At 68.7% G+C, this 50,279-nt stretch carries 14 protein-coding genes (1 of these 14 only partly in view); 12 read left to right on the forward strand and 2 right to left on the reverse strand.

The features are described from left to right. From arsM to LAO51_01335, 12 genes are all read left to right on the forward strand, one after another. Positions 1-416: the 3' portion of an arsenite methyltransferase gene (gene arsM, locus LAO51_01280; protein ID MBZ5637368.1), read on the forward strand. It extends 415 nt beyond the left edge of the window; 416 of the gene's 831 nt are visible here — the last part of the coding sequence; its start codon lies off the left edge, out of view; the stop codon is at positions 414-416. Positions 417-521: 105 nt separating this feature from the next. Then, positions 522-2,093, forward strand: a complete 1,572-nt coding sequence (locus LAO51_01285) for a PQQ-dependent sugar dehydrogenase (GenBank protein MBZ5637369.1) — start codon at positions 522-524, stop codon at positions 2,091-2,093. A 110-nt stretch (positions 2,094-2,203) separates the two neighbouring features. Continuing rightward, positions 2,204-3,010, forward strand: coding sequence for a tetratricopeptide repeat protein (locus LAO51_01290; protein MBZ5637370.1), 807 nt, complete (start codon positions 2,204-2,206; stop codon positions 3,008-3,010). Between the two features lie 250 nt (positions 3,011-3,260). Next, positions 3,261-6,608, forward strand: a complete 3,348-nt coding sequence (locus LAO51_01295; protein MBZ5637371.1) for a serine protease — start codon at positions 3,261-3,263, stop codon at positions 6,606-6,608. Between the two features lie 183 nt (positions 6,609-6,791). Continuing rightward, the gene (locus tag LAO51_01300) at positions 6,792-8,558 is read left to right on the forward strand and encodes a hypothetical protein (GenBank protein ID MBZ5637372.1); all 1,767 of its coding nucleotides are present in this window, start codon (positions 6,792-6,794) and stop codon (positions 8,556-8,558) included. Then, positions 8,555-9,268, forward strand: a complete 714-nt coding sequence (locus LAO51_01305) for a response regulator transcription factor (protein MBZ5637373.1) — start codon at positions 8,555-8,557, stop codon at positions 9,266-9,268. The genes LAO51_01300 and LAO51_01305 overlap by 4 nt, the downstream gene beginning before the upstream one ends. Positions 9,269-9,999: 731 nt before the next feature. Next, a complete protein-coding gene (locus tag LAO51_01310; GenBank protein ID MBZ5637374.1) occupies positions 10,000-18,720 on the forward strand; it encodes a S8 family serine peptidase in 8,721 nt (2,906 codons plus the stop codon). 41 nt (positions 18,721-18,761) lie between these two features. After that, positions 18,762-22,217, forward strand: a complete 3,456-nt coding sequence (locus tag LAO51_01315) for a carboxypeptidase-like regulatory domain-containing protein (protein MBZ5637375.1) — start codon at positions 18,762-18,764, stop codon at positions 22,215-22,217. Between the two features lie 458 nt (positions 22,218-22,675). Then, positions 22,676-26,920, forward strand: coding sequence for an HYR domain-containing protein (locus LAO51_01320; GenBank protein ID MBZ5637376.1), 4,245 nt, complete (start codon positions 22,676-22,678; stop codon positions 26,918-26,920). A gap of 303 nt (positions 26,921-27,223) precedes the next feature. After that, positions 27,224-37,117, forward strand: a complete 9,894-nt coding sequence (locus LAO51_01325) for a thrombospondin type 3 repeat-containing protein (protein ID MBZ5637377.1) — start codon at positions 27,224-27,226, stop codon at positions 37,115-37,117. A gap of 552 nt (positions 37,118-37,669) precedes the next feature. Beyond that, positions 37,670-45,259 carry an HYR domain-containing protein gene (locus LAO51_01330; GenBank protein MBZ5637378.1) on the forward strand — a complete coding sequence of 2,530 codons (7,590 nt, stop codon included), beginning with the start codon at positions 37,670-37,672 and terminating at the stop codon, positions 45,257-45,259. 164 nt (positions 45,260-45,423) lie between these two features. Further along, positions 45,424-47,274 carry a sulfatase-like hydrolase/transferase gene (locus LAO51_01335; protein ID MBZ5637379.1) on the forward strand — a complete coding sequence of 617 codons (1,851 nt, stop codon included), beginning with the start codon at positions 45,424-45,426 and terminating at the stop codon, positions 47,272-47,274. Here LAO51_01335 and LAO51_01340 read toward each other — a convergent pair. Together LAO51_01340 and LAO51_01345 are read right to left on the reverse strand one after the other, a co-directional pair. Beyond that, positions 47,255-49,132: a tetratricopeptide repeat protein gene (locus LAO51_01340; GenBank protein MBZ5637380.1), complete on the reverse strand. Its 1,878-nt coding sequence runs from the start codon at positions 49,130-49,132 to the stop codon at positions 47,255-47,257. The genes LAO51_01335 and LAO51_01340 overlap by 20 nt on opposite strands. A gap of 105 nt (positions 49,133-49,237) precedes the next feature. Continuing rightward, positions 49,238-50,279, reverse strand: a 1,042-nt coding sequence (locus tag LAO51_01345) for a tetratricopeptide repeat protein (GenBank protein MBZ5637381.1), incomplete at its 5' end; no start/stop codon positions are given.

Here is a 50,279-nt window from a genome sequence, read left to right on the forward strand (position 1 = left end):
AGGCGCTCCCGGTGGAATCGGCGAGCGTCGACGCGGTCACGAGCAACTGCGTGATCAACCTGGCGCCCGACAAGTCCGTCGTGTTCCGCGAGGCCGCCCGGGTGCTGCGGCCGGGGGGACGGTTGGTGGTCTCCGACATCATCCTCGACGGGGATCTTCCTCCCGTCGTGAAGGAGGACGTTGAGGCCTACGTCGGCTGCATCGCGGGGGCGATGCGGCGCGAGCCCTACTTCGCCGCCATCGAAGCCGCGGGCTTCCGCCCGGCGGAGATGCTCAAGGACGTGGACTACCTCGCGGCGCTCGGAGAGGACGCGATGCCGGACGACCTTCTGCGCCGGATGCGCGAGGGCGGGCTGGGCATCGAGGATCTCGCCGGGAAGATCCGGTCGGTCACCTACCGGGCGGTGCGGCGGTAGCGGGCCGGGGCGGTCCGGCCGGCGAGGGCGGGGCGCACCCCGGTTGCCGGTCCAAGATCTTGATTCTAGACTCAAATACTCCCTAATTATCCGAGGAGGCTCACCGTGAGGGACGATTCGACCCCAGTCCGCCGGTCTGCCGTCCTGCTGCTCGCCGTCGCGATCGGCCTGGCGTTCCGCACGCCCGCAATCGCGGCCCTCTGCGACGGGATCTCGCAGGTCTCCGCGACACCGCTGACCACGGTCCTGTTCGCGTCGGGATTCAACCTGCCCCTTCTCGTCACCGCGCCGCCCGGCGACGTGGACCGCGTGTTCGTGGTCGAGCAAACCGGCCGCATCAGGATCGTCTCGGGCGGACTGGTCCTACCGACCCCGTTCCTGGACGTGAGCGGGATCACGCTGTCGCCCGGAAACGGCGGCGGGAACGAGCAGGGGCTGCTGGGGCTGGCGTTCGATCCGGCCTACTCGACGAACGGACGGTTCTTCATCTACCACACCGACTCCACCGGAGCGAACAACGTCGTCGAGGCGTACACGCGATCCGCGGCGAACCCGAACGTCGCCGACCCGGCGACCCGCCAGGTGGTGATCTCGTTCGCCCACCCCGGCGCGGCCAACCACAACGGGGGGATGATCGCGTTCTCCCCGGCCGACGGAGACCTCTACATCGGGACGGGGGACGGCGGCGGCGGCTGCGATCCCACCGGTAACGCGCAGAACGGCGGGTCGAACCTCGGGAAGCTGCTGCGGATCGACGTTCGCACCCTTCCCTACTCGACACCTTCCAACAACCCGTTCGTCGGCCCCGATGGGGTCAACGACGAGATCTGGGCCCGGGGGCTGCGCAACCCCTGGCGCTGGTCGTTCGACCGGCTGAACTCCGACCTCTACATCGGCGACGTCGGCGAAGCCACCTGGGAGGAGATCGACTGGCGGCCCGCGAGCAGTGCCGGCGGAGAGAACTACGGGTGGGACATCTACGAAGGAACCTCCTGCCCGAATGCATCCTGCGGCAGCCAGGGGAGTTGCTCGATCGCGGGTTACGTCGGTCCGGTGACCTGGTACGACCACGCCTCGACCGGCGGCTGCGCCATTACCGGCGGCTACGTCTACCGCGGCTGCCGGATGCCGGGTCTCGCGGGGACGTACTTCTTCGCCGATTACTGCGCGGGATTCATCGAGTCGATGACCATGGTCGGCGGCGTGGCGACGAACATCCGGGACCGGACCGCGGATCTCGCCCCCGGCGGCGGCGTCGCGATCGACCTCGTCACCTCGTTCGGCGAGGACGGACGCGGAGAGATCTTCGTCGTGGACCGGGACGGGGAGATCTTCAAGATCGTTCCGGCGCTCCCGAACCTCGAGGTGTCGGGCGTGCAGGCCGCGCCGTTCCTGCTCTCGAGGGCCGCGTTCTCGTGGGAGGATCTCGAGGCCACCTCCTCACGGCCGATCGCCCAGTACCGCGTGTACCGTGCCTCGGATCGCGGGACCGGCACGTTCGCGTGCGTTCACACGGGACCGTCCACGGTCTGGACGGGTGGCGATCCGGCGTCGCCCGCGTCCGGCGGGATCTTCGCCTACCTGGTCACCGCTCTCGACGCGGCTTCCGAGGAGAGCAGCCCCGGGACCCGCACCGACGGAACGCCGAGGACGCTATCCCAGGCGGCGTGCCCGTGATCGTGGGACCCGAGCGGCCCGGAACGCGGGCCCCGACGGGACCGCGCGCGCGTGGAATCCGCCTCACCACTCTGGTAGACTGGCGGCGTCGTTCCTCCCGGGGGTCGCACGTGAGACTAGGCACGTTGGCGGTCGTCGTGTTGCCCGTCCTCCTCGCGACGCTGTCCGCCTCCGCCGAAATCGACGCTCGCAGACTTCTCGGCTCCGAACAGAAGATCCAGGCCGGCCGGAAATCGTTCGATGCGGGCGACCTGGTCGGAGCGCGCAAGCAGTACGAGAAGGCGCTCGAGCTGGTTCCGTTCCACCCCGAAGCACTTCTCGGTCTCGGCCACATCCTGATGAAAGAGAAGCGATTCGACGACGCGCTGGCCAGCTACCAGAAGGCGAAAGACGGATACGCGGCGCTCGCGAAGCTAAGGCAGGACCAAGCGGCCGCGGCGGATCTCGCCCGGCGGCAGGGGGTCGAGGATCTCGAACAGACGCAGGCCAACCGGGGCCGAGTCAAGGCCAGCGGGGGCTTCGCCCGCATGCAGGACCTCAAGACCGACACGGCGATCCAGAACTCCGAGAAGGTGCCGACCCCCGACGGCGAGCGCGCGGCCGGCGTGCCCGGCGAGGCGTTCTTCTATACCGGGACCGCGCTTTTCCAGCTGGGCCGGGTCGAGGAGGCGGTGGCCGAGTGGACGTCGTGCGCGGAGAAGAGCCCCGACTTCGCCCCGGCGTTCAACAATCTTGCCTTGGGTTACTGGAAGCTCGGCCGGCTCAAGGACGCCATCGAGAGCCTGGCGCGTGCCGAGAAGCTCGGGTTCAAGGTGAACCCGCAGTTCAAGTCCGACCTCCAAAAAGCCGCGTCCAAGGCCGGCGTCGCGCCGATCGCGGGCGATCTCCCGCTCGAGACGCCGGCCGCCGCCAAGTGAGTAACGGCCCGGCCCCGACTCTCTCCTCGGCGCGAATCCGAGCCCGGGCGATCCCCGGCCGGCCGGCCCTCGCCTTGCGACGGCGCTCATTGAGCGTACGTTTCTAGGTGGCCTCCTCGCGGGTCCGGACACCGGGCCGAGGCGTTCGCGGCGCGCTCCGGTCGACGGCGACGGAGTCCGCTGCCCCCGGGGACTCGGCCTGACTCGGCGATCGATACAAAGCGCCGCTGCGAGCGAGCCCGGGGGAGGCATGTTCATCATCCCGGCGTCGACCGACCGCGGTCGGATCCGTGCCACGGCGGCCATGCTCGTCATCGTGGGCTGGACAGCTTGCGCCCCTGCAATCGCCAAGGGCGTCGAGCCGGTCTCCTTCGGGTCCCAAGGGATCGTCCCCCTCGACCGGGTCGCCGCGTGGACCGCTCCCAAGGTGAACGTGGACGGGCTTCTCGCGGAGGACGCCTTGAACGCGGGACGTTCGGACCTCCCGTACCGGGTCGGTTTCCCGATGCCCGCGGATCTCGAGACCACGAAGAGCGGGACCTGGGAGGAGCTCGACTGCGGGGATCGCCTGTGGCGGCTGCGCGTCCGGAGCGACGGGGCGCTGTGGATCGTGCTCGGCTTCGACACGTTCCGGCTGCAGGACGGCGCGCGGCTCTGGATCTACGAACCGAAGGGATCGACGGTCCTCGGTCCCTTCACCACCGCGGACGTCCGCGACCGCGGGGATCTGTGGTCCGTTCCCGTTGATGGCGACGAGCTGGTCGTCGAGATCTTCTGGCCGGCGAAGCTTCGCCTCGAGGATCCCCGGATCCACCTTGGAACGGTGTCCCACGGTTACAAGCCGTTCGGCACGATCGGCCGGGCGGCGTGGCAGGCGAGCGCGCGCTCGCTCGGCGACTCGGGACCGTGCAATGTCGACGTCGCCTGTCCCCTCGGCGCGGACTGGCAGAACGAGAAGCGCGGCGTCGTGATCCTCCTTTCGGGAGGCTCGGGTTTCTGCACCGGGTCGCTGATCAACGACACCGCGAACGACTGCAGGCCCTACGTCCTGACCGCGGCTCATTGCTCCGCAGGATCGGGCACCGCGTTCGGCTTCAACTTCGAGCGACAGGCCTGCGGCGCCGGCGATCCCGGCGCGCCGACCACGCAGATGATCTCGGGCGCGACAGTCCGTGGGGACGACGCCTCGAGCGATTTCACGCTCCTCGAGATGAGCGCCCTCCCGCCGGCAACGTTCGGCTTCTACCTCAACGGGTGGAGCCGCGATCCCGGTCCCGCCGCCACGACGTGGGTGATCCATCACCCGTCGGGCGACGTCAAGAAGATCAGCCACGACGCCGACCCGCCGACCGACGGGTTGCAGTGGGGGGCCACCCATTGGCGCATCGGGCAGTACGAAGAAGGCACGACGGAGCCCGGCTCCTCGGGCGCGCCGCTCCTCGACCAGAACCACCGCATCGTGGGGCAGCTCCACGGCGGCACGGCCTCGTGCTCCAGCCTGACATACGACGAGTACGGGAAGGTCTCCGCCTCGTGGGGAGGAGGCGGCACCGCCGGCACGCGGCTGTCCGACTGGCTCGATCCCCTGGGCACGGGCGCCATCGTCTGGGAGGGCCTCGACGGGGCCTCCTGCTACTTCCAGCCCGCGGGGTCGGTCTCGCTCAACCGGAGCCGATACGCTTGCATGGACTCGGTAGGGATCCACCTGCGCGACGACAATCTCGCCGGCCAGCCGACCCAGGAGGTTTCCCTTTCGTCAACCACCGAGCCGGCTCCCGAGACCGTGACGCTCGGCGCCGTCGCGGAGGGCTCGGGGGAGTTCCAGGGCACGTTCCCCCTGGCTGCGGTCGCCGCGGCACACGGCGACGGACAAGTTTCCGTGGCCGACGGGGACACGATCACCGTCACGTACGTCGACGCGGACGACGGGCTGGGACACACGGGCGTGCCGAGGACGGCGACGGCGATGGCCGACTGCGCGCCTCCCCGGATCTCGGAAGTTCTGGCGACCGGCGTGACCGAGAGCGCCGCGACGATCACCTGGAGGACGGACGAAGCGTCGACCAGCGTGGTGCACTACGGCGCCGCCCCGCCGGGGACCTCCACGTCGTCGATCGTCGCCCTGGTCGCATCGCACGGCGTGACCCTCGCCGGGCTCTCGGAGTGCACGACGTTCTACTACTGGGTCGAGTCGTCGGACGGAACCGGCAACCAGGCCTACGACGACGCCTCCGGTGCCTTCTACACGTTCACGACCGAAAGGAGCACCCTTCCCGCGTCCCCGTGCGGGCCTCACGCGAGCGTCGTCGGCATCGAACCGGTGCACGACGCCTGCGACTCGGGAGGCGCGGGAGACGCCGACGGGAACTGGGATGCGGGGGAGCAGGTGCAGTTCAGCGTCAGGATCGAGGACGACGGGACGACGCCCCTCACGGGGATCACCGCGACCCTCGTGCCGACCACCCCCGGGGTGGCGGTGATCGACGCGGTGGCGGCCTACCCCGATCTCGCGGCGGGCGCCACCGCGGACTCGCTGGCCCCGCAGTTCACCGCGAAGCTCCGTCCCGGCTTGGGCTGCGGAGAAGCGGTGTCCTTCGACGCGACGATCCGCACCAACGAGGGGACGTGGATCGGCTCGACCGCTGAGCACGTCGGCAGGGCGCTCGCCGCGGCCGGGACCGCCCTCGACGAGTCCTTTGCCTCCGGGATCCCGGCCACCTGGGCTGTCGACGACGGGGGCTCGGGCGGCGGCGCGGCCGCCACGTGGACGACCGCCAACCCGGGTTCCAGGATCTTCACGGCGCCCATTCTGGCGCCGGCGGCCGTCGTGGACAGTGCCGGGGCCGGTCCGGAGGCGACGCAGGACGAGCAGCTGATCACCCCGGTGCTCGACCTCTCGGCGGCCTCGTCGGTGACGCTCGAGTTCGACCAGTACTTCAGATGGTACGGCAGCGGCCAGAGCGAGATCGGCGACGTGGACGTCGGCTCGAGCCTGACCGGCGAGACCTGGGTCAACGTCTACCGCCGTCAGGGCGCCTCCACGGCGAACCCGGATCACCGGGTCCTCGACCTCACGGCCCAGGCGGCGGGGGCGCCGGACGCGCAGATCCGCTTCCATTACTACCAGGCCAGCTACGAGTGGTACTGGGAGGTGGACAACGTCAAGGTGACCACCTCGGCGCCGGGAAGCTGTCAGACGAACCCGTGCGCGATCCCCGCCGGCCCTCCTCCCCCGGTCCCCGACGGGAGCTTCGGGCTACCCATGCGGGCCGGCCGCGCGGAGCCAGACGGCACGTCCATCGAGCTGTCCTGGGACGTCGCGACGTGCGTGGCCGCGAATTACAAGGCGCTGTACGGATCGCTGGCCCATCTCCCGACCTACGGCGTGGACGGAGCGGCGTGTGCGCTGGGAACGGCGGGCGGAGCGATTTGGAACGGCGTTCCCGCGGGCGATCTGTGGTTCACCATCGTGGCGACCGACGGCAGCGGCACGGAAGGGACCTGGGGTGTCGACGGCTCCGGCGGTCCCGAGGGGGGCACGGCGCCCTCGGGCCAGTGCGGCGACTCGGCGCGCGAGAATCTCGGGTCTTGCCCCTGACGATCCGCGGCTCGGCGGGCCGCGTCGGCCCGCGGGCGCAGGAGAGGCTCGGGGGTGGAAAGGCCTGACGAATGAAGGACTTCGCTTGACACTCGACCGGCACCACCGTATACGAGACACCGTCGGGAATCGGCCGCCCGGCGCGTACCGGGTGTGGGCAGGTGTGCCGCGAGGAGCTCGAAGGTGAGCGAGCCCGGGACCTCCCCGATCCATACGGTGGACTCCGCGCCCGAAAGGAGCGCCTTCCATCGTTTCGAGGGCTTGCTCGCCGAGAGCGCACAAGGGGTCGCCCAGCCTTCGGACTACCGGCTGATCGCGGGCATGCGGCTGTTTCTCGCGGCGGCGGGGCTCCTGGTCGTCGCGCTCGTACCCCCCGAGCATCGCTACGGGCTCCGGCTCACCTACGCGATGCTGGTGGCGTACACGATGTTCGGCGCGGCCGTTTACGTGATCCAGGTCGCGCGAGGTCGCGCCGGCCCGGTGCTCGTCGAGTGGGAGCACTGGATCGACGTGGCGTGGTACTCGGCCATCGTCGCGCTCAGCGGCGGAGGCAACACGATCTTCTTCTACGGCTTCTTCTTCCCGATCCTGGTCGCTTCATTTCGATGGGGGTTCGCCTCGGGAATGCGGGTGACCTTGGTCTCCACCGTGCTCTTCACCGTCCTCGGCTACGCGACGGCGCCGCCGGAACCCGAATTCGAGCGCCAGCGCTTCTTGATCCGCCCCGCGTTCCTTCTGGCCCTGGGCTACATGATGGCTTCGCGGGGGGGCTTCGAGGTCAAGCTCCGAACGCGCCTCCAGTTCCTCAAGGACGTCGGCACCGTTTCCAACGCGCGCTTCGGAATCGACCGGACGGTCGGCGTCCTGATCCACCGCGTGATGCGGTTGTACGACGCCGGCGGCTGCGCGCTCATCACGCGCGATGCCACGACGGGGCTCCACGAGCTGCGCCACGTCCGTCGCGGGCAGCCCGAGGGGGCGGTGCAGGCGGACTCGGTCCCCGAGGATTTCGCCACACGGCTACTGAGGTTTCCCGACGATCTCGCGGTCGAGTTCGCGAAGCCCGACCGGGTGAAGACCTGGCCCGTCGCCGTTTCCGAGGGGGGACGCCGCGTTTCCAAGACGCCGCAGGCGTGGGACGGCCAGGCGGCCTGCGAGCTCCTGGCGGCCGTCCTCGAGGCCGACTCGTTCCTGGGCGTGCCGTTCGTCCTTCCCAATCGGGGTCGGGGATGGCTCTGGCTCGCCTTCGACGCGACGCGCTCGTTCGACGAATCGGACGTGGCGTTCCTCGTTCAGGTGGTCGATCACGCCCTGCCCGTCATCGAGAACATCCGGCTCGCCGATCGCCTCGCCGCCAGCGCGTCCGAGGAAGAGCGGAAGCGAATCGCCCGCGACATCCACGACAGCGTGATCCAGCCGTACGTCGGGCTGCGCATCGGGCTGGCGGGGTTGCGCCAGAAGATCCTGTCGCAAGGCCCGGACGTGAGGGACGAGGTCGAGCGCCTCCTCGAGATGACCGCCCACGGCATCGACGATCTCCGCCACCAGGTATCCACGCTCCGATGGGGAGGGGGCTCGGGCGAGGGCTTGGTGCCGGCGGTCACGCGCTTCGCGGCCAAGTACTCCGAGGCGACGGGAATCCTGGTGGAAGTGATGTCGGAGAGCGACATCCCCGTCGACGATCGGATCGCAGGGGAGGCGTTCCAGATGATCGCGGAAGGGCTGAGCAACGTGAGGAGGCACAGCGGTGCCTCCCGTGCTACCGTCCGCATGGCCTGCAAGGGGGGATTCCTCGCCCTGAGCATCGAGAACGAGGGCGCCGCCGGAACGCCGTTCGCTCCCTTCAGGCCGCGCTCGATCGCAGAGCGCGCCGAAGCGCTCGGCGGCTGCGTCGGCGTCACCGGCAGGGAAGACGGAGGTGCGATCGTGAGCGTGGAGATACCGCTGTGACGCCTCAAGACTCCGAAACCCTGATGCCGACCTCGGCCCCGCCGGTCCGGATCCTCCTCGTGGACGATCACGCCCTCGTCCGTCACGGGCTGAGGATGCTCCTCGAGAGCGATCCGGCGTTCGAGGTCGTGGGCGAGGCTCAGGACCGCGCCGGCGCGCTCCGTATCGCCGAGAGCGGCCAGCCGGACATCGTCCTGCTCGACCTCGATCTGGGCGCCGAAAGCGGCCTCGACCTGATCGGAGATCTCCGAACGGCGGCCCCCGCCGCCAGGATCCTCATCCTGACCGGCCTGCGGGACGTGCTGGTCCAGCGCCGCGCCGTTCATCTCGGGGCGGTGGGGATCGTCGAGAAGGAGGCCGCTCCCGACGTGCTCCTCAAAGCCGTGCACAAGGTCCGGGCCGGCGAGGTCTGGCTCGACCGCGCGACGACCGCGAGCGTGCTCGCGGAGCTGTCGCACGCGACCGAAATGGCGAGGAGCGACCCCGAGGTCGTGAAGATCGCCTCCCTGAGCCCCCGGGAGAAGGAAGTGATCGTGCTTCTCGGCGACGGCCTGAGCAACCGGCGGATCGCCGGACAGCTCTGCATCAGCGAGACCACCGTGCGCCATCACCTGACGTCGATCTTCGCCAAGCTCGAAGTGCACGATCGGCTACAGCTCCTCCTCTACGCCTACCGGCACAAGCTGGTCCAGCCTCCCCGCACCGTCTGACAAGAACAATCGACAGAAGAACCCGGCGCGTCCTCGACTTGGACGCGGCGAGTTTGCTCCTCGCGCGATGTAAACAGGATCGAACGTGTCCGATGTCGAGTGGCACTTGTGTCCCATCGCGACGGGTCGCATAGTGCGCGAAGATTTTGACCGATGCGCCGATTGCGCCGTAGTCGCGACCGCTGTAAACCATGTCGGCCACGGTCCTGGATGACTCGGGAAAAGCTCCTCGGACGATTTCCAACGAGGCGCCACGCGCTGATGCGGCTCGAGCGACCCTGCTCGTGGACCGGTCTTTCACGCCACGGAACGGCTAAAGGTCAGAAGACGCGGAACTTGATCCCGTGGAATGGTCGTCCTGAGCCTGAAGGATGTCGGACTCCGCCGTTGCCGGTGGCCTTCGAGCACCGTATAGATGAAGGTCGCACCATCGCGAGGGGGCATGGCTGCTACAGAGCTTATTCGCGGAAACTTGCTCGCCGCCGTCACGATGGGTCGCCGTGTCGCACGTCGCCGGCTTTCGTTCGGTCGTATCTCGACGGCCATCACCACGCGCCTCGCGGGAGCCTGCCTCCACGGGTCGTATCGGAAGCGCGGAAGGTTTGGCACGAAGAATGCCCGTCGTCCCGTGCAGTGCGGGATGAGGTTTCTCTGCGGGTTTTCGGGCTCCTCGGTCAGGCAAGGAACGCACGACGGTCGGAAGTCTTGATTCGACTCGAGGGGGCACGCCAGTGACGGCAACGACCGTTCTCGAGACGTGGGGCAGCGCGCGCTGGATCCGCTGCGCTGTCGCGGCTCTCGTCGTCGTTTCGGCCACCCTCGCCGCGGATCCGCCCCAGGGGGAGAATCGACCGGGTGGACCGCCCACCCTGGCAGGGGTGAGCGCGGTCACCGATGGGGAAGGCAACCCGGTGGACCGGGAGGAATCGGCGGGCTCGTCGACGTCCGCCCGTTGGGGGATCGCGGGCGGGCCCCGCACGCCGGAGGTCCAGCGGGGCCAGGGTTGGTGGCCGTACAAGACCCCCCTTCCTCCATATAACGGGGTCGGCAAGCGTGCCGAGGCCCTGGCCGAGGATGAGATCCTGGTCAACGGCGTCGCCACGCTGGACGTGAAGGCCCCTCGCGCCGCGCTGGCGCAGATGCCGGCGGACCTCGTGCTCGAGGAGGGGAGCCAGCTCGCCCGTGAGAACGGCTTTTACCTCGTCAAGATCGACGGGTTCACCCGCGATCAGTCGCAGGTGGATGCTCTCGAGGCCGCCGGCGCGGTCCTCGGCGAGTACGTCAACATCAATACCTACATCGCCGAGATCCCGTCCCGGGCCGTCGCGGCCGTCAAGGAACTGCCGTTCGTGACGTTCGTGGGCGATTACCATCCGGCATACAAGATCAGCCCGCGTATCGGCCAGGAGCTGATCCCGGTGGACGTGGCCTACGATCAGGCCACGGGCGCGATGCGACCGTGGGCTCTCGAGCTGACCCTCCACAGGGGTGCGGACCTCGGAGAGGTCCTGGACTCCCTTGGACGCCTGGGCATCTTCCCGCGGCCGGAGCAAATCGTCTCCAACGCGGAGCTGACCGTGGTCTTGGCGGAGACCGCCCCCGAGGCCGTGCCCGACCTCGCCATGATCCCGGGGGTGAGGTGGATCTCCGAGAAGACCTATGCGCACCTCCTGGCGTCGTCCACCTCGCCGACCGTGGTGCCGGTGCTCCTGCAGAACGACGGCGTGTTCACCACGAACACGCTCACGGGCTGGAAGCTCTGGAACGTCGGGCTCAGGGGCGACGCGAGCGGCACGGCCCAGATCGTCACCGTGATGGACACGGGCCTCAACACCAACGCCGAGCATTTCGCCCAGGACACGTCCGAGCCCGGAACGGTGGGGACCTCCCACAGGAAAGTCGTCGGCTACGACGAGTACGGCGGCGACGTGTGCGTGACGAGCTACGCCTCCGCCGATGGGGGGCATGGGACCTGGACGGCGCAGCACGCGGTGGGATCGATCTCCAACATGGGGGCGAATCCGGACACGACGCACACCCCCGCCACCTACTACGACATCGGCATCGCCCCGAACGCGAAGGTCTATTTCCAGGACATCGGGACCTCGGCGGGTTCCATCAACGCACCCACCGACCTCGGGCCCTCGATCACCGCCTCCATCGGGAAGGGCTCTTTCATCCAGACCCACTCGTGGGGCACGTCGTCGCCCACCTACGACACCACCGCCAGCAACCTCGACACCGCCATCTACGACAACCCCGGTATGGTGGTGACGGTGGCGGCCGGAAACGGTGGCGTCACGGGTGGGGGGACCATCGGCTCCCCCTCGACGGCGAAGAACGCGATCTCCGTGGGCGGCACCGATCCTTCGAGCCCCGACCGTCTCTTCGAGGACTGCGGGTGGGACGGAAACGCCGCGTGCTCCGGCAGCCTCGACCTGGGCTCGGGGCGGGGACCCGTCTCGACCTCCGGCCGCATCAAGCCCGACATCCTGGCCTACATGGCGAACCTCGAGAAGATCGGCGGGGAGCTCGAGGCGGGTGAGCGGCCTCACGCGATGTGCCAGACCGACTCGACGAAGTCCGTGTACTGGGATTGGACGAACGGTAGCAAGTCCGGAGGCACCTCGTTCTCGGCTCCGGACGCGGCGGGACTCGCCGCCCTCGTTCGCGATTACTTCCTCGCCGGATACTATCCGACCGGTGCGGCCGTACCGGCCAATGCCATCGACCCCGTGGGCTCGCTGGTCAAGGCGATGATCCTCGCCTCGGGCGAGGACATGGGGACGACCGCGTATCCGACCGACAGCATCACGATCTCGAAGCGTTACGGCAGCGACGTCGGCTACGGCCGGGCCAATCTCCCGGCGGTCCTTCACCTCGGGAGCGGCGCGCCGTTCCTCTGGGTCCAGAACGGCGACGCCCTGGGCGACGGGAGCACCAGGACCTTCTACTACACGATCAACGGCAACGGCATCCCGCTGCGGATCATGATGACCTACTACGACGCGGCGGGGAACACCCTCCAGAAGGACTGCGACCTCGAGGTCACGATCGGCTCGAGCGAGTACTGGGGGAACAACTTCTCGAGCGGGTGGAGTACGGCCTCCGCCGCGACCCGGGATCATACCAACCCGACCGAGGGCGTCTTCCTCGACGCGGCGCACGGACTTCCCTCCTCCGGGACCGTTCGGGTCGACGTGATCGGCTACAACGATCCGGGCGGCATGACCTACTCCCTGGTGGTCGCCGGGGACGTCGCGAGTCAGGGCGTGGCGCAGGTTTCCCTGAACAAGGGGGAGTACACCTGCTCCGACACGGTGAGGGTCACGGTCGACGACTCGGGGGCGACCTCGCCGGTCTCCGTCACGCTCACCAGCAAGGACGGCGCCCAGGCGGTCGTCGACACGAAGACCGTGTCGTGCACCGGCTCCGGCGGCGTCTTCACCGGGACCCTCGCGACCGGCGGCAGCGGCATCGCCGTGGCCGACGGAGGGAGCCTCACCGCGACCTACGGATCGGTCGCTCCGGCGGTCGCGGCCGTCGCGTGTCAGGCCGCGGTGGCGGACGGCGGGTACGTCATCCAAGGCGGCTGCGACAACGACGCCGCCGGGACCGACCCCTTCACCGGCCCCATGTTCAACGGCGGAGTCAACGAGTACTACACCAAGTACATGGACGCCGGCGAGTACAGCAGCTACACGATCGGCTTCGTGAACCCGACGGAGGCCGGGCTGACGGACGTGCGCGTGCACCTCAGCTTCTCGGGGGCCGGTGCCTCCAAGATGACCGCGCTCAACAACGACATCCACGTGGGTACGGTCCCCGCACACGGCCTGAGAGGCGCGGTGTTCGAGGTCTACACGGACCCCTCCACCGTCGGCCTGACCCCGGTCAACATGGACTTCGACGTCACGTCCCCGGCGGACGGATTCACCGTGCCGAAGCGCCTGACCCAGACGCGGCTCCTCCAGGCCGACGACGTCGTCGCGCGGCAGACGCAGTGCAACACGTTCGACACGAACCCGCTCTCTTCGAGCTGGTACGAGTCGGTCGTCGGCGCGGCCACGACCAACCCGTGGCGTTGGACCGGTAGCGCGTCCCAGCCCGCCACCGTGGGCAGCGAAAATCGGACCGACGGAATCTGCAGCAGCAGCGTCGCGAACGCCGGCATGATGGTGGGCAACTCATCCACCACCTCCGGCAACAACTTCAACAACAACGCCGACTCGTTCCTGCTCACGAATTTCCAGCCGGCGCTCAGGGGGACCGCGGCCAACGGACAGCCCTACTACTACGCCTGGAAGTGGCATTCCTTCTACCACGCGTCGGAGACCGTCTCCAACGTGGGGGGCGTGTGGGGGGCGTTCTACAACGATCAGTGGAACAGTCCGACCCACCCGTCGGGCGACCAGGCGGCGGAGTTTCCGATCTCGGTGGCCTACTACTACCACACGATCTTCGACTACGCGGGCACCTGGAACTGGGAGACGGCCAACACCGGAATTCCGGACCAACCCGCGTACGGCCCCGGCTCGGGGGGCGCCCCGAATCAGCTCATCGTCACGTTCAACAGCGTGGGCGGCCAGGCCACGATCGGCACGTGGTTCGCGTACGGCCACGAGCACATGGACGTCTACTTCTTCAATCACGGCACGTCGCACGGCACCCACCGCGACATCGCTCTCGACAACGACGACCTGGTGTACGACGAGTACTACGCCTCCGCGCAGTCGGGAGCGTCGTGCGGCGGGAGCGGGCAGGTGGGTCTGGTGGCGTTCGACCGGTACGCCTACGACGACTGCCCGTCGTCCACCGCCGTCCTGAGCGTGGTGGACGCCGGCGCGACCTCACCCGTCACGGTGACCGTGTCGAGCCCCGGCACCGGCGACAGCGAGATCGTGTCGCTGACGGGCTCGGCTCCCTACTTCTCGGGGACCCTCTCGCTCGCGACCCGCTCCGGGGTCGGCCGCAACAACGGGGTCCTGTTCGTTCTGCCCAGCGAGACGATCACCGCCACCTACACGGACGCCTCGCCCGTCGGGACCACGATGGCCACCGCCACCCTCGAGTGCGCGGGCGGCGACGTCGTCTACGTGTCGAGCACCCAGGCCTCGGACAACGGCGACAACGACGGGATCGCGGACAACGGCGAGACCGTCGCCATGGACATCACGATCCGGAACGACATGGCGACGCCTCTGACCGGCACCACGGTGACGATCTTCTCGGACTCACCAAACATCGACTGCTTCTCGAGCAACCAGGCGGTCTACGGCACCGTGGCCGCGGGAGCCACGGCGACGAACCGACCGAGCGACCGGTTCATCTTCCGCGTGTCGCCGACGGTTGCCTGCTCCGACTGGCAGGCCCCGCCCACGGCGAAGTTCACCGTGGTCGTCACCGGGGATGGCGTGAGCGCCCCCTCGACGCTGCAGACGTTCACCCTCCCTCTGGATCTCGACCCGACCGCTTACGGCGGCAGCTACGCCTACAACCAGAGCTTCGGAACGGATCCCGGCTGGACCACCGGCACGGTTCCGGACGATGACAACGCGTCCGGCTGCGCCGGCATCGCCTACGTGAACGACTTCCACTGGTGCGCCGCCTGCGGCAACGGCGGTGGCGGCTACGGGGCCTGGGTCGGCAACGGACCTTTCGGGACCTCCGGGCAGGAGTACAGCGGATATTCCTCGTCGGCGCTCTACTCGCCGGTCTTCGTCGCCAACGGCAACGTCACGCTGCAGTTCTCCGTGGCGTACCGGACCGAGGAGACCTACGACGGCGCGCTTGTTCAGTACAGGGTGGGATCGGGCTCCTGGGCCCGGCTCCCGTTCACCTCGCCGGCGCAGGCGCCGCTCACGGCGTCCACGTCGTTCTGCGATCCGCTGGCGTCGGGTGTCACGGCCTGGACCGGGGCCGGCGCGAGCTGGACCACGACGAGCACCGCGACGGTGAACGCCACCTCGGGCCAGAACGTCCAGTTCCGCTTCAGGCTGGGCACCGACTCCATCGGTGCCGGGACGACCTATGGCGGATTCGGCGTCGACGACGTGGCCGTCGGCAACCTCGAGCAGACGCTGATCTGCGAGCCCACGCGCAACACGAGCTTGCCGGGTTGCTGCCCCGTGCCCATCGGGCTCACGAACAATACCGCGTCGGACCTCGGCCCCGCCTTGGACACCGGGGTCCTCGTCTCCTGGTCCCAGGACCCGACCAGCTGGGGCGGCACCGGCGGCACCCTCACCTACGACGTGCTCCGGGACGGCACGGCGATCGCCAGTGGCATCGCCTACGGCACCACGTCGTTCGTCGACAACACCGCCGTGAACGGGACGATGTACGCGTACACCGTTCGGTACAACAACGGCTGCGGGTCGAGCGCCACGACCCTGGGTGTGCAGGCCGCCGACGACGTCTGCGGCTTCGTCTGCACGCCCCTCGACTCGTGTCATGACGCCGGCGTTTGCAATCCACAGACCGGGATCTGCTCCAATCCCGCGAAGGCCAACGGCGCAACCTGCAACGACGGCAACGCGTGCACGCAGACGGACACGTGCCAGGCGGGCGTCTGCACGGGGACGAACCCGGTGGTCTGTACGGCCGATCCGTGCCACGACCCCGGAGCGTGCGACCCCGGAACGGGCGCGTGTTCGGCGGCCACGCCGAAGACCAATGGGACGTCCTGCAACGACGGCGACGCCTGCACGCAGACGGACACGTGCCAGGCGGGGGTCTGCACGGGGTCGAACCCGGTGATCTGCACGCCGCTCGATCCATGCCATGACTCGGGAGTCTGCGATCCGGGCACCGGGATCTGCTCCAACCCGGCGAAGGCCAACGGCACGACCTGCAACGACGGAAGCGCTTGCACGCAGACGGACACGTGCCAGGCGGGGGTCTGCACGGGCTCGAGCCCGGTGATCTGCACGCCGCTCGACCAATGTCACGACGCCGGGGTCTGCGATCCGGGGACGGGGATCTGCTCCAACCCCGCGAAAACCAACGGCGCGACCTGCAACGACGGCAGCGCCTGCACCCAGACGGACACGTGCCAGGCGGGTGTCTGCACGGGGGCGAACCCGGTGGTCTGCACGGCCGATCCGTGCCACGACCCCGGAGCGTGCGACCCCGGAACGGGGGTGTGCTCGGCGGCCACGGCCAAGACGGACGGGACATCTTGCAATGACGGCAACGCGTGCACGTTGACGGACACGTGTCAGGCGGGGATCTGCACGGGGTCGAATCCGGTGATCTGCACGCCGCTCGATCCATGCCACGACGCCGGAGTTTGCGATCCGGGAACGGGGATCTGCTCCAACCCGGCGAAGGCCAACGGCGCGACCTGCAACGACGGGAGCGCCTGCACGCAGACGGACACGTGCCAGTCGGGGGTCTGCACGGGCTCGAACCCGGTGATCTGCACCGCCGACGCGTGCCACGATCCTGGAACGTGCGACCCCGGGACGGGCGTGTGCTCGGCGCCCACCGCCCAAACGGACGGGACGTCCTGCAACGACGGCAACGCCTGCACGCGGACGGACACGTGTCAGGCGGGCGTCTGCACGGGGTCGAACGCGGTGATCTGCACGCCGCTCGACCCGTGCCACGACGCCGGGGTCTGCGACCCTGGCACCGGGGCCTGTTCCAATCCGCCGAAGACCGACGGGAGTTCTTGCAATGACGGCAACGCCTGCACCCACACCGACGCGTGCCAGGCGGGTGCTTGCGTCGGTTCCGACCCGGTGACCTGCACGCCGCTCGACCAGTGCCATGACGCCGGAGTCTGCGATCCCGCCACCGGCATTTGCTCCGACCCGCCGAAGGCGTACGGCGCTTCCTGCGACGACGGCCTCCTATGCACGACGGACGACGTCTGCGCCTGCACTCCCGCCACGCTGAACGAGGGCTTCGATGGCGTGGCTCCTCCCGACCTTCCGACCGGCTGGACGACCGAGCTCCTCGGCGGCCAGGGCGGCGACATGGCCTGGGAGACTTCGGCGAGCTTCTACGCCACGGCGCCGAACTCCGTCTGGACCAACGATCCGCCCTACGTTTCCGACAAGGCCCTGGTCACTCCGCCGTTCGTCGCCAGGGGCGGCGGCACGGTCAGCTTCTGGACCGCGTACGATCTCGAGAAGTCGGCGTGGGATTACTGGCTCGCGTACGACGGCGCGGTCCTGGAGATCAAGCTCGGGACCGGCACTTGGCAGGACATCATCGCGGCGGGCGGGACCTTCGTCTCCGGAGGGTACGACCACACGGTCTACGCCTTCACCGGCAATCCGCTCGCCGGCCGCGACTGCTGGAGCGGAAGCGCGGGCTGGACCTTCATCGACGTCGCGCTGCCGGCGTCGGCGACGGGCTCGACCATCCAGCTCCGCTGGCGCGTGGGCTCGGACAGCATCATCGGACGGACGGGGATGGTGATCGACTCGGTCGTCCTGCCGACCTGCGGGAGCGTGGGCTGCTTCGGCACTCCCAAGACCTGCGGGGCCGATCAGTGCCACGACGGTGGAACGTGCGATCCCGGGACGGGCGTGTGCTCGGCGGCCACGACGAAGGCCGACGGGACGTCCTGCGACGACGGCAATGGTTGCACTCAGACGGACACCTGCCAGGCCGGTGCTTGCGTGGGGTCCAACCCGGTGGTTTGCTCGACGCTCGACCCGTGCCACGACGCGGGGACGTGCGACCCGGGCACCGGGATCTGCACCAACCCGCCGAAGGCCGAAGGGGCCTCCTGCAACGACGGCAATGGCTGTACGCAGACCGATACGTGCCAGTCGGGCGTTTGCACGGGCTCGAACTTCGTGATCTGCTCGCCGCTCGATCCGTGTCACGACGCGGGGGTGTGCGATCCGGGCACCGGGATCTGCTCCAACCCCGCGAAGGCCAACGGCACGGCCTGTAACGACGGCAGCGCCTGTACGCAGACGGACACGTGCCAGTCGGGGGTCTGCACGGGCTCGAACCCGGTGGTCTGCGCGCCGCTCGACTCGTGCCACGACGCCGGCGTCTGCGACCCGGGTTCGGGCATCTGCTCCAATCCGAACAAGACCGACGGCACAGCCTGCAATGACGCCGACCCGACGACCTGCAACGACGTTTGCGCCACCGGCGTCTGCGCGGGGACGTCCGTCCCGCAGCCGCCCGAGATCGACGGCAGCGTGCGGCTGGCGAAGAACCCCACGGACACCACGATCACGTGGACCGACGTGGGCGGGCCGTACAACGCGTATCGGGGAACGATCGGTCGCCCGTGGACGTTCGGCCAAACCTGCTTCTCCAGCAACCTCGGCAGCGCCAGCACCGTCGACGCGGCGGTTCCCTCGGTCGGCGCCGGCTTCTACTACCTCGTCTCGCGAATGGACCAGTGCAGGGAATCGAGTCTCGGCACGTACGGCACCGGCGCGGAGCGTCCGAACACGTCACCCTGCCCTTTGCCTTGATCGCGTTGCGGGAGCCGTCAGGCTGGAGCATCATCGACCCCGTGATGCTTGCATCCGGGGCCACGCGGACGCGCCGAGCTTTCCTGGCCCAGGTAAGCGTCGCGGTGGCGGCGCTCGGCGTGCTCCTCCTCGGTTGGGCGGCCGATTCGACGGCAGCGCCCCACCCCGCGGCCGCGTCCACGAAGGGGACCGAGATCCACGGCTACGTGATTGGGGCCGACGGGAAGCCCGTGGACCAAGCCGTCGTGCTGGTCCTCCCTCTCGCGCCCGACGCGCCGCCCGGCGCCGCGCCGCGGCCGACCACCGTCACGATTCCGGCTCGGGCCGAGACGCGCGCGGATGGGTCGTTCAGCGTCCATGGGCTCTCGGGACCGGTCTTCGCGGTGCGCGTCGAGGCGAGGGGGTACGCTCCCTTCACGCAGCTCGACGCCAAGACCGGCTCCACGGTGTCGGTGAGCTTGAGGAGAGGCTTCGCGCTCTCGGGGGTCGTGCGGGATCGGTCGACGAGAAAGCCCATCGCGGGGGTGGCGGTTCTCGTGCGTGACCCGGACGCGGAGCTCTTCGGGGAGGCGGGGTGCTCCACGGCGGTCTCCGGAATCGACGGCCGATTCGAGCTCCCGGGCGTTCCACAGGGCACCGTGACCGTCGAAGCTCGGGCCGCGGGACGGCCGCCCGGTAAGCTCGAGAACGTCTCCGTACCCCAGCGCCGCTCGGTGGCCACGGGCGAGGTCATGGGTCTCGAGTTCTTCCTCGAGGCCATCGGCCGTCTCGCGGGGCGCGTCGTGGGGCCCGATCGGAAGCCGATCGCGGGCGTGAGCCTCGAGGTGAGCCCGGTCGATCCGGCTCTTGCGGAGCTTCTGCCGGGGCGCGGCCTGCGGACAGTGGCTACCGACCCGTCCGGAGCGTTCGCGTTCGAGGCCGTTCCTCGAGGCCGGTATCGCCTCATCGCCCGGATGAAGGGATTTGCCCCCTTCGAGCGCGCGCCGATCGACGTCCCGGGAGCGGGCGACTCGGGCAAGCTTGAGATCCGGCTCGACGTGGGCGCCGCGCTCACGGTCCGGCTCCTCGACCCGGCCAGGAGGCCCGTCCACGACCTCGCGGTGGAGATCTTCGACGAATCTCGTGTGATCGGTCGCCGAAAGGGACCGTCACCCGGGCTCCCGGTGAGCCGGGACGAGATCGTGGAAGGAGAGGGCGGACTTCACACGGTCCGACATCTCGCGCCGGGGACGTTCACGGTGCGACTCCTTCCCGGGGAGGGGGGCGATGTCGAGAAGCAAGGCGTGAAGCTCGAGAACGGCATCACCACGGACCTGGGCACCGTCGTGGTCGCCGAGGGGCGGGACCTCGCCGGGCGCGTCACGGACTCGGGCAACGCCCCCGTGGAGGGCGCCGAGGTCACGGCAGCCTGGCACGACGGGGACCGCCTGAAGACACGCCAGGCCAGGACGAAGGCGGACGGACGGTACCGGATCCCGGGCCTCGTCGAGCCGCGGGTCGACCTCGTGACCGTTCGCGCGAAGGGGTTCGCGCCTGCCGAGCGCGACGGCGCGAGAGCCGGCGACCTGACGGTGGACTTCGTTCTCGTGCGAGGGGGGAGCATCGTCGGCCGCGTGGTGGCCTCGAGCGGTGCCGTACCCGCCGCGTTCCGGGTCAAGATCCGCGCCGACGGCGGAGGCGCCGCGGACTCGGCCCTGCCCGCGGGCCAGGCCGGGGAGCAGGCGAGCACGGATCCGGCGGGGGGCTTCAGGGTCGTCGACCTCGCTCCCGGCACGTACATCCTCGACGTGACCGCCCAGCATGGCTCGTCCGTGGAGAAGTCGGGGATTTCGGTCGCGGCCGAGCAGGTCACGGACGTGGGCACGGTGACCCTCGAGGCGGGAGTGACCCTGCGGGGCCGTGTCGTCGCCGCCCGGGACGGGTCGCCGGTTTCCGGTGCGGCCGTCCGCGTCGATCTACCCCAGACTTCCGCGCTTCGCGTTGACGCGATGGCTCCCGCGTTGGGAAGGGCGGTGAGCGCCGGGGACGGGTCGTTCGTCATCGGCGGGCTCGAGGCCGGAGCGCTCCAGGTGGTCGTCGAGCACCCGTCGTTTTCTCCGTCCCGCACCCGGGTCGAGCTGTCGGAGGGCGGCGAGACACCGGACCTCGTCGTGCAGATGTACCGCGGCGGAACGCTGACGGGGACGGTCTTCGGCGCGCAGCAGCAGCCCGTGCCCGACGCCGGGATCGTGGTCTACACGGGAGTCGGAGACGACGTCCGGAACGCCGTGACCGACGCGGAAGGACGCTACCTGTTCCCGTACCTGACCCCGGGGACCTACGAGGTCATGCGCGAGCCCGTTGGGGGGTTCCGTGGAGTCGGACCGGGAGCGAAAACCGCGGTCATCGTCGAAGGGGAGACGACGACGCTGGACTTCGACACGACGCCGAAGATCGTCCTGGCCGGGCGGGTCCTGAGAGGCGACACGCTGCTGCCCAACACGGCGATCGTCCTGAGCCCCACCGACGCCACGGCGCCGCCGGGAGTCAAGTCGGCCCGGTCCGACGCCGAGGGAGGCTACCGGATCGGGCTCGATTTCGGGGGCGCCTACCAGGCGTCGGTCCAGACGGGCGCGCCCGGCGGGTTGAGCTCGGTGCGCCTGGTGATCCCGGACCAGCCGGAGGTCCAGCAGGACATCGTCCTGCCCATGAACTCGATCTCCGGCAGGATCACCGGCCCGGACGGGATCGCCATCGAGGGGGCGACCATCACGACCGTCAGAGACGCCACCAGTGGAGGGGATCCCGCGAGACCGTTCAGCGCGAAATCCGGTCCCGACGGCGCCTACCGGGTGGAGGGGGTCGATCAGGGGACCTATCGCGTCACCGCCCGCGCCCAGGGCTACCAGGCCGCCGAGCTCTACCCGCTGGCGGTGAGCGACGAGACGCCGACCCCGACGGCCGACCTCTCCCTCGAGCCCGGGTGGCCCCTGAGGGGCCGATTGGTCGATCCCAAGGGGCTCGGGATCCGGGACGCGATGGTCGTCGTCGCGCCGCCGGGCCTCGCGGAGTCGGGCTCCCTGCCGACCCGCACCGACGCAAACGGCTCCTTCAGGATCACGGCACCGACCGACGGCCCGGTGAACATCACGGCGATCCCCGTGGCCTGGGCTCCGGCGCTGTTGACGGACGTCCTGCCCCCCTCGGAGGACAACGGCCCCGAGATCCTGATGCAGGCCAGCCTGGGAGGGACCCTCAGGGTCCGTGTCGTCCGCTCGAGCGGAGGATCGGTGGCCGGGGTCCAGGTGGTCCTGCGGCCCGATCCCCTCTTCCCCGGATGGGATTACGTCGCGGACCGCAATCCTCCTCGCCCGACGGACGCCGACGGCAGCACCCTGGTACCCCTCCTGTCGCCCGGGAACTACGTCATCACGGTGCCGGGCCACCCCGGCGTCGGTCCGGTGCCCGTCGCGGTGGCGGAGGGTGGGGAGGCCTCGGCGCTGGTCAGCCTGCCGTAAGCCCTCCCGTGGTGTCCCAGCGGCGAACGGGGGTGAGCGGCATCTTTGTGCCATCAAGCTGGGTCTTAAGTGCCCTCAGAAGACTGGTTTTTCTGGGTTGTAACCCGGCCCTTTTTGGTGTATGAAATCACAAGCAAGGGTCGGGGAGGGCCATGAACTGGGCATTATCGAGCGGAGAAAAACTTTCGTCGGCGGCGTATGAGCGATGCTCGTCTCTACCGGACGGGGTCATATGGACGTTCGAAGATCGTCCCGATCGAAATCCCGCCAACCCATCGCGGACGTGTGCCCGGCTCGGCCGGGCCGTTTCCGGGATGGTCGAAGTTCTAACGTTGGAAACCGCTCGCGGTTCCGTCGATCGCGGGGCAGGCGGGCTTGACCGTTAAGCTGGGAGCTGTGGAATGTCGTTTTCATTCGAAGCACCGAATGTTCGGTTATCAACCATGGGGGGGAAATCCATGACGGAAAGAATCCTCAAGGCATGGGGCATCACGTGTCTCGTCGGATGCCTCATCGTCGCGCTGTGCGCCATCGTTCCGGTGGCCCGCGCGGAGCAGAAGACCCCGCACGTCTCGAGCATCACCGACGGCGAAGGGAACCCGCTGCCCTCGGACAGTCGGGTGCAAGCCAAGAAGACGGTGATACCGGACGTCACGGAGGTCGTCCTCGACAAGACGCAGTACAACTGCAACGACACCGTCGTTCTCGCGGTGTACGACCTGGCGGCCACCGATCCGACCGTCACGCTGGTCAGCAAGGACAGCGCGGGGGCCGTCATCGACACGAAGACCCTGAGCCCGGCCGGAGCCGACGGGATCTTCACCGGGTCCATCGCGACGGGCAGCGGCATCGCCGTGATCAACGGCGGCAGCCTCACCGCGATCTACCAGGAGTCGGTCCCCACGGTCTCCGCGGCCGTCTCCTGCGGGGTCGTCCTCGACAGGGCGAAGTACACGTTCTCCCAGGCCGCTCAGGTAACGGTGAAGGACGGGGCGGCCACGTCGCCGGCTTCCGTCACGATCACCAGCCTGGACAGCGCCGGGACCCCCGTTGATACGAGGGTCGTGAGCGCCAACGGCGCCAACGGAGTGTTCTCCGGGACGATCCAGCTCGGCAGCGGCATCACGGTGACGAACGGCGGGAGCATCCGCGCGACTTACGGCGCGTGCACCCCGGCCATCGCCAGCGTGACCGACACGCTGGCCGTCTCGGACGCCGGGTTCATCATGTCGGGCGGCTGCGACAACACCTCCGCGGGCGCGGACCCCGTGACCGGCCCCCTCTTCAACGGGGGCGTCAACGAGTTCTACACGCAGTACATGGACGGCGGCGAGTACACCGCCTACACCTTCGGGTTCTCGAACGACACGGGGACGCCGCTGACCGACGTATGGGTCTCCGTCAGCTTCTCGGGGCCCGGGGGCCCCTACATGACCGCCCTGAACAACCCGGTCCACGTGGGCTCGGTTCCGGCGGGAGGAGTCGCCGGCGCGGTCTTCCAGCTCTTCACCGATCCCTCGACGCCCGGACTGACCAGCATCAACCTGGATTTCGACGTCACGGCGCCTCTCGACGGTTACGGGACGCCCACGACGTTGACCCAGGTGCAGATGCTCCAGGCCGACGACGTGGTCGTGCGGGAGGAGCAGTGCAGCCCGTTCAACACCGCCCTGACGCCCTGGTACGAGTCGAGGGTGACCGGCGGGACGACCAACCCGTGGCGCTGGACCGGCGCCGCCGGCAACCCCAACACCGTGGGCAGCGAGAACCGGACGGACGGCATCTGCGGCAGCACGGTCAACAACCGGGGAGCGATGGTCGGCAACTCGGCGACGACCGCCGGCAACAACTTCAACAACAACGCCGACTCGTTCATGCTGCAGAACTTCCAGCCGGCACTGCATGGTAACGCGCCGAACGGCGAGCCTTACCACTACATCTGGAAGTGGCACTCCTTCTACCACGCGACCGAGACCTTCTCGAACACCAGCGGCGTCTGGGGGGCGTTCTACAACAACGAGTGGGACAGCCCGACCAACCCCACGGGCGACGACGCGGGAGCGTTCCCGATCGCGGTGGCCTACTACTACCACACGATCTTCGACTACGTGGGCATCTGGAACTGGGAGACGGCCAACACCGGGACTCCGGACACTCCGGGACTCGGCCCCAGCTCGGGAGGCGCGCCCAACCAGCTCCTGATCACCTTCAACGGGGTCCAGGGCCTGGCCACGGACAACACCTGGTTCGCCTACGGCCACGAGCACGTGGACATCTTCTTCTTCATCGGCACGTCGCACGGCACGCACCGCGACATCGCGCTGGACAACGACAACCTGGTGTACGACGAGTACTACACCGCCGCCCAGGCCGCCTCCTGCGGCGCGGGCGTCCAGGTGGGCCAGGTGGCCTTCGACCGGCTGAGCTACAACGATTGCCCGGCGTCCACGGCTGTCCTCAGCGTGACGGACGCCGACGCGGTCGGGCCGATCCAGGTCACGGTGACGAGCGGCGCAGGCGACAGCGAGGTCGTCACGCTGACGGGCTCTGCGCCGTACTTCTCGGGCAATCTCACCCTGTCGACCGCCACGGGCGCGGGCGCCAACAACGGCGTCCTGTTCGTGCTGCCGACGGACACGGTCGCCGCCACCTACACCGATGCCTCGCCGGCCGGAACCTCCACCGCCTCCGCCACGGTCGGCTGCGCGACCGGGGACGTGGTCTATTCCTCCAACACCCTGGTCGCGGACAACGGCGACAACGACGGCTACGCGGACAACAACGAGACCGTCACCATGGACATCACGATCCAGAACAACATGGCGACGGACCTGACCAACGCCAAGGTGACGATCTTCCCCGCGACGTCCAACGTCGATTGCGTCTCCGACCCGGAGGCGCTGTACGGCACGGTGCCCGCAGGGGCGTCGGCGACGAACCCGTCGAGCGACCGGTTCACGTTCCACCTGTCGTCTTCGGTCGCCTGCACCGATTGGCAGTCGCCGCCCACCGCGAGGTTCATCGTGGTGATCACCGGGGACGACTTCTACGGCTCCCCGTCGCTGCAGACGTTCGACCTGGCCGTCGACCTCGACCCGTCCTCGGGCGGGACCTGGACGATGACCCAGAACTTCAACGCGGATCCGGGCTGGGCGACGAGCACCGTGCCGGACGACGACATCGCCGACGGTTTCCTCAGCTGCGTCAACACCGCGTACACGCAAGAGTTCCACTGGTGCTCGGTGTGCGGCAACGGCGACGGCGGCTACGGCGCCTGGGAGGGCAATGGCCCGTTCGGGAGCGGCAGCTACGTCAACAACACGTCGTCGGCGGTCTACTCGCCGGTCGTGGTCGCCAACGGCCCCGTCACGCTCCAGTTCGACGTGGCCTACTACATGGAGTTCCAGTGGGACGAGGCGATCGTCCAGGCCAAGGTGGGAGCGGGCAACTGGGCCCAGGTCCACTTCGCCACGCCGGCGGAGGCCTCCACCAACACGAACCGGACCGGCTGCAGTCCGATCCACGCGTCGAATCTGGGCTGGACCGGCGGCCCCGTCCCCTACACCGCCACGGATACGGCCACGGTGCCCGCGAACCTCGGCGACACCGTCCAGTTCCGCTGGAGGACCGGTTCCGACACGTCCGTCACCTACCGAGGGATGGGCGTCGACAACGTGGTCATCGGCAACCTCTCGCAGACCGTGGTCTGCGAGCCCGACCGGAACACCTGCCTGCCGGGCTGCACGGGCTCACCGTGGGTTCTTACCTGCCCGGATCCGGTCACTTCCGAGTGCCAGGGCAATCTGGCGTCCAACGTCACCGTGCCTCCGGCCACGGCAGTCGGCACCTGCGGCCAGTTCGCCACGATCACCAACAGCTACACTGCCGGCGGCGCGGACGCCTCCGGCTCTTACCCCCTGGGCACGACGATCGTGACCTACTCGGCGTCGGACGCCTACGGGAACCAGGGCACCTGCCAGACCTCCGTCACGGTCCAGGACACGCTGCCTCCGACCATCTCGGTCAGCTCGAACCCGAACGTGCTCTGGCCGCCGAACCACAGCATGGCCTCGGTCGTCAACACGGTGGTCGCGACGGACATCTGCGATCCGAACCCGATCGTCATCCTCACCTCGGCGACCTCGAGCGAGCCCGATGACGCCAACGGCGTCGGGGACGGCAGCACCATCAACGACATCCAGGGCGCCGCTCTCGGCACCCCGGACTTCTCGATCGACCTCCGCGCCGAGCGCGACGGCCACGGCTCGGGGCGCGTTTACACCATGACCTATCAGGTCACCGACAGCTCGGGTCACTCCGCGAGCGGGTCCTCGATGGTCTCGGTGCCGCACGACCGGGGCAGCGACCCGACCGAGCCGCTGATCCTGAACCTGAATGACCGCCACAGCACCTGGATGGAGTGGGTCCCGGTGGCCGACGCCCAGAGCTACGACGTGGTGCGCGGCGACCTGGCGAACCTGACGGTCCAAGGCTCGAACATCGATCTGGGTGACGTGGTCTGCATCGACAGTGCGACCGCGGACAACACGACGATGGGGTTCGAGGACACCGCGGTCCCGGCTCCCGGACACGTTTTCTTCTACGTCTCGCAGTTCTTCAACGGACAGAGGTACAGCTCGTACGGTACCGAGTCCGCCGGCAAGGCAAGAGTGGTCAAGCCCAATCACGGAGACTGCCACTAGGCACGATGGAGAGGAGGGCAGGCTCTCCTCTCCCGAACGACCCCTGGTTCGGCCCGCCCGGCCTCACGGCCGGGCGGGCCTTTCTTTTTGCAATGGCCGGTTCTGAAGGGTTTGGGGGTATGTCCGGATTGACGGGCGAGCACGAGAAACGGGGGAAAAAGGGGTTGTTCCCGGAGCGCGTGCAGCGTACTAGACCCTAGATCGGGCAGGGACGGGGCGCCGGACCGCGGCGAGGGTGCGCGGGTCCGCGGGGCGGGCGGCTCGCTTCCAGGGCATGGGCGGTGCCGTGACGAGAGGGGCGCGATGAACGAGAGAAGCGTGCGGGTCCTTCTGTGGATGCTCGCGACCGGTCTCGGAGCGATGTCCTCGGCGGTCGCGACGATCCTCTCGACGCCGGGCGCCCACGCCGCCATCGGGGTCTGCGATTCTTCTCCGGCACAGGCGGTCGAGGTGGAGCCGGGAGCGAACGGCTACGCCACGCTCAAGGCGGCGTTCGACGCCATCAACGCGGGAACCCACACCGGCGCGATCACGATCGAGATCTGCTCCGACACGACGGAGTCCGCCGGCGCGGTTCTCAACGCGAGCGGCTCGGGCTCCGCCTCCTACTCGAGCATCGCGATCTCCCCGGTGGGAGGCGCCAGGACCGTCGCGGGCAGCATCGCGGGGCCCCTGATCGACCTGAACGGCGCCGACAACGTCACGATCGACGGCCTGAACAGCGGCGGCAACGCGCTGACCCTCGACAACACCAACACGACGACAGCGTCGACGATTCGCTTCATCGCGGACGCATCGGAGAACACGGTCCGGAACTGCACCGTCAGGGGCGCCGGGACGAGCACGACCCTGGGCACCATCCTCTTCTCGACGGGCACGACGACGGGGAACCTCGACGACGCCATCACGGGCAATACGATCACGTCGTCCGGCTCGAATCTCCCGACCAATGCCATCTACTCCGCCGGCACGTCGACGACGGTCGCCAACAGCGGAATCTCGATCGTCGACAACGGCATCCAGGATTATTACAACGCCGCGAGCGCGTCGAGCGGCATCCTGGTCGCCTCGAACAGCGCTTCGTGGACGATCACCGGGAACCGGTTCTTCCAGACGACGACGAGGACGGCCACCTCCGGCAACGTTCACCGGGGGATCGACATCGTCACGGCGAGCGGAGGCGGGTACACGGTCGGCCAGAACACGATCGGCTACCAAGACGCCGCGGGGACGGGGACCACGACGTACGCGGGCGCCGTCGCGAGCCGGTTCGTCGGGATCGAGCTGACCGTCGCGAACTCGCCGGCGTCCGACGTCCAGGGGAACACCGTCACGGCGATCTCCCTGGCCACTTCGAGCGGGGCATCGACCGCACCCGGGATCTTCACGGGCATCAGCATCCTGGCCGGATCCGTCAACATCGGCACCGCCGCCGGAAACACGATCGGCGCGGCGACCGGGACCGGCGCCATCGCCGTCACGTCCATGACGACGGGCGGATTCATCGCCGGAATTCATGCGGCTTCCAGCGGCACGGTCGTCATCCAGAACAACAACATCGGCGGGATGAGCACCGGGGGCGCGGCGGCTGTCGGCTATCTCTTCCGCGGCATCGACACCGCCGGATTCGCCAACAGCTTCGCCCTCTCCGGAAACACCATCGGCAGCACGGGGACCGCCAACTCCATCACCGTCGGCATCAGCGGCACGACGACCGCGAGCACGCTGTTCTACGGGATCTACAACGCCGCGACGGGGACCCTTTCCATCACCGGCAACACGATCCAGAACTGTTCCGCTCTCGGCACCGGCGCCGGGTTGTTCTACGGGATCACGAGCGGCGCCGGCACGGGAACGCTGACGATCGCGAACAACAGCGTGATCGCCGGGCGCAATGACGGCACCGGGGAGACACGCGGGATCTACAACTCGGCTGCCGTCGCGACCGCCAACATCACCGGGAACACGGTCCGAAGCATGACCGTCGGAAGCGCGGCGGGCCCGTTCTACGGGATCCAGCAGGCGGGCGGCGTCTCGACGACGATCAACCTGGACAACAACAGGCTCGGCGACGCCATCGGCGGCCTGGTCACGTACACCGCCGCGAGCACGGCCCCCCTCTATGGTATCTACAACAGCGCCGGCGCGAGTACGGCGGCCCTCTCGATCCAGGGGAACGACCTGCGGGGCATCGCCTACGGCGCCGCCGGCTCGAACGTCAACAACTACATCTACAACAGCGCCGCGACGCTCTCCCAGGACATCAGCGACAACACGTTCACCGACCTGAGCGTCAACACGACGGGGAGCGTCTACTTCATCTATGACTCCGTAAGGGTCCCGGCGACCGGGACCCAGACGATCAGCAACAATTCGATCGTCGGCTCCTACGACAAGGGGGGGGCCGGCGGCACGGTCTACGCGTGCTACAGCATCTCCAACTCCGCCGCCGGCGCGGTGATCAGCCACACGAACAACAACTTCTCGAACATCACGGTGACGGGCGGCACGGGCCTCTACGGCTGGTACAACGGGGACGGCGGCTCGCCGACGAAGACCTTCCGCGGGAACACGTTCACCCACTGGAGCGGCGGAACGGCCGCCACTTACGGGATGGTCCTCGACCGCGGCACGTCGAGCGTCGTTTCCAACACGATCAGCGGCATCACGGCCGGCGGCGCGTTGTACGGGATCAACATCGGGACCTCGGGCAGTTACACGGTCACCTCGAACACCATCGACGGCCTGTCCTCGACGGGCGGGAGCGTCTACGGGATCGCGACGGGCACCAACGACCTGACGGACGGCAGCCTGAACGTCATCCACACCCTGTCGTCGACCTCCCCTTCGGGCGCCGTGTACGGGATCAGCGTCGCCTCAACGACCTCGAGCATCGTCAGGAACAAGATCTACGACCTCCAGGAGAACCAGGCCGGCGGTTCCGTTTACGGGCTGTTCGTCTCCGGCGGAGCTACCGTCACCCTGGCCAACAACCTCGTCGGGGACCTGCGGACGCCCGCCGCGAACGGGGCCGATCCGCTGGTGGCGCTCTACGTCTCCGGCGGGACGACGGTCAACGCGTACTACAACACCGTCTTCTTGACCGGCACGAGCACCGGCGCCCTGTTCGGTTCGAGCGCCGTCCTCGCATCCACCACGCCGACCCTGACCCTGCGAGACAACCTCTTCGTGAACGGAACGACACCGAAGGGCGCCGGGCTGGCCGTCGCCTATCGCCGGAGCGGGACGCAGCTGACGAACTACGCGGCCGCCTCGAACAACAACGACTTCTACGGCTCGACGACGTTCACCGACGGCACGAACACGGACGTCGGCATCGGGGCCTTCATGGCCCGCGTGGCGCCGCGGGACTCGGCTTCCGTCAGGGAGAACCCGCTGTTCCTGAGCACCTTGGGCGACGATCCCGCCTTCCTGCACATCGACCCGTCGCTCCCCTCGCTGCTCGAGAGCGGCGCCGTGAACGTCGCCGGCATCACCGACGACTATGATACGGACATTCGCCAGGGGAACCCGGGCTACTCCGGGGACGGGACCGCGCCCGACATCGGCGCGGACGAGTTCAGCGAGACCCCGCAGGATCTGAGGCCGCCGGTGATCAGCTACACGCCCCTCCTGCACGGCGCGGTCGGCACGGCGCGCACCTTCGGGAACGTGGTCATGACCGACGCCACCGGCGTCGACGCCACCGCGGGAGCCCGGCCGCGCGTCTACTACAAGAAGTCGACCGATACGAACGACCTCGCGGCAACGGGCTGGAAGTTCGTGGAGGCGAGCGGCGGTGGCGGCTCACCCTTCGCCTTCACGATCGACTACACCTTGCTCAACGCCGGGTCCGTCGGCGTGGGCGACGTCATCCAGTACTTCGTCGTGGCCCAGGACACGGCGGCGAGGAAGAACGTCGGCATCAACGCCGGCACGTTCGCCGCCACGCCGGCCAGCGTCGCCCTGACCGCCGCGGCCTTCCCCATCGGCGGGCCGATCGCCAGCTTCGGGATCGTGCCGTCGATCGGCGGCAACAAGACCGTCTGCGCCACGGGTTGCGACTACGCGTCCCTGACGAATCCGGGCGGCCTGTTCGATACCATCAACGGCACCGTCCTCGCGTCGAGCATGACGGTCGGCATCACGAGCGATCTGACCGGCGAGACCGGCTCGGTGGCGCTGAACGAATGGAGTGAAGACGGGGCCGGCGGCTACACGCTCACGATCCAGCCGAGCGGCGCGGCGCGGACGGTCACCGGGACGGGCAACGATGCGGTCCTGATCAAGCTGAACGGCGCCGATCGCGTGATCTTGAACGGCTCGATCGACGGCGCGGGTACGGACCGCAGCCTGACGCTGCAGAATACGAATGCGGCGGCCGGCACCGGCACGCTGCTCATCGCCAGCCTCGGCCCGGGCCAGGGCGCCACCCAGGACACCGTCGAGAACTGCATCATCAAGGCCGGCGGCATCGGGACTTGGGCGAACTTCACGTTCGGCGTCCTCGTCGGCGACACGACCGGTGCGTCCGCGGGCGCGGACAACGACGACCTGACCCTCCGGAACAACCAGATCACCCTCGCCCGGACCGCCATCCAGGCGGTCGGCACCAAGGACGGCGTCAACGACAACCTGCTGATCACCGGCAACGTGATCGGCGACGGCACGCTGGCCGGCTCCCTGGGTCGGCTCGGTCTGGTGCTCGAACTGGCGAACCACGCGACCGTGACCGGGAACACCATCGAGAACATCTCCCTCGATTCCGACACCTCGAGCGCGATCGGAATGTCCCTGACGACGCTGACCGATTCCACGATCAGCCAGAATACGATCACCGGGATCCAGCCCGTCTCCACGTTCCCTCCGTACGGTCTGGTCCTGCTCGACGCGAGCGGCGTCGCGGTCACGCAGAACACGATCGACGGCGTCCAGGTCTCCTCCGGGAATCCTTGCGGGATGTGGATCGGGAAGAGCGTCGTCAACTCGAGCATCACCCGGAACGTCATCGCCAACGTCGTGGCCGGCGGCACCGATGGCTACGGCGGCAAGGGGATCGACATCAACACCGGTGACGCCGCCAGCAACGACACGATCGCCAACAACACGATCGCCAACATCGAGGGGGACGGGAACCCGGACCTGACCGGGAACGCCATCGTCGGCATTCGCGTCCAGGCCAGCGGCGGGATCGACTTCTACTACAACGCGGTCGACCTCGGCTCCGGGAGCTTCGCCGGGTCTCCCTCCGGGAACAGCGCCGCGATGTACATCGGCTCGGGCTGCACGGCGATGAACCTCCGCGACAACATCTTCGCCACGAACCTGGACAACACGAATCTGACGACGACCGCGACGTACGCCATCTACTCGGATTCCCCCGGCGCAGCGTTCACGGGCATCGACTACAACGACTACTTCGCCGCCGGTGCGCAGGGCGTCCTCGGGTACCTGGGCGCCGCCCAGACGACGTTGCCGGCGTGGCGGACGGCGACCGGCCAGGACGCCGGCTCGCTCGCCGTCGATCCGCTGTTCGTCTCGAGCGCCAACCTCGAGCCGCAGGTCGGCTCGCCGGTCGTGGGCGCCGGGACGCCGATCGCCGGGATCACGACGGACATCGTCGGCGCGGCGAGGAGTCCGACCCACCCGTTCATCGGCGCCTACGAGTCGGCGATCGACATCTCGGGGCCGACGATCGCCTACACGCCGCTCGGCAACACGACCAGCACGGCGAGCCGCGCCTTGACGATCTCGGCCACGGATCTGTCGGGCGTGCCGACCTCGGGCCTCGGCGTCCCGGTCGTGTACTTTCGAAAAGGAGCGACGGATCCGTACGTGTCGAGGGCGTGCTCGTTCGTGAGCGGCGGCACGTACGACTGCCTCATCGATTACGCCCAGTTGACCGGAGGCGTCGCGGTGGGCGATCCGATCCAGTACTACGTTGCCGCTCAGGACGGGGCCAACGTCGTGTCGGTCGATCCCTCCGCCGGCGCGAGCGGCTTGCTCGCCAATCCGCCGCGGGCGATGACACCGCCGAGCCCGCCGAACGGCTATCTGATCGGGCTGGGATACGCCGGCTCCTACGACGTCGGCGCGGGCCAGTCGTTCGTCTCGCTGACGAACCCGGGCGGCGTCTTCGAAGCCATCAACCGCGGAGTCCTGACCGGAAACGCGACCCTCGACATCACCTCCGATCTGACGGCCGAATCCGGGACGATCGCGCTCCATCCGTGGGCCGAGGAGGGCGCCGGGGGGTACACGCTGACGATCCGACCGAGCGGCGCGGCCCGCGTGATCTCGGGCAGCTCCGGCGGCGCACTGATCAAACTGGACGGTGCCGACAGGGTGACGATCGACGGCTCGGTGTCGGAAGGGCCTCCCGGGACGGATCGCGGCCTGACGCTCGTCAACACCGACGGGGGAACCGGATCGGCCGTCCTCTGGGTGGCGAGCGCGTCGACGTCCGATGGCGCGACGAACGACACGATCAAGAACTGCGTCATTTCGGGGTCCTCGGGCGACACGACGCTCGCGGGCATCGTCGGCGGCAGCGGAACGACCCTGGGCCTCGCGGCCGACGCCCCGAACTCGAACAACACGATTCAGAACAATGCGTTCATCCGGGCTCGGAACGGCCTGTACATCGTGGGTCATGCCGGCGTCCTGGACGCGAATTGGCGGATCCTGGACAACACCATCGGCTCGACGGTGTCGGCCGAGAAACTGGGCGAGCGGGGGCTGCTGTTGGGCAATGCTCAGGACGCCGCCGTGAGCAACAACGGCATCCACGGTGTCGTCAATCCGTTCATCGCCCCGGACACCAATGGCATCCAAGTCGCCTTCAAGATCAACGGAGGCTCCATCTCCGGGAACGAGATCAGCGACGTCAAGCAGACCTCGACCGACGGCTGGCCGTGCGCCGGCATCTACCTGGGTGCCAGTTCGACGGCCTCGAACCTGACGGTCGCCAACAACGTCATCCATGACATCGCTGCGTACGGCTACAGCAGCGTGGCCTTCAACGGCCATGGCATCGCGCTGGGCGGCGGCGGCGGTTACAAGCTCGTCCACAACTCCGTCCAGATGACGACCGACCAGAGCATCGCCGCGGTGACTTCCGCCATCTACATCGAGAGTGGCGTTGTCGCTCCGGGTTCGGTGGATCTGCGCGACAACGTCTTCTCCAACTCCGAGACGCTCGGAACGCGCTACGCAATCTACTGTGCCGCGGCGAGCGAGGTCTTCTCCGACATCAACTACAACGACTACGGACCCGAAACCGGGACGCTCGGGTACCTGGGCGGCACGCAGTCGACGCTGGCCGAGTGGTCGGCGGCGACGGGCAAGGACCTGAACTCCATTTCCGCCGACCCGCGGCTCGTATCCGCCACCGATCTGCGGCCGGTGGTCGGTTCGCCCCTCCTCGCCGCCGGTCAGCCCGTCGGAATCCTGACGGACATCACCGGGGCCTCGAGGAGCCTCACCGCGCCGTCCATCGGCGCGTACGAGAACGGCGTCGCCACCGACCTGTCGGTGACGGAGGCCGACGCGCCGGACCCCGTCGCCACCGGCTCGAACGTGGCGTACACGATCACGGTCACGAACAACGGCTCGGTCGAGGGCGTCAACCCCACGCTCGCCGACTCGACCCCGGCGAGCACGACGTTCGTGTCGGTGACCGCGCCCGCGGGTTGGACGTGCACGGCGCCGGCGGTGGGAGGAACGGGAGCGGTGAGCTGTTCCGCCGCGACCCTCGACCCCGGCGCGTCGGCGGTGATCACCCTCGTCGTCAAGATCGACTACTGCGCCGGCAATACCTCCACGACCAACACGGCGACCGTCTCGAACGACGTGCCCGATGCGAACCCCGCCGACAACACCGCCTCCGAGACGACCACCCTCAGCGATTCGGGCGCCTGCGACGACGGCAACGCGTGCACGGAGCTCGACACGTGCCAGTCGGGCGTATGCGTCGGATCGAATCCGGTGGTGTGCACGGCGCTCGATCCGTGCCACGACGTCGGCGTCTGCGATCCTCCGACCGGCATTTGCTCCAATCCGGCGAAGCCGAACGGCGCGGCCTGCAACGACGGCAACGCGTGCACGCAGACCGACACGTGTCAGGCGGGCGTCTGCACGGGCTCGAACCCGTTGGTTTGCACCGCCGACCCATGCCACGACGCCGGAGTCTGCGATCCGGGCACCGGGATCTGCTCCAACCCCGCGAAGGCCGACGGAACGTCCTGCAACGATGGCAGTGCCTGCACGCAGACCGACGCGTGCCAGGCGGGGGTCTGCACGGGCTCGAACCCGGTGGTCTGCACCGCCGACCCTTGCCACGACCCGGGGACGTGCGATCCCGGCACGGGAGTGTGCTCGGCGGCCATACCCAAGGCCAACGGGACGTCCTGCAACGACGGAAACGGGTGCACAGAGACCGACACCTGCCAATCGGGCGTCTGCACGGGCTCGAACCCGGTGGTCTGCACTGCCGATCAGTGCCACGACCCCGGGACGTGCGATCCCGGCACGGGAGTGTGCTCGGCGGCCCTACCCAAGGCCAACGGGACGTCCTGCGACGACAACGACATCTGCACGGTCAACGACGTGTGCGCCGCAGGCTCGTCCGAGAACTTCGACGGCGTGACGGCGCCGGCTCTCCCCGCCGGCTGGACGACGGCGGTCACGCCGACCAGCGCCCTCGCCTGGGAGACGAAGACCGACAACAGCGACACGGCCCCGAACTCCGCGTGGGCGGAGGATACCGCCGGCGTCACCGACAAGACCCTCGACTCGCCGCCGATCTTCATCGCGACGGCGACGGCGCGGCTGACGTTCGAGCAGAGGTGCGATCTGGAGAGCGACAACGACGGCGCCGTGCTCGAGATCAAGATCGGCGCCGGGACGTTCCAGGACGTCCTGGCGGCCGGCGGTTCCTTCGTGAGCGGCGGCTACAACGGAACGATCTCGAGCTCCTCCGGCAACCCGATCGGCGGACGTCAGGCCTGGACGGGAACGTCCACCACGTTCACGTCCACGGTCGTCGATCTTCCCGCCACGGCGGCGGGACAGACCATCGTCCTGCGGTGGCGTGTGGGCACCGACGCCGGCGTCGGGTCCACCGGCTTCTGGATCGACACGATCGTCCTGATCGACGATGCCACCTGCCACGGGACGCCGGGAAACGCCGGAGCGGTATGCCGCGCGGCCGCCGGAGTCTGCGACGTGCCGGAGTCCTGCGACGGAATCAATCCGACGTGCCCGGCGGATCTCTTCGTGTCGCCGGCGACGGAGTGCCGCGCTTCGGCTGGGGTCTGCGATCTGCCCGAGTCCTGCACCGGAACGAGCGCCGCGTGCCCGGCGGATGCGAAGAGCGCGGCCGAGTGCCGTGCGTCGGCGGGGATCTGCGACGTCGCGGAGTTCTGCAACGGCGTCGACAACGACTGCCCGACGAACGCTCTCGAGCCGTCCACCGTCGAGTGCAGACCTTCGACGGGGGCCTGCGATCCCGCGGAAAGCTGCACGGGGACGAGCGCCGATTGCCCGGCCGACATCGCCAATCAGAGCAGCCCGGTGGGCAACAGCGTGGCGCTGAGCCACAACAAGTCCACCGGCACCACCACGATCGCCTGGACCGAAGCCGAGGCCGGGCCGTTCAACGTGTACCGGGGGTCGAGAGCGGCCGGAAGCCCGTTCAGCTACAACCACACCTGCTTCGCCCTGGGCGCTCCGGGGCCGAGCGTCACCGACACGGACACCCCGGCGATCGGCCAGGTGTTCTACTACCTCATCTCCCGCAAGGATCCAGCCTGCTCCGAGTCGAGCCTCGGGCAGCGGAGCGGTGGAACCGAGCGGCCGAACGCCAGCCCCTGCGGCAGCAAGACGGTCGCCGACGGGGACCAGGACGGCGTCCCGGACGTGCTGGACAACTGCCCGAAGGTCGCGAACGCCGCGCAGCTCGACGCCGACGGCGACGGCCACGGCGACGCTTGCGACAACTGCCCGGCCGTTTACAACCCCGACCAGAGCGACATCGACGGCGACGGGATCGGCGACGTCTGCGATTCCGACATGGACAACGACGGCGTGCCCAACGAACTGGACAACTGCCCGGCGGTCTACAACCCCGACCAAAGCGACGCCGACCGCGATGGCGTCGGGGATGCCTGCGAGCCACCCTCCGAGGGCCCTGTGTAGACGCGAGCCGTCGGTTCAGCGCCAGCGGCAAGCCCGGAGGGGGCCACCGGACCCCTTCGGAATTCTGGCGAAGGGCCCGCGTGTTCTTCCGGCACCGTTCCAAACAACCAAGAATGGCGGCAATTCTTCGAGCGCGGCACTAATGTGCCAATCGTAGCGGCCAAAAAGCTGAACAAGAAATGGAGTCTTCTCCGATGCCCCGAAAGGCGATTCGCCGTACAACTTGGCAATCGTGTTCGGGGAGGAGGCACGTTTGCGGGGCAGCTCCCGGGGGGCGGTGAGTTGGCGGTGCCGTGCGGTGGCTTCGTGTCGCCGCGTCGAGACCCCGCTTCGGTCACTTCGCACTCACGATCGACATCGAAGTGCTTTCACCCGCATCGACACGGGCAGCCGCGCCGGCTCTCGTGAGGACGAAGTCCGAGGTTTGAAAACTGCTCGCGATTCCGCGCAACGCGGGATGGGCGAGCTTGATCGTTACGCTGGAAGGGATGGGGAGGAGTTGGATTCCAGAAGTGGATCGACCGTTCTAACCCTTACGGAGGGGGGATGTCTATGACGAAGATGTTGAAGACGGCAGGCGTCGCGTGCTTCATCGCATGCCTTGTGGCCGCGCTGTGCGTCACGGTTCCCGTGGCGCGCGCGCAGCAGAAATCCCCGGGGGTCTCCGGGATCACCGACGGCGAAGGCAACCCGGTGAACCCGGACGCCTGGGTGACGGGCCACAAGACCGTGGGGAGCACGCAGTTCGTTCAGCGGGGCCAGGCGTGGTGGCCTTATCAGACACCGCCTCCTCCGTTCACCCAGGTCGGCAGGAGCGCCGAGAACATGACGGCGGACGAGATCGACGTGAACGGCGTCGCGACGCTGGACATCAAGAATCTCGCCGCGGCCATGCAGCTCATTCCCTCCGACCTCGTTCTCGCGCCCGGTAGCCAGCTGGAGCAGGACGCGGGGTACTACCTCCTCAAGATCGACGGCTTCGTCCGCAAGCAGCCGCAGGTCGACGCCCTCGAGGCCGCCGGCGCCTCCCTGGGCGAGTACATCAACATCAACACGTACATCGCCAGGATTCCCTCGAGCGCCATGGAGGCGGTCAAGGCGCTTCCGTTCGTCACGTTCGTCGGGGACTATCACCCCGCCTTCAAGATCAACCCCCGGATCGGCCTCGAGGAGATCCCGACCGAGGTGGTCTACGACCCGGACACCGGCGCGGTTCTGCCTTGGCTGTTCGAGGTGACCCTGCACCAGGGCGCGAACCTCCAGGAAGTCATGGATGCGCTGGGCGTGCTGGGCATCTTCCCGGCGCCCGAGGACGTCGCCGTCAGCGGCGACATGGCGACCGTGTTCTTCTACAGCGCCCCCGAGGTCGTGCCCGACGTGTCCAAGATCCCCGGGGTCAAGTGGATCGCCGAGAAGACGTATCCGCGCCTCCTGGCGTCGGCCACCAATCCCGCCGCGATGCCGATGCTCCTCCAGAACAACGGCGTCTACACCACCAGCGGGGCGACCGGCTGGAAGCTCTGGAACGCCGGGATCGACGGCAGCGCCACGGGCCAGATCGTCACCATGATGGACACGGGACTCAACACCAACATGGAGCACTTCTCCCAGAACGCGGCCAGCGCGGGCACCGTGGGAGCATCGCACCGTAAGGTCGTCGGCTACGACAACTACGGCGGCGACGTGTGCGTCAACGCCTACACGAGCACCGACGGCGGCCATGGCACCTGGACGAGCCAGCATGCCGTGGGCTCGATCTCCAACATGTCCGGGACCCTCGACACCACCCACGTTCCCAACGTGAACTACGACGACGGGGTCGCCCGGGGCGGCAAGGTCTACTTCCAGGACATCGGGACCGCCGCGGGGACGCTCAGCACGCCCGCCAACCTGGGGGCCTCGGTCACCGCAGCCATCGGCAAGGGCTCGTACGTCCAGAACTACTCCTGGGGCACCTCCTCGCCGACCTACGACACCCAGACCAGCAGCCTCGACACGGCCATGTTCGCCAATCCCGGTTTCGTCGTGACCATCTCCGCCGGGAACAGCGGCGTCGGCGGCCGGGGAACCATCGGCTCCCCCTCCACGTCGAAGAACGCGATCACGGTCGGCGGAGCCGACGCGGCGCGACCCGACTACCTCTTCGAGGACTGCGGCTGGGACGGCACGGCCGCGTGCAGCGCCGCCAACGACAACGGCTCCAGCCGCGGACCCGTCACCACGTCGCTTCGCGTGAAGCCGGACATCATCACGTACATGTGGTCCAGCTCGGCCAGCACCACGGGGGGTGAAGTCGAGGCAGGGGACCGCCCGCACGCGATGTGCCAGACCGACGCGACCAAGACCGTCTACTGGGATTACACCAACAACAGCGGCTCCGGGGGCACCTCGTTCGCGGCTCCCGAGGTCGCCGGGTTGGCGCTCCTCGTCCGCGACTACTTCCAGCAGGGCTTCTACCCGTTCGGGGTGGCGAATCCCGGCGCCGCGTTCGCTCCCGCCGGATCGCTCGTGAAGGCCATGATCCTCGCCTCCGGCGAGAACATGACCACCACCGCGACACCGACGTCGAGCATCGCGGTCCAGCAGCGCTACAGCAACGACGTGGGATTCGGCCGCGCCAACCTCCCCTCGGTCATGCACATCGGGAGCGGCGCGCCCTTCCTGTTCGTGAAGAGCGACGACGCGCTGGGCGACGGCGCCACCAAGTCGTTCTCGCTCAACATCAACTCCAACGCGATCCCCCTGCGGGTCCTGATGGTCTACTACGACGCCGCGGGTAACACGATCCAGAAGGACGCGGACCTCAGGGTCACCATCGGGTCGAGCGTCTACTGGGGGAACAACTTCTCCTCCGGCTGGAGCACCACCGCGACCGTGGTCAGGGACCACACGAACCCGACCGAGGGCGTGTTTCTCGACGCGGCGCACGGTCTGCCGGCCTCCGGGACCGTCCAGGTCGACGTGATCGGCTACAACGACCCGGGTGGCATGAACTACTCCCTGGTCGTCGCGGGCGACGTCGTGAGCGCGGCGGTCACCCAGGTCTTCATGGACAAGTCGTCCTACTCCTGCAACGACACCATCGCCCTGACGGTGAACGACTCCGCGGCGACGTCGCCGGTCTCCGTCACGCTGGTCAGCAAGGACAGCGGCGGCGGGACCATCGACACGCGCATCGTCAGCCTTCCCGGCGCCGGCGGCGTGTTCCACGGAACCATCGCGACGGGCACCGGCATCCTCGTGTCCAACGGCGGCTCCCTCGTCGCGACGTACGACGCGGTCACGCCGGCCACCGCCTCTGTCGCCTGTGCGGTCGCCCTGGACCGCTCCGACTACAACTGCGGCGACACCATCCACGTCACGGTGAACGACGGGGCGGCTTCGTCGCCCATCGCGGTCACGCTGGTCAGCAAGGACAGCGGCGGCGGGACCGTCGACACGCAGACCGTGAGCTGCACGGGCTCCGGCGGCGTGTTCACCGGGACCATCCACACCGGCAGCGGCATCGCCGTGGTGGACGGCGGGAGCCTGGTCGCGAGCTACGGCGTCTTCACGCCGGCCACCTCCGCGGTCATCTGCCAGCTCGCCGTAGCCGACGGCGGGTTCATGATCAAGGGCGGCTGCGACAACGCTGCCGCCGGCACCAGCGACTTCTCCGGCCCCCTGTTCAACGGGGGCAGCAACGAGTTCTACACCAAGTACATGGACGCCGGCGAGTACTCGAGCTACACGGCGGAGTTCGTGAACAACACCGGGCGGGCGCTCACGGACGTGGACGTCGCGCTGAGCTTCTCGGGCGCCGGGGCGGCCCACATGACGGTCCTCAATCCGACCGTCCACGTGGGCTCGATCGCGATCGGCGGGACCGCGGGAGCGGTCTTCCAGCTCTACACCGACCCGACCACCCCCGGCCTCACCAGCGTCAACCTGAACTTCGCGATCACCGCTCCCGGCGACGGGTACCCCGCGGCGACGCTCATGACCCAGGTGCAGCTGCTCCAGACCAACGACGTCGTCGCGCGGCTGACCCACTGCAGCACGTTCGACACGAGCCCGCTCACCGCGGGGACCTGGTACGAGTCGGTCGTCACCGGCGCGACCACCAACCCCTGGCGATGGATCGGGAGCGCGGCCTCGCCGTCCACCGTGGGCAGCGAGAACCGGACCGACGGCATCTGCAGCAGCAGCGCGGCGAACAAGGGGATGATGGTCGGCAACTCGGCCACCACCACCGGCAACAACTTCAACAACAACGCCGACTCGTTCCTGCTGACGAACTTCCAGCCTTCGCTCCGCGGTAATGGGCCCAGCGGCCAGCCGTACCACTACGCCTGGAAGTGGCACTCCTTCTACCACGCTTCGGAGGCCTTTACGAACACCAGCGGTGTGTGGGGAGCGTTCTACAACGATCAGTGGAACAGCGCGACCAATCCCACCGCCGACGACGCCAACAACAACTTCCCGATCGTCGTGTGCTGCTACTACCACACCATCCTCGACTACGTGGGCGTGTGGAACTGGGAGACGGCCAACACGGGGGTTCCGGACAATCCGAGCCTCGGACCCACGTCGGGAGGCGCTCCCAACCAGCTGATCATCACGTTCAACAACGTCAACGGCTTCGCCACGAGCGGGAGCTACTTCGCGTACGGCCACGAGCACGCCGATGTCTTCTTCTTCGGTGTCGGCACCCATGGCACGCACCGAGACTCCGCCATCGACAACGACAACCTGGTGTACGACGAGTACTACGCTGCGGCGCAGGTGGGGAACTCCTGCGGCGCGGGCGGCCAGGCGGGTCAGGTGGCGTTCGACCGGCTGAACTACAACGATTGCCCGTCGTCCACGGCGGTCCTGAGCGTGGTGGACGCCGACGCGGTCGGTCCGCTCCAGGTGACGGTGACGAGCCCCGGAACCGGGGACAGCGAGGTCGTGACGCTCACGGGCTCGGCGCCGTACTTCTCGGGCAACCTCACCCTGTCCACGACGTCCGGCCTCGGCAGCAACAACGGCGTCCTGTTCGTCCTCCCGGTGGAGACGATCTCGGCGAGCTACACCGATGCCTCGCCGGCCGGGACCACGAGCGCGACGGCCAACATCGGCTGCGCCAGCGGCGACGTGATCTTCCAGTCCAACACCCAGGTTTCGGACAACGGCGACAACGACGGGATCGCGGACAACAACGAGACCGTCGTCATGGACATCACGATCAAGAACAACATGGCGACGCCCCTCACCAACGCCAAGGTGACGATCTTCAACAACTCGCCCAACGTGGTGGATTGCATCTCCGACAACCAGGCCCTGTACGGGACGGTGGCGAACGGTGCGACGGCGACCAACCCGTCGAGCGACCGGTTCACGTTCCACGTGTCCCCCTCGGTGATCTGCTCCGATTGGCAAAATCCCCCCGTGGCGAAGTTCACCGTGGTCATCACCGGGGACGGCTTCTACGGCTCGTCCTCCCTGCAGACCTTCACCCTCAGCGTGAACCTCGATCCCACCAGCACCGGCGGCAGCTACAGCGTCACCCAGAACTTCAACACGGATCCGGGCTGGACGACGGGCAGCCTTCCGGACGACGACGGCGTCTGCACCACCCCGTACATCAACGAGTTCCACTGGTGCGCGGCGTGCGGCAACGGCGGCGGCGGCTACGGGGCCTGGGTCGGCAACAGCCCCTTCGGGACCGCCGGGCAGACCTACAGCCTCGCCGATTCGTCGGCGCTCTACTCTCCGGTCTTCATCGCCAACGGTAACGTCACGCTCCAGTTCTCCGTGGCCTACCGGACCGAGTTGACGTACGACGGCGCGCTCGTCCAGCGCAAGGTCGGGACCGGTGCCTGGACCAACGTGCCCTTCACCACGCCGGCGCAAGCGGCGCTGACCACGTCCACCAATTTCTGCGGTCCGCTCGCGTCGGGCGTCTCGGCCTGGACCGGAACGTCCCTCGTCAGCCCCTACTGGACCACGACGAACGCGGCTTCGGTGACCGCGACCTCCGGCCAGACCATCCAGTTCCGCTGGAGGCTCGGCGCCGACACCTCGGTTCTCCCCAGCGGCTTCGGGGGCTTCGGTGTCGACAACGTGGTCCTCAACAACCTCAAGCAAACCCTGATTTGCGAGCCCACCTTGAACTCGTGCCTGCCTGACTGCACGGGCGGGGTGATCACCTGTCCGGCCGCGATCGTGTCCGAGTGCCAGGCCAACCTGGCGTCGGACATCACCGTGCCTCCTGCCACGGCGATCGATTCCTGCCAGGCCGTGGGCACGTTCACCAACAGCTACAACGCCGGCGGTGCCAACGCCTCCGGCTCGTACCCCGTGGGCGTAACCGACGTGAGCTTCACGGTGGCGGACGCCGCCGGGCATCAGGCGAGCTGCGACACCGCGATCACGGTGCGGGACACGACCCCGCCCGCGATCACCTGCCCGCAGTCGGTCACGGTCGAGTGCCAGGGCGGCTTGCAGTCCGAGGTCACGCTGCCGGATGCGACGGCGACCGACGTCTGTCAGCCGAGCGGCCTGGTCATCACCAACTCGTACACGCCCAACGGCGCGAGCGCCTCGGGCTCCTACCCGGTCGGCACCACGGTCGTGACCTTCACGGCGATGGATGCGGCGGGGAACCAGAGCAGCTGCCAGACCAGCGTCACCGTGGCGGATACGACCCCGCCGGTGATCAACTGCCCGCAGTCGGTCACGGTCGAGTGCCAGGGCGGCTTGCAGTCCGAGGTCACGCTGCCGGATGCGACGGCGACCGACGTCTGCCAGCCGAGCGGCCTCGTGATCACCAACAGCTACACGCCCAACGGCGCGAACGCCTCGGGCTCCTACCCCGTCGGGCCCACCGTGGTGACCTTCACCGCGACGGACGCCGCTGGGAACCACGCCAGCTGCCAGACCACCGTCACGGTGCAAGACACGACCCCGCCGGTGATCACCTGCCCGCAGTCGGTCACGGTCGAGTGCCAGGGCGGCTTGCAGTCCGTAGTCACGCTGCCGAACGCGACGGCGACCGACGTCTGCCAGCCGAGCGGCCTGGTCATCACCAACGGCTACACGCCCAACGGCGCGAACGCCTCGGGCTCCTACCCGGTCGGCACCACCCTGGTGACCTTCACGGCGACGGACACCGCTGGGAACCACGCCAGCTGCCAGACCAGCGTCACCGTGGTGGATACGACACCTCCTGTGATCACCTGCCCGGCCCCGATCACGATCGAGTGCCAGGGTAACTTCCAGTCGATCGTCTCCGTGCCCCCGGCGACGGCGATCGACGTCTGCCAGCCCAGCGGCCTCGTGTTCGCCAACACCTACACGGCCAACGGCGCGGACGCCTCGGGCTCCTATCCCATCGGCACCACCACCGTGGGCTTCACGGTGACGGACGCCGCCGGGAACCACGCGAGCTGCCAGACCACGATCACGGTCCGGGACACGCTCCCGCCGGTCATCACCGCGGTGTCGAGCCCGAGCGTGCTCTGGCCGCCGAACCACCAGATGGTGACCGTCGGCAACACGGTGATCGCCACGGACATCTGCGATCCGCACCCGGTGATCATCCTGACGGCCGCGACCTCGAACGAGCCCGATGACGCCAACGGCAACGGGGACGGCCACACCACCAACGACATCCAGGGTGTCTCCCTCGGCACCCCGGACTACTCCATCGACCTCCGCTCCGAGCGCGACGGCAACGGCGCGGGGCGCATTTACACCTTGACCTATCTGGCGACCGATGCCTTCGGGCACAGCACCAGCACGTCCACGGCGGTCTCGGTCCCGCACGACATGAGGGACAGCGCGCCTGAGCCGCTGAGCCTCGTGCTCGTGGGCAAGACCAACACCACGGTGATGTGGGGCCCGGTCGTGGGCGCCCAGAGCTACGACGTGGTCCGGGGCGACCTGGCGAACCTGACGGTGATGGGTTCGAACATCGACCTCGGCCAGGTGACCTGCATCGAGCACGCCACCACGAGCACGTCCACGATCGGGTACGAGGACAACGCGATTCCGGCGCCCGGGCACGTGTTCTTCTATGCCGTGCAGTACTTCGACGGCACCCGGAACGTCTCCTACGGCACGGAATCGGCCGGCAAGGCCCGCGTGATCGGCGCTGGCCACGGAGACTGCCAGTAGCCAATTCGAAGGGAGGGCAGGCCCTCCTTTCGTGCACGGCCCCCTGGTTCGGCCCGCTCGGCCTCACGGCCGGGCGGGCCGTTTTTTTGTTCCCCGGGAAGGCTGCGCGCTCGTGTGGCCCCAGGGTCGCCGCCTCCCGCCGTCGATTGCGCTATCCTGATGCGATGAACCGTCCGACGATCGCTGAGACCCTGCGTGCGGCGCCGGTTGCCCGGGCGCTGGTGCTTCTCGGACTCCTCGCGATCGGGAGCGCCGGGTGCAGCCGGGAATCGGCGACGTCTCCGGCTCCGGTGTCCGCCGCTTCGGCCGATCGCAGGCCGTCGATCCTCCTCGTGACGATCGACACCTGGCGCTCCGATGCGCTGGGACTCTCGGGATCCGGTCGGGTCGCGACTCCGCGCCTGGACGCCTTGGCCCAGGGAGGCGTGTACGTTCGGAAGGTCCAGACCGCCTGCCCCCTCACGACCCCCGCGCACACGACGATCCTCACCGGTCTCGTACCCCACCGTCACGGGGTGCGGGACAACCTCCACTACCGGCTGAAGCCCGGCGTCCCGACCCTGGCGACGATCCTGTCCGGCGCGGGGTATCACACGGCCGCGGTCGTCGCCGGGGCGCCGCTTCGCAAGGTCTACGGCCTGGACCGGGGATTCGCGACCTACGACGATTCCGGACTGCAGGCGGAGGGCGATGAGGCATTCGTCCCCTCCCAGCACCCGGCGGACGTGTCCACCGACCGCGCGCTGTCGGTCCTCGCGAGTCTGCCCGCCGCGCCGGCATTCCTCTGGGTCCACTACTACGACCCTCACGTTCCCTACGCGCCCCCGGAGCCGTACCGCTCGCGCTACGCGTCGAGCCCCTACGCGGGAGAGGTGGCCTTCGTCGACGAGCAGGTGGGCCGCCTCCTGGACGGCCTTCCTCGGGGGGGCGGGCGCGTCTGGACGGTGCTCGTGACCGGGGACCACGGCGAGGGTCTCGGAGAGCACGGCGAGGAGACGCACGGCGTGGCGCTCTACGAGCCGACGCTCGAGGTCCCGCTCCTGCTCCACCCGAGGCCCGCCGGCTTTCGCGACCCCTCGGGCCACGTGGGACTCGTCGACGTGCTCCCCACGCTCTGCCACGTGGCCGGCGTGTCCGCGCCGACCACCGACGGCGTGGACCTGGCCGCCGGGGACGTGCCGAGACTCCGGATCCTGGCGTCGGAGGCTGCCTACGCGGCGACCTCCTTCCGGTTGAATCCGGTGCTGTCCCTCAGGCGAGGGGATCTCATCTGGTTCCACCACGGGGTGGACGAGGTGTACGACGTCGCGGCGGATCCCGACGAGCGGTCGGACCTCTCCGCCACGGCGCGTGGCACGACCTTCTTGAAGGAGCTGTCCCCGGTTTTGGCCAAGTACTTCGGCGAGGATCCCGCCGCGGACATCGCCGGCCGCACGCTGGAGGTGGCGCCCGAGCAGCTTCAGGCGCTGAGGAGCCTGGGTTACGTCGGCGGCGGCGGCGGCACGGGTCCGCTGCGCACGATGGACATCCGGCGGTTCCTTCCCGACCTGAACGCGTTCAACGACGCCAGGGACCGAATCGTCCGCAAGGACGGCGCGGGCGCGCGAGGCGCGCTCCGGGAGCTCCTCGGACGCTACCCCGACTCGAACCTGGTCTGGCGCGAGCTGGGCTCGGCGTGCCTCCTGCTCTCCGACCGCCCCGGCGCCGAGGAGGCCTTCGGCAAGGCTCTATCCCTCGAGCCGGCGGACGCCGTCTCCGCGCTGAACCTGGGGAACCTGCGCGCGATGGCGGGGGACAATTCGGGGGCCGAGCGACTCTACCTGCGCTCGCTCGCCGCCGAGGAACAGCAGGCCGAGGCGCATCTCAATCTCGGATTGCTCTACGCCCGGGTCCTGAACCGCCCGGCCGATGCGATTCCGCACCTCGGACGCTTTCTCGAGCTGACCCCGAGCGACCGTGAGGCGCCGGCGGTCCGTGCGCTCCTGGCGCGGCTGACTACGGCCGCCCCCCGATAGCGCCCTCCGCCCTGAGGATGTTGGCGCCGGCCTCGGCGAAATCCGGCTTGATCGCGAGCGCCCGCCGGAAGTGCTCGATCGCCTCCGGGTACCGTCCCTCACGGGCCAGCGCGATCCCCAGGTTGTTGTGGGCCTCCGCGAGATCGGCGCGGATCGCGAGGGCCTGCCGGAAGCGATCGGCCGCCTCCGGCCAGCGGTTCATCCTCGTCAGGGCCAGGCCCGCGCCGTTCGAGGCCTCGGCGTAGTCCGGCTCGAGGACGAGCGCCCGATCGAATTGCTCGATCGCCTGGGGGAACCGGCCCGCCCCGAGCAGCGCGTTGCCCATGTTGAAGCGAAATCCCGCCGACCCCGGGCGCAGGCGCAGCGCCCGGTCGAGCTGCTCGACGGCCTCGGCCGTCCGGCCCTGTCGGGCGAGAGCGGTGCCCAGGTCGTTGTAGGCCTCCGCGAACTCCGGGTAGAGACGCAGCGCTTCGTGGTAGTGCTCGATGGCCTCGGCGATCCGGCCCTTTCGAACCAGGGCGAGGCCGAGGTCATTGTGGGCCTCGGCGAATCCCGGCCAGATGCGCAGGGCTTCGGAGTAGTGGGCGATCGCCTCGTCCGTCCTGCCGCGGTCGAACACGGCGACGCCGAGGTTGGTCTCCGCCAGCCAGTTGTCCGAGGTCACCGCCAGCGCGTGGTCGAAGAGCGCGACGTCGTCCGTCCAACGCCCGACCTGGACCCGGGTCACGATCGAGAGCGCGAGCAGGGCCGCGGCGGAAGCGGCGGCGACCGCAGTCCGGGCCCAGCGCGCGCTCGCTCCCAGCTCGGTCAGCGCCCAGGCGATCGCGACGAAGATCCCGATCAGCGGCACGTACGTGTACCGGTCCGCCATCGCCTGCGCGCCGACCTGGACGAAGCCGACCACGGGCACCAGAGCGCCCAGGTACCAGAGCCAGCCGAACGCGACGTAGGGCGCCTTCTTCGCGAGACGCAGCGACAGCCAGGTGAAGGCGGCGAGCAGGACGATCGACCCCGAGAGCGGCCACGGGGTCAGGCCGCCGTGGGGATGCGGGTAGAAGACCGCGAGCGAGGCCGGCCAGAAGGTCTTCCCGAGGTACGACACGTACGAAAGCGCCGCGTTCGCGAGACGCTCGCCGAAGGTGAAGTCCTGAAGGGTCTCGACGGATCCGCCGCTCCGCTGCGCGGCGAAGGTCACGACGCACGAGGCCGCCGCCATCGCGAGGAGGGGAGCCTTCTCGACCAGGAGCCGCGACAGCGTCTCCTTGGATTCCCGGAGCGGGAGCGCCAGTCGGCGGAGCGGCCAGAAATCGAGGAGCAGGAGCAGGAACGGGAGCGTCACCAGCATCGGCTTCGCCATCAGCGAGAGCGCGTAGAGCGCCACCACGAGGGCGTAGCGGAGGGCGGTCCTCGACCCGAGGTAGCCGACCCAGGCCAGGAGCGCGAGGAGCCCGAAGAGCGTGCTGAGCACGTCCTTCCTCTCCGCGATCCAGGCGACCGACTCGACGTGCAGGGGGTGGACCGCGAAGAGGCAGGCGACGAAGGCGCACCGCCAGAGGGACCCGGTCAAGCGGACGAGCAGGAGGAAGAGCAGGAGCGCGTTTGCGGCGTGGAGGAGCAGGCTCACCAGGTGATGCCGGCCCGCGTCGAGGCCGAAGAGCTGGACGTCGAGCATGTGGGAGAGCCAGGTGAGCGGGTGCCAGTTGGAGCACTCGGTGGCGGTGAAGGCCCAGGCGATCGAGTCCGCGGTGAGCCCCTTCTGAACCTGCGCGTTCGCGGTGACGTAGCGGTCGTCGTCGTAGTTGACGAACCCGTTTCCGAGCACGCCCCGGTACGCGAGGAGCGTGAGAAGGACGATCACGGCGCCGATCGCGACGAGATGGGCCGGACGCGGTCTGGGAGTGGTCGCCGATCGACGTGCAGGCGAGGAAGGGCGGGTGTCGGCCATGTCGTGCTCGGCGCGGTCCTACCGGGGCGGCCTCAGAGCCTCCTCGGCCCGCTGTAGATTGGCGCGAGCGTCGCCGAGATCCGGCTTGATCCGCAGCGCCTCCCGGAATTGACCCAGAGCCTCGGGAACGCGGTTCGAACGAGCCAACGCGACCCCCAGGTTGTTGTGGGCCTCGGCGAACCCGGGACGGATCCTGAGCGCCCGTTGATAGCTCTCGATCGCTTCGGGAAGGCGGTCGCTTCTCGCCAGCGCCAGGCCGAGACCGTTCAAAGCCTCGACGCGATCCGGCTTCAGGCGCAGCGCCCGCTCGTAGTGCTCGATGGCTTCCGCGTAGCGCCCCGTCCTCGCCAGGGCGTCGCCCATCTCGTCGTGGGCCTCGGCGTCGTCGGGCCGGAGACGGAGCGACTGGTCGTAGTGCCCGATCGCCTCGTCGATGCGACCCGCCTTGAAGAGCGTCTTGGCCAGATTGTAGTGCGCCTCCGCGTTCCCGGGGACGATCCGCAAGGAGAACTCGAGATGCTCGATCGCTTCGTCGGCCCGCCCCTCACCGGCCAGGGCGCCCGCGAGGTTGGCGTGCGCCAGCCAGTTGTCCGAGGTCACGGCCAGAGCGTGCTCGAAGAGCGCGAAGTCGTCGGCCCAGTGCCCGACCTGGACCCGGGTCACGAGCGAGAGGGCGAGCACCAAGGCGGCGCAGGCGGCGGGAATCGCGTGACGGGCGGAGCGATACCGCTTCGCCGGCTCCGCCACCCCCCAAGCGATCGCGACGAAGATGCCGATCAGCGGCAGGTACGTGTACCGGTCCGCCATCGCCTGCTGCCCGACCTGGACCAGGCCGATCACCGGAACCAGCGTGCCGAGGTACCACAGCCAGCCGAACGCGACGTAGGGCGCCCTCCTCGCGAAACGCAGCGACAGCCAGGTGAAGGCGGCGAGCAGGACGATCGACCCCGAGAGCGGCCACGGGGTCAGGCCGCCGTGGGGATGCGGGTAGAAGACCGCGAGCGAGGCCGGCCAGAAGGTCTTCCCGAGGTACGACACGTACGAAAGCGCCGCGTTCGCG

This window comes from Terriglobia bacterium, assembly GCA_020073205.1.
In the GTDB taxonomy this organism is placed as follows: domain Bacteria; phylum Acidobacteriota; class Polarisedimenticolia; order Polarisedimenticolales; family JAIQFR01; genus JAIQFR01.

What these genes read in the sequence shown, in the direction of transcription:
- LAO51_01295 (MBZ5637371.1), top strand. Translation starts at nt 3,261, where the DNA reads ATGTTCATCATCCCGGCGTCGACCGACCGCGGTCGGATCCGTGCCACG.
- LAO51_01320 (MBZ5637376.1), top strand. Translation starts at nt 22,676, where the DNA reads ATGACGGAAAGAATCCTCAAGGCATGGGGCATCACGTGTCTCGTCGGA.
- LAO51_01325 (MBZ5637377.1), top strand. Translation starts at nt 27,224, where the DNA reads ATGAACGAGAGAAGCGTGCGGGTCCTTCTGTGGATGCTCGCGACCGGT.
- LAO51_01330 (MBZ5637378.1), top strand. Translation starts at nt 37,670, where the DNA reads ATGACGAAGATGTTGAAGACGGCAGGCGTCGCGTGCTTCATCGCATGC.
- LAO51_01335 (MBZ5637379.1), top strand. Translation starts at nt 45,424, where the DNA reads ATGAACCGTCCGACGATCGCTGAGACCCTGCGTGCGGCGCCGGTTGCC.